Here is a 57,671-nt window from a genome sequence, read left to right on the forward strand (position 1 = left end):
CGCGGTCAGCACCGAAAATGGTGAAATCCCGGCAACGGTCAAAATTGCCGAGCATCTCGGTGCAGAAACCTACCTGCATGTCGAGGCCGACGGTTATGGCCCGATGACGGTGCGTGCCACCGGCGAAGTTCCGCTTGGCGAACATGACAAGATTTTCCTGACCCCGGAACAGGATCGCATCCATCGCTTTGATGCCCACGGGCTGGCGCTGGGCAAATCCTGATACGTGCATAAACCGGACCGCAATGTCCCACGAACATTGCGGTCCCGTCTTACCCACCAAGTTACTTGTGAGTCCAAAATGTACCTGAAAAAGTTCGATCTTACCGGCCGTCGGGCCTATGTCACCGGCGGCGGTCGCGCCATCGGCCTGTCCTGCTGCGAAGCCCTTGCCGAGGCAGGCGCCCATGTCATCATCGGCGACATCAGCGAAGGTGTTGCCGAAGAAGGCCGCGATTACCTGAAATCCAAAGGCTATTCGGCTGATATCGACATCATGGATGTCACCAACACCGATCAGGTCCGTGCAAGTGCCGAAAAGATGGCCAAGCAGGGTGGTGTTGACATCCTTGTCAACAATGCCGGTATCGCGCGCTCGGAAACCCCGGCGGAAACCGTGACCGATGAACATTGGCTCAATGTCATTGACGTCAACCTGAACGGTACGTTCTGGTGCTGCCGCGAATTCGGCAAGCAGATGCTCGAAAAGAAAAACGGCGTCATCGTCAATGTCGGTTCGATGTCTGGCTTTATCGTCAACAAGCCGCAGGAACAGGCCTATTACAACGCGTCCAAGGCCGGTGTTCACCACCTGACCAAATCGCTGGCAGCGGAATGGGGCGCACGCGGTGTGCGCGTCAATGCGGTCGCACCGACCTATATCGCGACCCCGCTCAATGAATTCGTGAAATCCAAGCCGGAAATGTATGACGCCTGGATCAATGGCACCCCGATGGCCCGCCTTGGCGAGACCGAGGAAATCGGATCGGTTGTGCTGTTCCTGGCCTCTGACGCTTCCAGCCTGATGACCGGGTCCATCGTTCTGGCAGATGGGGGTTACACCTGCTGGTAAGGCCAGGTGCAACAATTTGACCACATTGTCCTGAAGCTTTTGTGGTCAGCCAGTTCGACGGATAGACGGGGCGCGGATGTGGGACCTGCGCCCCGTTTACCTTATGCTGGATAGGTATTTTGAGAAGTCATTGGCGGGCATCACCTCGACCCCGTCCAGTCCCAAAAAGACCGAAAGACGCATAAGGTTCTCCATGAGCGGCCCGGCAACCTCGCCCGCCTTGGCATGATTTTCCAGATGCGCGCTTTGCACCCGAAGCATCCCTGCCTGCCGATCTGATTTCAAATCAACGCGCGCAACAAATTCGCCGTTTAACATGAATGGCAGAACGTAATAGCCGTATTCGCGTTTCTCGGCGGGGACATAAATCTCGATCCGGTAGGTAAAGCCGAATATCCGCTCTACCCGGTCACGTTCCCACATGACCGGATCAAATGGCACCATCAGGCAGGTCGGCTTGGCGCGTGATCGCGGATTGATATTGGGATCAAGATAGCCCGGCTGTTTCCAGGCTTCGACATCCGCGCGCAGCAACCGGCCCTCTTCGACAAGTCGCGCCAGACAGACCTTGGTTTCATCGGTTGGCAGGCGGAAATATTTGCGCAGATCAATCTCGGCGGCGACCCCCATGGCGGCAATGCCCTTGCAGATCAGATCGCACATGGCATCCTGTCGATCGCGGTCGGGTTCGTGTGCTGCGTCACCGATAATCCGATGCGGCAAATCATATTCGCGTTCAAAGCTGCTGCGCCGTTTGCGCGCCATCACCTGACCGCTCCAGAACAGGTACTCCATCGCGGTTTTGGTGTTTGACCATCCCCACCATTTTTCGCGGCGAGCGCCTTCGGTCTCAAGCTCGCTGGCGGCAACAGCACCTTCCTGATCGATGTGGCGCAAAAGGTTATCAATCAGATCGGGTTGTTCGCGTTGAACGCGCGCAATATTCCCCCAGGTACCCATGCCCTGCTCGGCATCGCGCATCCGCCAGCGATACAGATGATAATCCTCAACCGGGATCATCGATGCTTCATGGCCCCAATATTCAAACAGTTTGCGCTGACGCGCCGTCCCCCATACCAGCTCATCAAGCAATTTCGGGTCATAGACCCCCAACCTTGAGAAGACCGGCATGTAATGCGCACGCGTCAGGACATTGACGCTGTCGACCTGCAACATGTTGGTCGCCCGGATGGCCTTTAAGATCCGGCGCTTGGTCACATCCCGGTCCGGGTTGGCCGCGAACCCTTGCCCGACAAGGGCCAGGTTGCGCGCCTGTTTGGTCGAAATCGATACGGTCGGGGACGGGATGGCGGCACTGTCAATCGGCATCAAAACACACATAAATTCTGAATGGAAACAGGGTGATACTACCATATACTCCTGACAATTCCGTCAGGACGATTTCACCGATCAGTGACGTCACATGCTTGACCGGATTTGCCTGCACTCATAGGCTCACGACACCAACGACAAAAACAGGACAGCCCGAATGACCACCCCGCAGATCATGATTCTGGCCGTACTGCTTGGCACTGTTGTGCTGTTCCTGTGGGGACGCTGGCGTCATGACATGGTCGCCATGGCATCCCTTCTGGTCTGTGTGGTTTTGGGGCTGGTCCCGACCGGTGAAGCCTTTATCGGCTTTGGCCATCCCGCCGTGATCACGGTTGCCTGTATCCTGATCCTGTCATCCGCCCTGCAAAGGTCGGGGGCGGTCGATACGCTGTCGCGCACCGTTCTGCCGCAATCGGCGGGCCCGTTTGTCACCATGGCAGCGCTTAGCTTGCTCGCAGCCATCCTGTCTGCCTTTATGAACAATGTCGGGGCACTCGCCCTTTTGATGCCGATTGCCCTGCAAATCGCCAACAAACAAAGCTTGCCACCCGGCAAAATCCTGATGCCGTTGGCGTTTGGTTCGATCCTTGGCGGGATGACCACCCTTATCGGGACACCGCCCAACCTGATCGTCTCGGGTTTTCGCGCCGAGGCCACCGGTTCGGGCTTTTCGATGTTTGATTACAGCCCGGTCGGGATCGCCATTGCGCTTGCCGGATTGCTGTTTGTCATTCTCCTTGGCCGCTTTCTGGTGCCAACCCGCGAACGTGCCGGTGCCGAAGGGTTTGAAACCGGGTCGTATTTGACTGAGGCCCGCATTACCGAGGGCAGCAAGTCCATCGGCATGTTCCTGCGCGAAATCAATGACGAGCTTGAAAAATCAGACGCGCAGGTGATTGGCCTGATCCGCAACGAGCGCCGCATTCCCGCACCAAGCCCCTATCGCGAACTTCAACAGGACGACATTCTCCTGATTGAAGCCGAACCCGAAGGACTGGCAAGCGCGCTTTCCGGCCTTGAACTATCCCTTGAGGCCGAACTGCGCAGCGAAGAAGCCAGTGCCGAACAAAAGGAAGAGGCCAAGGAACAGGTCCGCGCCCAAAAGGCGCAAAGGGCGGCTGAAAAATCCGGCGACGCGCCAAAAGGCAGTGGCGATAAGGATGACACGTCAAAGTCGGACAAAAAGGAGCCTGATGCGGAAAAACGCGCGCTTCAGTCCGACGACATCTCGTTGATAGAGGTTGTGGTCCTGCCGAACGCATCCTTCATCGGGCGATCTGCCGCCGATATCCGCATTCGCAGTCGCTACGGCATTAACCTGCTCGCCCTGTCGCGGCAGGGACAACGTTCGATGTCACGCTTGCGAACCATGAAAATGCAGGCGGGCGATGTGCTCTTGATGCAGGGATCCCCCGCAGCCGTCAGCGAATTCGCCAATCGTCTAGGCTGCGCCCCCCTGGCAGAGCGCGAACTTCACCTTGGCGACAAGACCCAGGCGCTCAAGGCCAGCGCGATCATGGCAATCGCCATCGCGCTTGCCGCCTTTGGCATCGTTCCGGCTGCTGTGTCGTTTGCGATGGGCGTGTTGGCATCTCTGCTGGTGGGCGTGGTATCCACACGCACCCTTTATGATGCCATTGACTGGCCGGTGATCGTCTTGCTTGCGGCCCTGATCCCGGTTGCCAACGCGATGGAAAGTACCGGCAGTGCGGATCTGATTGCGCGTTTCCTGCTTGAATCCGTCGCACAGGGAAGCCCGCCAATCGCCCTTGCCCTGATCCTTGTTGTCACCATGACGCTATCGGATTTCATGAACAATGCCGCCACCGCGGCTGTGATGTGCCCAATTGCGATTGGCAGTGCCGCCCAACTGGGTGCCAGTTCCGACCCGTTCCTGATGGCGGTCGCGATTGGCGCATCCTGCGCCTTCCTGACCCCGATTGGCCATCAGAACAACACCCTCATCCTCGGCCCCGGCGGCTTCCGATTCAGCGACTATTGGCGGCTTGGCCTTCCGATTGAAATCATCGTGGTTGCAGTTGGCGTGCCTATGCTGCTTTGGGTCTGGCCATTATGAGGTAGAACTCATCGCAGCTATTCGGGCGCCACCCAAATTGATGCCAGTTATTGAAATTTCTTCGCTGCTTGAAGAACCGCTGACTGAATTCGCGGCATTGTGCTCGCCATGTAAACCGGCATCTTTTTCACAATTGAAACACCCTCAGGCGATCCATAAAAATCTGCAAGAGCGTTCAATTCATTAGTCGTAAAATGCTCAGTCATTGAAGTCACGATCAAGCTCTCAAGCTTCTGCATATCTAGTGCTTGTGACATAAATTGAATGAACTCCTGCCGCTTATCTTCAGGAACAGTCAATGCAATCTGCCCCACCGTTTCATTCATCATCTGTGGCAAATTAAAGATTTTTGCATACCGCTCAGCAGCTTCCAATTTCGCTTCTGATGTATCCTGCGCAAACGTAGGGTTAGATAAAGCGACCACAGTCAGAAAAGCCAAGAGCAGAGCGAGCCCCTTTAGACCAGAATAACAAATTCTTTCTCTTAAAATTTTCATACTTTCCTCCATAGATTTAATGTTGCTCAGCTCGGCACGAGATTACCGCCTTATAGTCGCGACTTAACCAGCTTACATCCCTTTATAGTGAAATCCCAATAGCCCAATTGAACAGCTCAGTCCTTATCGAACTTGGTGGCCTAGTCTACCGATTGAAATCATCGTCGTCGCCGTCGGGGTGCAGATGATTCTATGGGTTTGGCCACTTTAGTTTGTCACGGTCGCTTTCATCGACGACCCATGAAACGAACTTTGCGGCGTAGCTTTCTGAACCGCCATCACCCCCACGGGCTCTGATGGCGAAGTAGCCATATCCGTTGCGATAGCTGCGTCCGAATGGCTCGACAAGGATGCCAGCGCTCAGCGCCTCTGTTACCAATGGCCTTCCCACGAGTGCCATGCCCTGTCCGGCAATTGCCGCCTGAACGACAGCATTGTAATCGTTAAACCGCGCACCACCGCCAAGCGGTAAATCCGGTCCACCGACAAGGCGCAACCATCGTCGCCAACTGACCTGAATTTGCGCTGACTGCGTCCAGTCAAAATGCAGCAAGGGAAACTCGGCAAGCCGGGCAACATCAAGCGGACGGTTCTGATCGGGGATCAATGAAGGACTGCAAACGGCAATGGTTTCATCTTCGAAAAACCTGATCGCATTCAGATCGTCGCCAACGTCGTGTGTATAACGTAACGCGACATCCGTATGCCCATGCGCCACATCGGCAAAACGCGTTGTTGAATCAAGAAGAATATCGATCTCGGGATTGTCCGCCTGAAACCGGCCAAGCCGCCCCACAAGCCAGACCTGCGCAAAGGACGGATCAACCGAAATTCTCAGTTGGTGCCGTCCATCATATTCCCGAATTTTGCGCACCCCGGCGCTAAGATTTTGAAATGCGACATGAAGCTCGGCCAGACCTGCTTCGGCGGCTTGGGTGATGGCGACGTTTCGACCGTCGCGAATAACCAGATCCTGACCAATCACGTCTTCCAAACCACGTACCAACTGATGAACGGCCGCCGGACTGACACCGAGTTCCTCTGCCGCCAGTTGGAAGCTTCCGTGTCGGGCCACAGTTTCCAAGGCGCGGATGGATTTAAGGGATGGCAACCACCCTGTTGCCTCAGACTTTAGTTTTTCTGAATTCATATCGCATTTCAAATGACTGGCTTCTATTCAAATCCTGCAAGAACATTGGATCAGAATATCCACAGCTCGACAATCACAACTTAATAGAACTTAAACGTGAAACATAAACATCTGCTTCTGGCGACCCTGATGTCGGTGATTTTTGGCATGGGCTGGGTTCTGGCCAAGTCCACACTCGACTACTTCCCGCCCATCCTTTTGGCGGCATTTCGCTTTGGGGTCGCGGCCATTGTCTTGATCTGGTTTGTCAAACCGCCATACGGCCAGATGCGCAACATCATGATCATTTCGGTTCTGGCGATTACGGTGCCCTACGCCATGATCTATATGGGCCTAAAGGACCTTGATGCGTCGACAACCATTCTTCTGGTCCAACTCGAAGCGCCGGTTCTGATTATGCTCGGTGCGATTATGCTTGGAGAAATGCCGGGCTACCGAAAAGCCATCGGAACCATGATCGCCTTTTCTGGCATCGTTCTGATCGCTGGTGATCCGCAAATTCGAACCAACATTATCGCGGTTGCCTGGGTCTTGGGCAGCATCCTGACATGGGCTGTCGGGCAGATCAAAATCCGCAAACTGGGCGAAACAGGCGGATTGCGCAATCTGGCCTGGATATCTGCCTTTGCATCCCCGCAACTGCTTTTAATCTCTGCATTTTTCGAAAAGGATCAGATCGACTTGATCGTTAATGCTGCGCCAACGATCTGGGTAACAGTGATCTACCTTGGCACGGTCATGACTGCCGGTGGTATTGGCATCTGGTATCACCTGATCGGGAAATACCCGGTGGCATTTGTCAGTCCGTTTTTGTTGCTCGTACCTGTCACCACAATCCTTGGCGGGGTTTTATGGCTTGATGAGGATCTGACGCGGATGTCGCTGATTGGCGGTGCTGTCGTCATTGCAGGCGTCGCGCTTGTCATTGTTGAACGCCCGACAGCATTCACTCCATATAACGCGGGCATCACCGACAAATAGCATTACACGACAAGAAAAAGGGCAGCCAATGGCTGCCCTTTGCAATTTCGATATGGTCGCGCTGCTTAACTGTCAAAACCAAGGTTCGGCACCGCAACGCCATTTGCACGGCAGGCGGAAATCAGGGTGTTGTTCAGCAAACATGCAATGGTCATCGGGCCAACCCCGCCCGGAACCGGGGTAATCGCACCGGCAACCTTGGAGGCGGTTTCAAACTCGACATCGCCGACCAGCTTGGTCTTGCCGTTTTCACCGTCAATGCGGTTAATGCCGACATCAATCACGGTCGCCCCAGGCGCAATCCAGTCACCCTTGACCATGTTCGGGCGACCAACAGCGGCAACGACGATATCGGCACGGCGGACTTCTTCAGGAAGGTCGCGGGTGCGTGAATGCGCAATCGTCACCGTGCAGCTTTCCTTCAGCAAAAGCTGCGCCATCGGCTTGCCGACGATGTTCGAACGACCGACCACGACCGCACGTTTGCCCGACAGATCGCCGAGCGTGTCTTTCAGCAACATCAGGCAGCCATACGGCGTGCAGGGCGCGAAACCTTCGCCGCCCGTCGCCAGTGCACCGGCATTGACCACGTGGAAGCCATCAACATCCTTGGCCGGATCGATGGCAGCCAGAATGGCCTGTTCGTCAATGTGTTTGGGTACAGGAAGCTGACACAGGATGCCATGGACATTTTCATCAGCATTAAGCTTGGCGATCAGCGCGAGAAGATCTTCCTCGCTGGTGTCGACCGGAAGCTTGTGCTCATAGGAATTCATGCCGCATTCAAGGGTCTGTTTGCCCTTGTTGCGCACATAGACCTGACTGGCCGGGTCCTCGCCGACCAGAATGACGGCCAGACCCGGGGTTACGTCATGTTCGGATTTAAGCTTCGATACTTCGGCAGTGATGTCTTCGCGCAATTTGGCCGCGAAGGCCTTGCCGTCGATGATTTTTGCGTCACTCATATGTCTGTCCGCCCCGTGAGTTGGGATATTTTCGCCATCAGCTCTTCGGGATTTCCCTCGATCAGCAGCGTTTTGGTGCGATCGGTTTGCCCGGAAACAATCCTGACCGACGATTTAGGACATTTGGCCGCTTTTGCCAAAAGTTTTATCAGCGCCTGATTGGCCTTGCCGTTTTCCGGCACGGCCGTCACCGACACCTTTAGCTGCTCCTGCCCGTTGGCATCGACCATGACATCCCCGATCGCGTTGCGCGATGCCTTTGGCGTCAGCCTGACAAACAGTCGAACCCCTGATGGCTCGGACCGTAACACGGGCAATTGATCAGACATTGTCTAAATGAGACAATTTAATAGGTGAAATGAGACATTCGGGTCAGGACCTAAAAGCCGACCAGCGCCATCCGGACATCGGTCTGGATCAGCATATTGGCAAATTGCAGGACCAGGATCAGGATGATCGGCGAGATATCAATGCCACCAAGATCGGGCATGATCCGCCGGATCGGGCGCAATGCCGGTTCGGTGACACGATAGAGGAAATCACCGACCATATAGACGAACCGGTTGCTGGTATTGATGACGTTGAACGCCACAAGCCATGACAGGATTGCAGATGCAATCAGCATGAAAATGTAGATACCCACCACAGTGTCAATCAGCCAGAAAATCGCCAGCATCGCCGCTCCTTACAATCGCCGGGCGCACAGATGCTTTGGGCCCGGAAAGATGTTTGCACGCAGCAAAACCTAGTCGGCAATTGCGCCCAACGCAAGCTCAGAGCGTTGATTTTGGTGCAATTCGTGCCAAGTTTTCATCGCTTTGTGATCATGCTCACCAACCGGCTTGCCAAATGCCCTGCCAGAAACTGTCAGGAGATGTCAGTCCCACCCGGATTACAGCTTGCGAGGCGGGATGCTTCAACGCCAGAATGCCCGCGCCAGAAGGAGGAATTCGCATGCAAAATACCGATCATTCGCGCTGTGGCTGGGCACTGACCCACGCCGACAAACCGTTCTATGTCGAATACCATGACAGCGAATGGGGTGTTCCGGTGCATGATGACCGGCATTTCTTTGAAATGCTGATCCTTGAAGGCGCGCAGGCGGGTTTGAGCTGGCTGACCATTCTGGCACGGCGTGACACCTATCGGGCGGCTTATGACAATTTTGATGTCAACAAGGTCGCGGCCTACGATGATGCCAAGAAAGAAGCCCTTCTGGCCGATCCGGGGATTATTCGAAATAAATTAAAAGTCGCGGCGTCTATTCAAAATGCGCAAACATTCCTCAATATCCAGAAAGAGTTCGGAAGCTTCGATTCCTATATCTGGTCATTTGTAGGAGGAAAGCCGGTGATCAATCACTGGAAGGCCATGTCGGACGTGCCGGTTTCGACCGAACTCAGTGACAAGATTTCCAAGGATCTGAAAAAACGCGGCATGAAATTCGTCGGTACCACGATCATCTATTCCTTCCTGCAGGCCACCGGGATCGTCATGGACCACACCAGCGATTGTTACCGTTATGCCGAGCTTTCCTGAGAGGAGCCACGTAACAACAGGCTGGTTTCAAGGGTAACGGTTTTACCCGGTTTATCTGATAATGCCATTTCGGCGGCCAGCCGACCCTTTTCAACCGAATCCTGATGCATGGTGGTAAGCGGCGGGTCGGTGCGTTCGCCAGCGGGAATGCCATCAATACCAATGACCTTAAGATCAGCCGGCACCTTGCGCCCGATCGCGCGTGCGGCATCAATTGCACCGATGGCAATCACATCCGACATCGCCAGAATACCGTCAATTTCCGGGTGGTCTGAGAGAAGTTCGGTCGTCATTCTGGCACTGTGATCGGACTGATTGTCGCATTCGATATGCACGACATCACTTGCCTTAATGCCGGCGGCCTCAAGGGCCGCGTGATAGCCAGCCAAGCGTTCACGGACCACACGATGGCTGGCCGCCCCCAGACGGTTGGGGGTCATCGGGCCGAAATGGTCATGCTCGGTCGCCTGTAGTGACAGAATGGCGAACTTCGAGGCCCCGCAATCAAGCAAATGCTGCGCAGCATTTTTTGCTGCAGAAAAGTCATCAAGCACCACCGTGCCGGCCGCCCCGGCAATGTCGGTATCGATGCTGATCAGGGGCTGATTGCGGCGCTGAATGGCTTTGATGATGTCGTTATTATCGGAATAGCAATGTACCAGAAAGGCATCGACCGCAGCATTGTTGACGGCTGTGATCGCCTGTTCGGGGTTCTCGGCGGAAATGATCATGACATTGACAGCATGGCGCGCGCATTCACGCCCGATCCCGCGCAGCAATTCAATCGCCACCGGATCGGTAAAGGCATATTCAAGATTATCCGGAAAGACCACGCCCAGCGCCCCCGCCTTGCCGGTACGTAGCATCCGCGCCATGACATGCGGCCCACGATAGCCAAGTTCACGCGCGGCTTCAAAAATGCGTTCACGTACTTCCGGGCGGACCAGATCGGGCTTGCCAAAGGCATTGGAGGCTGTTCCTTGCGAAACCCCGGCCGCCTTGGCGACATCCAGAAGTTTTACGCGTTTTGCCATGCGTACCCTATCCTCAAAACCGTCATTATCCGCTTGATTTGGTGACACTATAGCCAGAAGCAGGGGCGCACGGCCAGAAGACATTGCCGCACGTTGACCAAGCGCCCTATCGGCTTTCCGGGCGGGTGTTGCGGAAGGTCAGGTTAATTCGCGGGCCAACCTGCCGGGCGGTCTTTGGCAATTGATGCAGCCAGCAATGCTGTGTTGCCCCTGACATGATCAGAGCCGAGTTATGCGGCAGATCTATACTGACGCGATCACCGGTTTTCTTGTGGCGAAAATGAAACCGGCGTTCCTGCCCGAAAGTCAGGCTGGCAATCACCGGATTTTCGCCCAGAACGTCCTCGTCATCGGCATGCCATGAAACGCTGTCGCGTCCGTCTCGATATTGGTTCAGCAGGACGGTGTTAAAGGATGCGCCCGCGAGTTCTTCGGCAAGTACCCTCAACGGTGCGACGATAGAGGGAAACGGGCTTGCCGGGTGATAAACCCCGCTATAGCGATAGGCGACCTCGCCATACCATGCGGTCAGGCGCGGGACCGGGATTTCCTTGCCATGAATTCTGGCGGTTTCCTGCTGCCAGACAATGTTGCTTTGAAGCCGGGCAAAGGTCTTGTCGGCTTCATCCTCGTCCATGATGTCACGCAGCAACAGCACTTCGCCATCAAAGGGCAAAAGGTTGCGTGGTGGTTCATTGGCAAACAGATCGCCGGTCATGGTTTTCCCCGGAATTCAGATTGCCAAAGACCTAGGATGAAAGATCAGGAAACTCAAGCCACAGTTCGCTGATATATGCGTTTTTGCGCAGGGTTCTAGCCGTTCACCAGCGCCACTCCGGTTTCATTGGCGTAGCGTTCGACATCCTCGACACTCAGTCCCGCCGCGCTATAGAGATTGATGGTTTCAAGTTCCAGATCGGTTTCGGAATCGGCAAGCGATTGCAGCGATGTGGTCAGGCTGCGCTGGGAATCCAGCACATCAAGGAAATCCGACAGCCCCTGAACATAGCGCACGCGCGACTGTTCAAAGGCGTCACGGTGATATTGCACCGATGCGATCAGGCTGTCGCGCTGGGCAACTGCACCTACATAGCCGTAAATCGCACTTTCGACTTCCTCAATCGCATTCAAAAGCGTCTGACGATAGGTCAGAAAGGCTTGTTCTGCCTCTTCTTCGGCAACGGTGATATTCGCACGCCGTTCACCACCATCATAAAGGGTCGCATCAATCAGCGCACCGATGGCCGCCATCGCAGTCCGCACAATCGGGCCGGTACCATAACCGGTCACACCAAGGGCGAGTGATCCATCAAGGGAGAGTTCCGGATAGAGCGTCGCAGTCTCCACCCCGATCTGCGAGGTCGCAGAAATCAGCGCCAGTTCGGCCGCCCGCACATCGGGCCGACGGCGCAGCAAATCGGCCGGGATGCCAATGGGCGGGCTGCTTTGAAATTCGGGCAGTGGCGATGGATCAAGCAGCAAGTCACGATGGGTGCCCGGTTGTGCGCCGACCAGAATGGAAATCGCATTGATTGATCGATCAATGGTGGTTTGCAGGGTCGGAACCGTCGCTTCAAGATCAGCGACCTCGGCGCGTGCACGCGACAGATCAAGCTCGGAACCAAGACCGGTTTGCAACCGCACCTCGACGATATTGCTGGTCTGGCGTTGCAGATCAAGCGAGTCCTGCAAAAGGGCCAGACGGCGCTGTGCGCCGCGCAGTTCGATATAATTTCGGATGATGTCGGCAATCATCGTGCGATAGACATCTTCGCGCAAATAAACCTGTTGCAGATAGTCGGCCTCGGCGACTTCTTCCTCGCGCGTCTGACCACCCCAGATATCGGCCGTCCAGGAAAGATCAATACCAGCCCCATAGCCAATATCGGTTACCTGATCGCCACTGGCACGGCTGGATGTCGACCGGCTGGCCGAGCCGTCAAGCGATGCCCCGACGGTCGGACCATTGGCGCCCGCAACACCGCGCGCAGTTGCGGCGGCCGCACGGATGCGGCTTATGGCGATCTGAAGGTCGATATTATTCTCGACTCCTTCATTCATCAGACGATTTAAAACCGAGTCGGTCGTGCTTTCCCACCAACGGCCTTGTTCGGTTTGATTGGCGGCAATCACCGGGATTTCCGGGGTATAGGCGCCAACCAAATCGAAGTTCGGTGCGGTGTAATCCGGCCCCACCGATTGGCAGCCAGCCAGTGCGAGCAGAAGTGCAAGTCCCGAAATCTTGGAAATGTGAGGATTGTTCATATTACTTCGCACTTCCTTGAAGACCGCCACTTTCAGGTTCATTCGCCACATGCGATGCCGCCTCGCCGTGATCGGGAATGGCTTCTGCGGCACGCAGCTGGGATTGCAGTTTCTTGCCGCCATCGGCACGGGCTGACACCAGCGGGGCCAGCAACAGATACAATACCGGAGTCAGAAACAGGGTATAAACCGTGGCGATACCAAGACCGCCAAACACCACCCAGCCAATGGCCGCGCGTGCCTCGGCCCCGGCACCGGTGCCAAGAACAAGCGGCAAGCCGCCAAGCACCGTCGAGATCATGGTCATCATGATCGGGCGCAAACGAACCATGGCCGCATCATGCACGGCTTCGCGCACGGACTTTCCGGCATCGCGAAGCTGATCGGCAAATTCAACAACCAGAATCCCGTTCTTGGCCATCAGACCTACCAACATCACAAGCCCGATCTGGCTATAGATATTGATCGAGGTGCCGCTAAGGGCCAGCGCATAGATGGCCGCAGCCAGACCAAAGGGCACAGTCAAAACCACCACCAGGGCGGAGGTAAAGCTTTCGAACTGGGCGGCCAGAACCAGCAACACAACGAGCACAGCAATCAGGAAAGTGATCTGCACATCATTGGCGGTTTCACCCAGTGCGGCGGCATTACCAAGGAACAGAATGCCGACACCGGGAGGCAATAACTGGTCGCCTACGGCGTTCACATCTGCCACCGCCTCAGCCAATGTATAGCCCGGCGTCAGATTGGCCGAAATGGTCACCGCGCGTTGCTGCCCTTCGCGTTCAAGTTCGGAGGCGACGGCTTCCTCGGTCAAGGTGATCACCGAAGACAGCGGCAGGATGCGGCCATTGGTGCCGGTGACAAACAGGTTTTCAAGATCAGACGGATCATTGATGCTGCCAAGCGTGCTGCGCAACTTGATCGGCACGTTCTGGTCATCGACGTTGATTTCTGTGACTTCATAGCCCTCGATCATGGCACGCAAGGTGGTATCGAGTTCCTCAATCGGGATGCCGAGATCAAAGGCACGTTTGCGATCAATATTGACCAGAAGCTGTGGCTGGGTGGTCTGATAGGAGACCCGAAGACCGGTGAGCCCGGGATAGTTTGCCTCGATCTCTTGCTGCATGGCGCGGGCATTTTCGGCCAGCGTGCGATAGCTTGTCCCGGTCAGGGCGAATTCAAGTCCTTCGCCGGTGCCACCGCGCAAACCAAGACTATTGGGTTTCCAGACATAGGCCTGCACACCGGGAATCGCATTCAGGTCACCCCGGATCGATGCGGTAATTTCCTGTTGGGTTCGCGTGCGTTCTTCCCACGGTTTCAGCGGCGCGATCACAAGGGCCCGGTTCGGATCCCACAGGCCAACGATGGTGTAGACGTTATAGGCGTCTCCCGCCTCGACCACCGGACGCAGGATGTTTTCAACTGTTTCGACCTGACGGTCCATATAGTCGATCCCGACACCATCCGGCCCACGCATGGAAACCAGAATACGTCCGCGATCCTCATCGGGCAGCAATTCCTGCGTGACGCTGGTGTAGACACCAAAGGCAAGCCCGCCCGAAACGATACAGATCATCAGGGTGATGACCGGGCTGCCAAGCGCTGCTTCAAGAATGCGGCGATACACACCTGCACAGAAGAAACCGAAACGCTCCAACATGTTGGGGGCATCATCGGTTTTGCCGTCATGCGGATCGATATGCTTAAGGCGCGAGGCCAGCATCGGACACAGTGACAGCGCAATAAAGGAAGAAACCGCCACCGCAAAGGCCAGCACAAAACCGAATTCGCGGAAAAGACGCCCGGCTGTACTGGGCAAAAACGAAATCGGCACGAAAACCGAAATCAGCGTGAGGGTTGTTGCCACCACCGCAAAGAAGACCTGTCGCGATCCCAACACGGCCGCGGCCATGGCCCCGAGCCCCTGATGACGGCGGCGCTGGATGTTTTCCAGAACGACAATCGCGTCATCGACAATCATGCCGGTCGCCAGAACAAGCGCCAGAAGGGTCAGGATGTTGATCGAAAAGCCCATCGCCCAGATAGCGGCGACCGTGCCGATCAGGGCAATCGGGATGGTGATGGTCGGGATCAGGGTTGCGGTAAAGGAGCGCAGGAACAGATAAAGCACCGCGATCACGATCGCCACGGCGAGAGTGAGGCTAAAGATCACCTCCCACAGCGCGCCTTCGATAAAGACCGCATCATCGGAGTTCACGAAGACATCAAGGTCGTCATATTGCTCATTCAAACGATCGACGACGTCGCGTACACCGTTGGAAATGGCGATGGTGTTTGATTGTGCCTGACGGGTGATGGAAAGCCCGATCACGGTGCGGCCATTCAGCCGCACATAGGACGATGCATCGTCAGGGCCGTAATAGATATCGGCAACATCACCCAAAAGCACGCTGTCGCGCACCAGCATCTGATTGAGCTTGTCGACTTCCCAGACCGACGCATCCGCCCGGACAAACAGTTTCTGATCCGATGATTCAAAGCTACCGGCCGGAATATCAAACTGTGCGGTGCGCAAAAGATCGGCCACATCCTGAACCGACAGGCCATAGCTTGCCATACGCAGCGGATCAACGCGGACATGCAGTACACGTTCGCGATCACCGTTTACACCGACCTCTGCCACGCCGGGCACAGACAGCAAGGACGGGCTGATCTGGTCTTCGACAATGTTTGCGAGTTCTTCTTCGGTCAGGCTATTGCTGACGACTGCAATGCGCATGATGGCGCTGGCGTCGGCGTCGGCCTTGACCACGCGAATGTTTTCGACCCCGTCAGGCAGGCTGCGTTCGGCCCGGCTGATCGCTTCGCGGATGTCGCTGGCAGCATCGTTGATTTCGACATCGGGGTAAAATTCGATGCGAATGCGGGCATTGGCTTCTTCGCTTTGCGAACTGATTTCCTTGATGCCACTGACGCGCGATGCCGCACTTTCGATAATGCCGGTCACTTCGGAATCGACCGTTTCGGGTGATGCCCCGTCATAGTCCGCCGTTACGGTAATGGTCGGGCGGTCCACATTGGGCAGTTCGCGAATTTCCACACCCAGCATCGCGGCCAACCCGGCGAGGATGATCAGCATGGCGACCACACTGATCAGAACAGGGCGCCGGATACTAAGGGATGCAAGATCCTTTTGGTCGTGATTATCGGAACCTGTCGTCATGATCAGGACCCCTCGCCAGCGCCTTCGCGGGTGGCGACACCACCAGTGCCGGATGGATTGGTATCACCGCGAATGGTTGCCGATACCGTCCGACCGGGACGCAGACGCAAGACACCTTCAACCACGACCAGATCGCCCTCGGAAATCCCGCCATCAAGCAGGATGCGGCCATTGGTGCGTTTCACAACCCGGACCGGAACACGCGAGACCTTGTCTTCGTCGTCAATACGCCAGACATAGGTGCCTTCATCGCCCCACAGGACCGAGATTTCAGCAACTGCGGGATATTGTTTGCCTTCGATATCGACATAAACCGCAAAGGACATCCCGGCCAGCAATCGACCATTGGGGTTGGGCACACGGGCACGCACGGCAAAGGTGCGGCTTTCAGGGTCAATGCGGCTACCGATGGATTCAACCACACCTGTGAATTCTTCGCCCGGCAGGCTCCAGGTTTCGACCCTGACTGACTGGCCGGGACGGACATTGTCAAACCGGGTTTCGGCGACTTCGAAGTCGACCAGAATGCTTTCGATATTATCCAGGGTGACGATGGCAGTGGAGCTGTCCACGCGGTCGCCTGATTCAACCTGCGGAATGCCAACAATGCCATCAAAGGGTGCCAGAATGGTGCGATCAGCCAGATTGACCTCGGCCTGATCAAGGGCAATGCGGGCCTCTGCCAAAGTGGTGCGAGCACTGTCGACTTCGCTTTCGGCAACAGCCCCTAGCGGTCGGGCCTTTTCATAGCGCGCAAGAAGCTGTTCGGCATCACGGGCCTGAACGGCGGCGAGATCTCGGGCAAGGCGTTCGCGCTCGGAATCCAGAATGACAAGAACCTGACCTTTGGTCACCTTGTCGCCAGCCCGAACCAGCACATCGGCAACTTCACCCGACACCGCCGGATAGATCGAAACGCCAAGGGCTGATTTGCCTGTGCCGACAGCTTCGACAACGGTTTTTTCATCCATCAGGCTGGCATATTCGGCGATCACAGGAAGACTGCGCTCCCCGCCGCCACGCTGTTGCGCGTTCGCAGGTTGCGCATCGGGCGCAATCAACGCCGCGATATCGTCTTTGGCAAAGATATAGGCAGAGGCCGCAACTGCAATCAGTGCAACACCTGCGATCAGAAGCGTTGATTTACGCGCCATCACATTGATACTTCCAAGTCGGGCTGACCAAACAACCTTGTTCCCGTTCCGGAAAAGTGCCGATAATTCAATTCAGTACAGATCGTCAGCCCAATTCTGTGAGCGAGATACCGTTACACCGAACGATATTGCAACCTGCCGGTCGGAACCACACAAAAAGTGTATCAGAAACGTCGCAGTTTGTATCTTAACTGCAGACAATCTCTGCGTTTTTCAGACCGGTTTGGCCAAAGACATCTGGCCTGCACACCCTCTATACGGTGTGCAGGCCCGTGTCGTTCAACTTTGAATTACAGCAATCAGATCGCCTGCCTCCCAAAGGACAATCAGGCGGCACCGCGCTGTCGCTCTTGCGGGAAGGCCACCAGATTGTCGTCATTCCAATTGATGGCATCTTCGATATTGGCTTCATCGGCATCGGCGTCTTCATTGCTTGCGGCAGATGCCACCGCGCGATCAAGGGATGCTGTGAGTTCGGTCACATTGCGATCGACCTCGTCGGCACGACGGTTAAGATCAAGACTGAGCTTGCGGGTGCCTTCGATGTCTTCGGATACGGCACCGATAGCGGTGGCAACATTGCGCACGGCATCACCGGCAAGCGCAATCGCGCCTGTAATTTCCTCGGTCTCGCGGCGTTGATGTTCAACATCGCCGGCGACCTCTTCGGAAATCGACATCATGGATTGTACGGTGACCCCGACATCTTCCATCGACGTTACACAGCGATCCGTCACCGACCCCATCGCATTGACATGTTCGGTGATTTGTTCAGTTGCGCGTTCGGTTTGGCTGGCAAGGTTTTTGACCTCGGCCGCGACCACAGCAAAGCCCTTGCCGGCATCCCCGGCACGGGCGGCCTCAATCGTGGCATTGAGTGCCAGCATATTGGTCTGCCCGGCAATGCCGCGGATCAGATCGACAATCTGTTCGATGCTGCTTGCTACTTCGCGCAGGTCATCAACAGCCTTGGCCGATTCTTGTGTCGAGCCGACGGCAGTCTGAGCAATTTCACGTTGATGTTCGACCCGGTTGGCAATCGAGCCGATGGCTTCGCGCAGACGGTTGGCGGCATCGCCAATGGCATTGGAATGTGACTGGCTATCCTGTGCAGCACTGGTTGCCATTTCAGTCTGTCCGGTGACGCGTTCGGCGGCCGCGGCGACTTCGACCACGGCTTCGCGCATGCGGGTCACCTGATGATTGACCGATTTGACAAGGCCGGTGGTCTCGCCTTCGATGGTTTCGGCCATGGCACCGAGCGAGGCACGGCGTTTTTCTTCCTCAAGGCGCTGAAGCGTGATGCGTTCTTCGGCCATTTTTTCGATCTTGAGCGCATTTTCGCGGAAGATCGCCACCGTCCGTGACATGGCGCCGAATTCGTCACGGCGTTTAATGTCGACAAGCGCAATATCAGTATCGTTCTCGCTTAGTCGGGTCATGTCACCATTCACCCGTTTAAGCGGGCGCAGGATGCTCATGGCAATTCCAAGTGCCAGCGCAACCGCAATCAGAACGCCAATGGCAGCAACCACAATGTTGGTCAGGGCCGAGTTTTCTGACTGGCTGTGGGCGGCCTCGACAAGGGCTGTCTGATTGGCCATGGCCTCAGCCCGGATATTCTGGGTGATGGTTTGCACTTCACGCACGGCGGATTTGAAATCATCCATCGATTGACGGAACCCACCGATGGAGCCTTCAAGCTGATTGGCCCCCTGTTTGAGCAGGTCGTTATCGCGCAGCGCATAGGAAAACAGCTTTTTGTCGCTGCGCTTTAAACCGTCAAATGATGATTTGATTTCTTCCTGCAGATCGGTCAGCGCCGAGGTTCCTGCCCGCGCGGCGTCAAGGGATTCCGAGGTGCGCAAGATCGGGTATTGCAGGGAGTTGACGATAGCAGCGAGATTGGCGCTACCGAGTTTGTCGGCATATTTTTCGGCAATGGCCGGATCACGCTTGTTGATGAACTCTTCGAGTTTGGCGGCCGACTTGCCGAGTTGGTTGGCACCAAGCAACATGGTTTCCGACGCCGCAGAAAGGTTTTCCGCGCGCAGCACCAATGGCTCAAGGGTTGCGATATAATCGGCACTCAGACTTTCAAGCGCATTGGCGCGATCCGTATTGCCGTTTTCACGCAGTTTGGCCACCAGGGTCGCACCGCTTTGTTCCGCCATTTCGCGGATGGTGGTGATCCCGTCGCGATCAAGCGGATCAACCGTCTGGGCAAACAGCAGCACCTGATTGGACAGCCGTTCAAGGTTCAGTGCGTATTCATTGGCAAGTCCGACCAGCCCGGTGCTTTTGGCAATGCGGTCCGCCTGGGCACCGAAACCAAGCAAGTAGGTTGATGAAAGTGCCGACAGACCGACCAGCAGAACAACCAGAACAAAGAAACCGGCAAAGATGCGCGATCCGATACGAATTCGATCAAGAAACATGGGACATCCAAACAGTAAAAAGACGTTTGGCGTGATCCATACATCTGCGCAGACCCGCATATTGTAACAGTTGGATGAAATCCGCATTCATCCATCAAACTGGGTGCGCAACATCCATTTGCGCAGCGCAAAACAACAAAACCGGCTGCGAAAAATGTTCACTTGAACATGGCCTTATACAATTGGACGAGGGTCATTATCCGTTTCGGAATGCGTCAAAGAGGCAGTTTTTCCAAAGGAAACCCGCGACTCGATAAATTACCGCGACGGATACCAAGCCTTGGCGACGCTGTTTTGAATGATGCAAATTAAAATGTCGCCATGACAATATTGTACAAGCTGTCGGGGAACGAGGGCGCTATACTGGGCCGTATGAATGCTTCGCGACATAGCACTGCGTCAGCGCGTCGCCCGGTGTCATCCCGACCGGCGTCCCGGCGCCCCCGCGAGATTGCCCGTCATTGGCGGGCAGCCGACGGCATTGATATGTTCGAAGCCGATTACAAGAATTTCTCTTTCCCCAAGCACAGCCACGACTACTACGCCTTTGGCACTGTCCTGAACGGGGCGGAGCAGTTCACGACCCGCGGAACCAATTATGTCGCCGCGCGCGGACAGCTTTTGATGATGAACCCGATGCAGGTTCATGATGGCAGCCCGGCCTCCGATGACGGGTATCAGTACCAGATCATGTTCATCGACCCGAAAGTGTTTGGTGATCTGGTGGCCGAGATGTCACCGAAAAATACCGGCCTGCCCTTTTTCGGCAGTTGTGTGGTCAATGACCCGGAACTGCATCTGCAACTGCAAAATCTGCATCGCCTGTTTCGTCCGAATGAAGATGGCAGCGCCTCACTGTTGGAGCGTGACAGCCAGCTTCTTTACAGTGCGGCGCGCTTTGCGCTGCGTCATGCCGATGCCCCGCCATATTTCTATCAGCCAGGGGCCGAGGACAAACGCGTCAAAACCGTGATTGATTATATGGCCGCCCATCTGGATGCGAATATATCGCTCGATGATCTGGCGGTTCTCACCGGGATCAGCCGGTTTCATTTGCTGCGCGTCTTTCGCGCCGCGACCGGTCTGCCACCGCATACCTATTTCAATCATATGCGGTTGCGCCGGGCAAAGCGCCTGCTGTTTGACGGCGAAAGCATTGCCGATGCTGCTGCAGCAACCGGCTTTGCCGATCAAAGTCATCTGAACCGGCATTTCAAGGCCATGTGGGGGGTTAGTCCCGGTGCCTTCATCGCCGGTCTTGATCGCAAGCCCTGAGGCAAGCTACCTGCCCGCGTTTTGATGCACACAGGCAGGCAATCTCCAGATCTGTTTAAGCGGCCGCTTCGCGATTTTTCATCGCCTCAACCACCAGGCAGAGTTCTTCGAACAGAACCTGTGCCGCGACATGGGCGGTATTGGTGGTGGCATCATATTGCGGGGCCACTTCAACCGTATCCGCCCCGACAAAATCAAGCCCCTTCAGCCCGCGCAGGATTGCCAATGCCTCGCGCGAGGTCAGGCCACCGACTTCCGGCGTGCCGGTGCCCGGTGCGAAGGAAGGATCAAGGCAATCAACATCAAAGGACAGATAAACCGGACCATCACCAACCACTTCGCGGGCCTTGGCGATCACGGCATCGACACCCATTTTCGGAACTTCTTCGGCATGGATGACGGTCATGCCGCTGTCGTAGGAGAACTCCCAGACATATTCCGACGGGCCACGAATGCCGATCTGAATGGTGCGTTCGGGATCAAGGACGCCATCCATCACCGCCTCGCGGAACGGACCGCCATGATGGAAGCGCGATCCGTCATAGGCACCACAGGTATCGCAATGGGCATCGAGATGGATCATGCCAACCGGGCGGTCCTTGCCGATGGCTTTGAGGATCGAATAACTGATCGAATGATCGCCGCCCACCGCAATCGGAATGACACCGGCGCCAACAATCTTTTTGAAATAGGCTTCGATATCCTCGTGGCAGCTTTCCAGCGAATAGCGGCTTCGGAACGGGACATCGCCAATATCGGCAATGCGTGCCATGGCACCCGGCACCATGCGCAGCACATGTTCATACGGACCGATGCGCTCAATATTGCGCACGGCCCGCGGGCCCAAACGCGCACCGGCGCGGTTGCTCACCCCAAGATCCATGGGCACCCCGACAAGGCCGATATCAAGACCTGCGAAATTATCGCGCTCGGCATCGGCGGCAAACGGCGCATCAAGGAATGTCGGGACCCCGGCAAACGGCCATTTGCGCCCGCCACTTTCCGAAAACTGCGATGCGGCCACTTCGCGGAAATGCGGATCAAAGATGTCTGCGCCTTTGGCATCGCCGTATTTTTCACGCAGTTTGGCAAGCTTGTCGTCTGTGAACATGGGACCTCCTGAAACATTCGCACCACGTGGGACGCGTGGCCGAATTCCTGTAATGTGCCGATCAGATCAAATTGCGTAGCCCGGAAAAATCACGTATTGCTGAACTTTACTTTGGTAATTATCGAAGTAAGGACCTTTTACGCACGGAACCCGCCTGATGATCACGGAACAGGCCGATCTGAAGCTTTTGCGCATATTCCTGACGATCGTCGAGGCCGGGGGTTTTGCCGCAGCCCAAAGCGATCTGAATCTGTCACTTTCAACAATCTCAAGCCATATCACCGCCCTTGAAACCCGGCTGGGTTTCACGCTTTGCAAGCGCGGGCGGGGCGGTTTTGCCCTGACAGCCGAGGGACAGGTGGTGTTTGAAGAAGCCCACCGTTTGTTCAAATCGGTCGGGCAGTATGAGACCAAAATGCGCGCCCTGCGTGACAAGCTGAGCGGCACTTTGACCATCGGCCTGACTGATAACACCATCACCGATCCCGGTGCCCGCCGGATCGAAAAGACCATCGCGCGTTTCATCGAACGTGCGCCCGAAGTAACCCTGAATGTCGTGACCCATCCGCCCAATGACCTTTTGCGCGAAGTGGTCACCGATAACATCCAGATCGGAATTTGCAGCTTTCCAAAAACCGTTTTGGGTCTGCGCTATATCCCGCTTTATAACGAAATCCACCGGTTTTATTGCGGATCGGATCATCCGCTTTTTGACCGTGATGATACGGAAATCGATATTGACGAAATCCGCCGTTATCGCCTGATCGGACGCAAACCGTGGCTAGGCCGGGATTTGAAAGAGTTCGCGATTTCCCGGCCACATGCGACCGTTTCGGACATGGAGGCCGAGGCACGCTTGATCCTGTCCGGAGCGTTTCTGGGCTATCTGCCCGAACATTACGCCAAGCAGTTTGTCGAGGCCGGGCGCATGCGCATGATCCTGCCCGAACGCTTGAAGGTAAACGCAACGTTTCAAGCAAGCCTTGATGACAGCAAGCAACCTGACCCGATCACCAAGCTGTTTCTTGATATGCTGATTGCCGATTTCGCACCCGATGCCGCCGGATAGCCACATCACAACGCGGCAATAGCAATATCGTCCAATACCGACTATCTGATATCGCCGATGATGGAGCCTGAAATGATGGCTCCTCGCGCACCATATTGAAAACAAAGAAACTGCCGGTCACCGCAACAGAATCGGCACCGAATAACCATAAGGAAACGTCGGAAATGTCACGCCCCGGACAGACCGAAAATCAAACCAAGACCCAACCCCACGCCGGGCATTTTGATTCTGATACCATCAGGCGCGGCGCCCTTGCCTGCATGCCGCTCTTGCCCAGCACCATCATTTTCGGTGCGGTGCTTGGCGTGCTGGCCGCCCAGCGTGGATTGTCCTTGGGTGAATTGCTGTTCATGAGCCTGGCCGTGTTTGCCGGATCGGCCCAGTTTGTGTCGGTTGATCTGTGGCGCGAAACCATTCCGAGTGCCACCATCATCATCGCAACGGCGGTGATCAATATGCGCTACGTCCTGATCGGCGCGTCCCTGCGGCCGGTGTTTCGCGGTCGTCCGCTGTGGGTCAAGGTGACCGGCATGCATATGGTGGCCGATGAAAACTGGGCGGTATCAATGACGCAAAAGGACCTTGCCAATCCGGGATTCTTGCTGGGTGGTGGCATGTTCCTGGGCGTCGTCTGGGCGACGGGCAATACGGTTGGCTACTTGCTGGGTGGCGGCATTCCCGACCCGGAAGTTTATGCGCTTGATTTCGCCTTCACCGCCGTTTTTGCTGCGCTGACCATCGGCATGTGGAAGGGCCGCGTTGATCTTTTGCCATGGATTGCTGCTGCCATCGGATCGATCATCGGCCATTACACATTGCCCGGTACCTGGTCGATTTTGGCAGGTGCCGGTGCTGGCGTGGCTGTGGCTGCGCTGACATGGCGCGAAGATATGGATGACGACAGTCTGGAGGCCGAGTTTGCCGTTGAAGGCCGGGATGCGTATATCGCACCGGAAGGTACTGCCGACATCACCCCCGCAACGGAGACCGGTAAATGACCCAGTTCCCCGATCTGACAAGTTTCAGCGGAGAGGCCGTTCTGACCATCCTTGGCATGGCGGCTGTGACCTATGGCATGCGTCTGGGCGGTCTTTTGATGGCAGACCGTTTGCCGCAACATGGTCGGTGGGCACATGTGCTTGAACGCCTGCCCGGTGCAGTCCTGATTTCCGTCTGGGTGCCAAGCGCCCTTTCGGCAGGCGCAATCGGCATCGCAGGTGCCGCTGCCACCGTGATCACCATGGCGCTTGCCCGCAATCTGTTTGCCGCCATGGCAGTTGGCATGGTTCTGGTGGGTGTGGGCAGGTGTTTTATCGGTAGCTAGGCCACCAAAATCCCGTGCAAAAACAAAGAAAAAGCCGCCCTCGGATGAAGGCGGCTTTTTACGTCGGATGGCGGGCCGTTATCAGGCCGCAACCAAGTTCTGTTCGCGCGTACTTTCGAACTTGAGGTTCGGCCAGTCGCTTTGGGTCGTGTCGAGATGCCAGGCATTGCGCGCAATAAAGACCAGCGTATCGTCGTGGTCTTCAAACAGCGCCGACTGATTGGCATCGCGGAATTTCTTGATTTCGGCGGGATCGCCGATGACCCAACGTGCGGCATAGGCCGGGGTCGGTTCGAAATGCACCTTGATGCCGTATTCGGCCGAGATACGTTCTTTCAGAACCTCGAACTGCAGCTGTCCGACCACTCCAACGATCCAGTCCGCCCCCATCATCGGTTTAAACACCTGGGAGGCGCCTTCTTCGGCAAGCTGTTCAAGCGCGCGCTGAAGGTGCTTGCCCTTGAGCGGATCATCAAGACGGACTTTTTGCAGCAATTCCGGGGCAAAGGCCGGCACACCGCGGAAGCGAAGGTCTTCGCCCTCGGTCAATGTATCACCAATGCGGAGCGTGCCGTGGTTCGGAATGCCGATGATGTCGCCAGGCCAGGCTTCTTCGGCAATGTCGCGTTCATTGGCAAAGAACAGCATCGGGTTATGCACCGCCATCTGTTTGCCCGCACGGACATGCTTGAGCTTCATGCCGCGTTTGAAATGACCCGAGCACAGACGAATGAACGCAATACGGTCACGGTGGTTCGGATCGATATTCGCCTGCACCTTGAAGACAAAGCCCGACACCTTGGGTTCGGAGGATTCAACGGTGCGGGTGGCGGCTTCTTGCGGGCGCGGGGTCGGGGCATTTTGCCCGATGCCACGCAGCAATTCACGCACACCAAAGTTATTGATGGCCGAACCAAAGAAGACCGGGGTCAGATGACCTTCGCGGTAGCTTTCAAGATCGAATTCCGGGCACATGGCGCGGACCATTTCGATGTCTTCGCGCAGCTGTGCAACCAGATAATCCGGCACAAGTTCATCAAGCTTGGGATCGTCAAGGCCATTGATCTCGATCGCGTCCTTAACGACGTTACCTCCCTTGTCCATGAACAGGATACGGTCATTGACCAGATCATAGCAGCCCCGGAAATCACGGCCCGAGCCAATCGGCCAGGTGACCGGTGACACATCAAGGGCCAGGTCCTGTTCGATCTGATCGATCAGTTCGAAGAAATCACGGGTTTCACGGTCAAGCTTGTTGACGAACGTCGTGATCGGCACATCGCGCAGACGACAGACTTCAAACAGCTTGCGCGTCTGGGCCTCGATCCCCTTGGCGGCGTCAATCACCATCACGGCAGAGTCAACCGCGGTCAGAACGCGATAGGTATCTTCGGAAAAGTCTTCGTGGCCCGGTGTATCAAGCAGGTTGAAGATATGATCTTCAAACTCGAACGTCATGACGGCAGAAGATACGGAAATACCGCGATCCTGTTCGATCTTCATGAAGTCCGAACGCGCGCCCTTTTGTTCCTTTTTCGCCTTCACCGCACCGGCCATCTGGATCGCACCCCCGAAAAGCAACAGCTTTTCGGTCAGGGTAGTTTTACCCGCATCCGGGTGCGAGATGATGGCAAAGGTACGGCGACGCGATACCTGCTGGTCAATCATCGACATGGTTATCAACTTTAATCCGATATGAATTTCTTGGCGCGCAATGTAGCGATTTTTAACGTTATTGCCACCGTGAAATCATCATAGCCGACATGAAGGGTCCAAACGCATTCAAATGATCGATCCGGCAAGTTACGACAAACGGAACAGCGTTTTTCAAACCGTTTTTGCCAAAGAGGCCTTTCGCACACCGACCAGTGTCAGCCCATAAATGCAGGCAATGACAACAACAAGTGCCAGTATTTGATACAGCGCCACGGTTTCGCCCAAGAATGGAATGGCCAGAACCATGGTCAATGCAGGCCAGGGTGTGGTGATCGAACTGGCAAGCGAGACATCGATGTGACGCACTGCGTAGAACCAGACGATCAGCTCAAGGAAATAGACCAACCCCATGACGGCTGACATTGGCTGCATGATCGCATCAATTCCCCGTTCAATCGCCGAAGAACCTGATATCGCAATCACAACGAACAGGAAGACGGTCGAAATCGTCACCCGAAAACACGTCACCTGAGCCGGGGTAACCGGTGTATTGCCAAGCTCTTCTTTGATCAGGACGTGAGCGATACTCCAGAGAAGCGGCACACCAAGGCAAAGCAATACCCACTCAGACAGTCCGGACATTCTTAATGTGCCGCCGGTTCCAAGAAAATAGAGCGTCCCGATCAGGATCGCGGTCAGGATGTATTCCAGCATCGACTTACGGCGTTTCAGGAACAGGCTTTCGATCAGAATTGCGAAAACCGGATAGGCCTGAATGGCGATTGCCGCGTTGGTTGCACCGGCCTTCTCAACGCCAAGCACATAGATATAGGTCGATAGTCCGAACAAACCGCCTGTGAACAACGCCATCAGGAACATGCGCCTGCGGGCGCGCCAGGACAGATTGGCACCAAAAATCCCGCGCGTCCCCAAACGCAACTCCAATCCCATCAACGGGGCAGCAAAAACAATCTGCCAGACAGAAAGCGCAAAGGCGAAGGACAGAGCATCCGTTGCCGAGGGCCGCATGTTGGAAATGATCGGCATAACCGCAAGCAGGACAAGACTGCCAAGTGAAAGAGCCACCCCTTTACGACCCGATGAAGTGAATTCCGCCATAGTTCGACCTTTGGTTTTGCGTTGATAGTTTCCTCAAATTGCCCCAATATTTGATCAATGCAATTAAAACATTGAACTGATAGCAATGTGGAAACCTGATCTTACGGGGCGCGAAGGCCCGAAATACCTGCAAATCGTCGAGGCGATGGCAGAGGATATTGCAGGCGGACGGCTGCCAGCCGGCACGCGGCTTTTGCCGCATCGTGAGCTGGCCTATCAACTTGATATGTCGCCGAACACAACAAGCAGGGCCTATGCCGAGGCCGTCAAAAGAGCGCTTATAAAAGGGGAAGTCGGGCGCGGAACCTTTGTCCGTTCCACAGACGGGAACTTGCCGAATGAAGAGCCTCAATCCATGGTGAGGCCCGAACGTGGACCAGTCGACCTTTCGCGCAATTTGCCGTTATCGGGATTTGCCGAACACGACATTCGCAGAATTTTGGGCGATATCGCCACCAGCACCGAACTGCCCGCATTGCTTGATTACCAAACGGACGCCCATCTGGAAAAACATCGCAACGCAGGCAAGATATGGCTGGCTGAAAATGGCATGGACTGCGAACCCGATTGCATCGTCCCGGTCATTGGCGGACAACATGGGATATTGAGTGCCCTTATGGCACTTTTGCAGCCGGGCGACCTGCTTTTGACCGAAGCCCTGACATATAGCCCTGTCTTGGGAATGGCAGCCCGGCTTGGTCTAAAAACGGCAAGCGTTGCGATGGATGCAAATGGCATCATTCCCGACTCTTTCGAAGAACTGTGCCGCACGGCCAACCCGAGAGCCTTTTATCTGACCCCGACATTGCAGGCGCCGACAACCGTCACGCTTTCGACATCGCGGCGTGCGGAAATTGGCGAAATCGCCCGTCGACATGATGTTATTGTGATTGAAGACGATGTGTTTGGGCTGCTCAAACGAGACAAGCCCAAACCGATTGCGCACACCGCACCGGATCAAACAATTTATGTCACCAGCCTGTCAAAAACCGTGGCCCCCGGTCTGCGCGTCGGCTTTCTGGCCGCACCAAAAAGATTTGTCCCAGCCCTGCATCAGGCAATCAATCTGAGTGTCTGGATGACACCGCCCGCAACTCTTGAAATCGCATGCCGCCTGATCATGGATGGCACAGCCTTAAAGCTTGCCCAGATGCAACGGCAAACAGCCCTTCGACGCCAGCAAATCGCCTGTGACATTGTCGGCAAAGCGTTCCTTGAAACGCCAGGCGACGGGTTTCACATCTGGCTGCGTTTGCCGGAAGGATGGCGCGCAGACGTATTCTGTGCTGAATGCGCACGCCTTGGTGTTCTGATCAATGAAGGACGAAGCTTCGCCGCAGAGGCACAAGCCGCGCCCGAATCAATTCGAATTTGCATCAGTCATGAACTCAGCGAAGATCGATTGCGACAGGGGCTCGAAATCATTGCCAACGTCCTGCAAATGTTGCCATGCCAATGCTCTGCGATGATTTAGGCTCAGGACCTAGCGCCGTCATCCAAGCCAGAGCTGCGACACCACGCCGATCACGAACGATCCAACCAGCGCATAGACCAGATAAAGCGCAAAGACCGGCTTTTTGACCAGCGCAAAGACCGCAATGGCGGCCGGGATAGATGACACACCACCCGCCACCAGAAACGCCATCGCCGCCCCCGACTGCATGCCTTGGGCAATCAGGCCTTCCATAATCGGAAGGGCTGCATAGCCGTTCAAATAGGCCGGAACACCGACAAGCGTTGCAATCGCAATCGGGCCGAGCCCGTCGCCACCCAACAAGCCACTGACACTTTCGGCCGGGACATAGGCCACCATCAGGCTTTCCAGCAGGAAGGCAAAGGCGATCCATTTGCCCAAGAAGATCATGTTCGAAACAGCGGACGAGCCGAATTTCCTGATCCGTTCATCATCCTGCCAGAACTTCCAGAAGACTTCCTTGTGCGAGCGCACCTTGGCCCCGCCGCAGCCGCCATTGCCAACACCTTCGCGTAACGGATCGGCAAGGAAGCCACGGGTATCCAGCCACATGGTGACAAAGCCGCCCATCAGACCAAGGGCAATCGCCGAGATCATTTTGATCACGGCAAAGTCGGTGCCAAGTGTACCCATGGTCAGAACAAACATCGCCGGATCAATCACCGGACTTGCCAGCCAGAACGCCATGACCGGTGCCAGCGGAACTCCCATGGCAAGCAAGGCTGCAATCAGCGGGATCACCCCGCAGGAGCAAAAGGGTGACAATGCGCCAAAGGCCGCAGCGGTAAACACCATGCGTATCGGCCGCCCGGCAAAGGCGCGTGAAATCAGGTTATCGGCCCCGGTTGCCGTCGCGTAGGCGGCAATACCAATCGACAGCACAAGGAAGGGCGCGGTTTCGACAAAGGACTGGGCTGTGAACAGCACGCTTGGGACAAATTGCGGCGCGTCAAAGACAAAGATCGCGGCAAGAATGATGCAGCCCGCCAACAAAACCCGGTCTACGTGTCGGGCAGAAGTGCCGATGCGGCGCAATTGAAATGTCAGGGCACTCATATCCAAATCCCTAGAAAATTAGTTATTTTGGTGCAAAAAAACGCCCAGACCTAACAGGCATTTTCTGGTTCACGCGCAACATCAAGATCCACACCGCTGCAACATTCATCGGTGATAAAGCCGACAAGATCGCGCATGACATCGAAATCCGCCCGATTGCGGGTTTCGCGACCGTGCTTTTCCTGTGTGACCAGACCCGCCTGAACCAGTGCTCCCAGATGATGGGAAAGGGTTGAGGCCGGAAGCCCCATTAATCGACCGATTTCACCAATATTTAGTCCCTCGTCCCCAGCCTTGACCAGCAGACGATAGATTTTCAAACGGGCTTCATGACCCAGGGCGGCAAAGGCCGGTGCGATTGTTTTCTCACTCATGCGATCATTATAACTATATTTCTAGTTATTTAAATATATTTTTCTCAGTGCCGTCATCTCATTGAGATCAAAACAATTTCTGATATTCCGCGCCTCAGTATTCACAACTGAAATACAAATGTCACTTGTCAGGGCGACTATATGTCGATATTTCCCGACATATGGAAACAAAAGAAGCAATCAGCGCCCTTGGCGCACTGGCACAGGAACATAGGCTTGCGGCTTTTCGGCTTCTGGTCCGGGCCGGGAAGGACGGCGTTGCCGCGGGCGAACTGGCACGCCAATTGTCCATTCCGCACAACACCATGTCTTCGCATCTGACGACCCTTAGTCAGGCGGGACTGATCACAAGTCAGCGCGAAGGCCGGTCGATCATTTACCGGATCGTGCCCGAAGCGATGCGCGATCTTTTGGGGTTCCTTGCCGATGATTGCTGTCAGGGACAACCCGAACTGTGCGGACTGCCGGCCCGCTCAGCCACCGCCGATAAAAAAGGATGCTGCTAGATGGGGATTTTCGAACGTTTTCTGACCATCTGGGTCGCTGTCAGCATCGTGGTCGGCATCGTCTTGGGCGAGATGTTCCCCAGCGTGTTTCAGTCAATTGGCAATCTGACCGCCTATGAGATCAATCTGCCTGTGACGGTTCTGATCTGGTTGATGATCGTACCGATGCTTATGAAGGTCGATTTTGGCGCCCTGCATGAAGTCGGTCGGCAATGGCGGGGAATCGGTGTCACGCTTGGCGTCAATTGGCTGATCAAACCGTTCACCATGGCAGCGCTTGGTTGGTTGTTTATCGGCTTTCTGTTCCGCCCGCTTCTGCCCGAAGCGCAGATTGAAAGCTATATCGCCGGTCTGATCCTTTTGGGGGCAGCCCCCTGCACGGCAATGGTTTTTGTCTGGTCGCACCTGACCAAGGGGGATGCCAACTTTACCCTGACCCAAGTGGCGTTGAACGACACGATCATGATCTTTGCCTTTGCCCCGATTGTGGCGTTGCTGCTGGGTATTTCGGCGATCACCGTCCCCTGGGAAACACTGACCATTTCGGTCGTGGCCTTTATCGTCATTCCGGTGATTGCAGGTCAGATCATCAGACGTCAGGTAATGAAAGGCGGGGTCGCGGCCTTTAATGATTTTGACGCCAAACTCAAACCGGTTTCGATGATCGCGCTTTTGAGCACACTGGTCTTGCTGTTTGCCTTTCAGGGACAGCAGATCATTGCCCAGCCGATGATCATCGCCCTTCTGGCCGTGCCGATCATTTTGCAGACCTATTTCATTGCCGCCATCGCCTATGTCGCCAACAAGCTTCTGGGCGTGGAACACAAAATCGCCGCCCCGTCTTCAATGATCGGGGCCTCAAACTTCTTTGAACTGGCTGTAGCAACGGCGATTGGTCTGTTCGGATTTTCATCGGGTGCTGCGCTTGCCACCGTTGTCGGTGTGCTGGTCGAAGTGCCGGTCATGCTATCACTTGTGGCGATTGCCAACCGCACCCGTGGCTGGTTCCCGTCATCAAATGTTTCACAGTAACGGAGCCCTGAGATGAGCCGCAAAATTCGCATTGGCATCAATGGTTTTGGCCGCATGGGGCGTCTGGTGCTGCGCGCCGGTTGGGGGCACCCGAACCTTGAATTTGTCCATATCAACGAAATCAAGGGCGGCGCCGTTACTGCCGCACACTTACTGGAATTTGATTCGGTACATGGTCGTTGGGGCAACAGCGTTGCCTGCATCGACGACCAGGTCGTAATCGATCAGACCCACAAAATCAGCGTAAGTGAAAATGCCACCCCGGGTGAAACCGACTGGGTTGGCATGGGCTGTGACATTGTTCTGGAATGCACCGGAAAGTTCAAAACGCCCGAAACGCTTCAGCCCTATTTCGATCAGGGTGTGAAAAAAGTCATCTTTGCCGCCCCGGTCAAGGAAGGCGCGCTTAATATCGTTTATGGGATCAATGATGATCTTTATGACCCGGCCCAGCATCACCTTTTAACTGCGGCAAGCTGCACGACCAACTGTCTGGCACCGGTGGTCAAGGTCATGCATGAAAAGCTTGGCATCGTTCATGGATCGATCACCACCATTCATGACGTCACCAACACCCAGACGATTGTCGATCTGCCGCACAAGGATTTGCGTCGCGCGCGATCCTGCCTGCAATCGCTGATCCCGACCAGCACCGGATCAGCCACTGCGATCACGATGATTTACCCGGAACTGAAGGGCAAGCTGAACGGCATTGCCGTGCGCGTGCCGTTGCTGAATGCGTCACTTACCGATTGCGTGTTTGAAGTTGCCGAAGACACCGATGCTGAGACCGTCAATCGCCTGATGCGCGAGGCATCCGAAACTTATCTGGCCGGAATCCTTGGTTATGAGGAGCGCCCGCTGGTCAGTGCTGATTATCTCAATGACAGTCGATCTTCGATTATCGATGCAGCATCGACCATGGTGATTGACAAGCGGCAGGTTAAAATTCTGGCCTGGTATGACAATGAATGGGGATATGTCTGCCGGATGGCAGATTTGACGGCCAAAGTCGCGCAGAACCTTTTGGGGTCATAGCAATATGTCGTCGGCAATCCGCAACTATGCACTGGTGACCGCAGCCTATTGGGGCTTTACCCTGACCGACGGGGCGCTTCGCATGCTGGTGCTGTTGCACTTTCATGCGCTGGGCTATTCGGCGTTTGAAATAGCACTTTTGTTCATCCTCTATGAAGTGGCCGGGATCGTCACCAATCTGGTGGGCGGCTGGCTGGCGCAAGCGCGCGGATTGAGCTTTACCCTGTTTGCCGGGCTATCGTTGCAAATCGCATCCCTGACCGCGCTATCATTTACCAACCCCGATTGGCTGCCAGCCATATCCGTCGCCTATGTCATGGGCCTTCAGGCGGCATCGGGTGTCGCCAAGGACCTGACCAAGATGTCGAGCAAATCGGCGATCAAGGTTCTGGTACCTGCCCATGCCGAAGGGGCACTTTTTCGCTGGGTGGCCCTTCTGACCGGGTCAAAGAATGCGCTGAAGGGCATTGGCTTTTTCATGGGTGGTGCGCTGCTTTCCTGGCTTGGCTTTTCCGGTGCGTTGCTTGCGATGGCAGCAGGCCTTGCACTTACACTGATGGCGGTTGCCTTATCGCTTGGGTCTACGATGGCAGGTCCGGCCGGCGCGATGAAACCGAAATTCCGCGACGTCTTTTCGCGCGATCGCAAGATCAATGTGCTGTCCGCGGCCCGACTGTTCTTGTTCGGATCACGCGATATCTGGTTTGTCGTCGGGTTGCCGGTGTTTTTGGCATCCGAGCTTGGCTGGAGCCATATCGAGGTCGGTAGTTACATGGCGCTTTGGGTCATCGGATATGGCTTCATTCAGGCAATTGCACCCAAGATGCTGCGTGCGAAAACCCGCGAGCCCGATGGCAGAACCGCGCAAATCTGGATTGCCGCACTTATTGCCGTATCCGCAATTATTGCCATGGCCATCACACGGGACTTCGCCCCCGAACTTGCCGTTCTGGGCGGGTTGCTGGTGTTCGGGATTGTCTTTGCCATTAACTCATCACTTCATTCGTATCTGATCCTTGCCTATGCCGAGGGGGACAAGGTCGCGATGAATGTCGGGTTCTATTACATGTCCAACGCCATCGGGCGTTTGACCGGCACCGTGCTTTCGGGCGTGGCGTATCTTTATGGCGGGCTGGTTGGATGCCTTGTGACATCGATTGCGTTTTTGACGCTGGCCTGGGTGATCAGTGCCGCCCTGCCAAGGCGGTCGGCAGCGTCAACGCAGAGTTGATCGAAAAAACTTCTTTCGCAGATGCGGGATAAATAACTGAAAAGACTCACAATCCTGTTTCACGAAAATTTAATCGCGCAAAAACCCGTGACAAGACACTGCATATAGGGGTACGATTCCAATTAACGGTCAATAACTGGACCGCAGGAGGGGTTCCCGAGTGCCGCGAAAAAGCGTCTTAAACCGAGAATTTTCGCCCCCCGGATCGCACATGCAACATGTTGTGACCGGCGGAAACTCCTACCGCCACTTCCATCGCAAGATGAAAACTGAATGCGCGCCTTTCCATAACGGAATGGCGCGTTTTGCTTTTTTGGCAACTTTGTTGAGGTGATTGTCATGGGTAAGCGCGCAGCACGTCGTCGTAACCGTCCGCAACAGTCTAATACCAATGTTCATGAGCTGTTTGATGAAAAGAATGCCGATTGGCATCCACTTGGCGAACCAGAACAGAAAGGACAACAACGCGATCAAAGCTACCGCCGCAACATCCGCCCGAAAAGTGAAAACCAGGCAGCCCTGATGGATGCCATTGATAATTTCAATCTGGTCATGGCCCTTGGCCCGGCCGGGACCGGCAAAACCTATATCGCGGTTTCCAAGGCGGTCGAGGCCCTTGATAACGGCGACATCGCCCGCATTGTTCTGGCCCGCCCGGCAGTTGAAGCCGGGGAGAATATCGGCTTCCTGCCAGGTGATGTCGAAGCCAAAATGGCACCTTATCTTCGCCCGCTTTATGATGCGCTGAATGACCGTCTGGGAGCCAAGCGCCTTAAGACTTATATCTCCGACGGGACGATCGAAATTGCCCCGATCGGCTATATGCGTGGCCGGACACTCAACAATGCCTTTGTGGTGATTGATGAGGCCCAGAACTGCACATACGGGCAGCTCAAGATGCTGGTCACCCGCCTTGGCTGGAATTCAACCATGATCCTGACCGGTGATCCGGATCAGACCGACCTTCTGCCGGAAATGTCCGGTTTGGCGGAAATGTCCGACCGCCTGCAAAATGTGGATGACATTGCCTGCGTCCAGCTGCGCGACAAGGACATTGTCCGTCACCCGCTGGTTGCGAGCATGCTGACGGTTCTTTAAGCCTCGAAATCAAGTCCCGACACAGCAAACCAAAGAAGAAAAAGGCGGGCCTTTCGGGGCCCGCCACTTTTTTTTCCAACAGATATGTTTGGCAGAAATTCTTGGCTTCGCGGCAAATCGCGCAACATGGGAAAATCTGTCAAGAAAACATATATATTGACGAAAAGTGCACACCGGACCCAATATCTGGACATCACGGTCCTTCGCGTCGGCCACAGAGTTGGCACGAAGGCTAAGAGGGAATTCGGTGCGTTTGAGCCTTTTTCAAACAAATCCGGAGCTGCCCCCGCAACTGTAAGCGGAGAGCGTCTTTCGCAAAATAACCACTGAAGTCCTTGGATACTTCGGGAAGGTTGAAAGACGCATTGACCCGCAAGCCAGGAGACCTGCCGTGAGCATGAGTTAACATTCACGGGCGGGGTGTCCCGGTGGAGTGCTTGCGATCTGGCAATTTGTTGCCATCCATCCCTGCATACCTCCGTTTGGCCTTTGCCCCCAAAAAATTGGGGCTAACGATGTCAGCAACTGTCGAAATGGAACGGCCAGCCGTTTCCAATCCATTACCACAATCGCAAACCGAATTTCAGGTCATTCGTCGCAATGGCTCGGTGACCAATTTTGACCCTGCCAAGATCAAGGCAGCACTGACCAAGGCATTCCTTGCCGCAGAGGGCGAAACCGCATCGGGTTCGCATCGTGTCCATGACATTGTCGATGCACTTGCCGAACAGGTAACCACCACCCTTTTACGCCGCGTTGCACCGGGCCATACCCTTCAGATCGAAGACATTCAGGATCAGGTCGAACTCGCTCTGATGCGAAGCGAGCACCACAAGGTCGCGCGCGCTTATGTTCTGTATCGCGAAGACCGCGCGCGTGAGCGCGCCAAACTTGATGCGCGCAAGAAAAAGAAACAGCCCGATGCCCCACAGATCAACGTAACCCAGCTGGACGGGAGCAAGGCACCGCTTGATTTCGCCCGCCTGACCACAGTGATTTCAGAAGCCTGCGGCGAGCTTGAAGGGGTTAGCAGCGACCCGATTTTTGAGGAAACGCGCCGCAACCTTTATGACGGCGTGACCACCGGCGAGCTGGCGCTGGCCCCGATCATGGCAGCCAGAACTCTTGTTGAGCGCGAACCGAACTATGCCTATGTCAGTGCGCGGCTTCTGCTTGATAAACTGCGTGCTGAAGCACTGAGCTTTGTATCGGGCCGTCCGGAACAGGCCACTCAGGCCGAAATGAGCGAACGTTATGCCACCTATTTTCCCGCCGCCCTTAAGGTCGGGATCGAGGCCGGGCTGATTGATGGCGAGCTTGCCAAATTTGATCTCAAAAAGATCTCGGCTGCGATCAAACCGGAACGCGATCTGAATTTCCAGTATCTGGGTCTTCAGACCCTGTATGATCGTTATTTTCTGCATGTCAGAGGATCGCGTTTTGAATTGCCGCAAGCCTTCTTCATGCGGGTTGCCATGGGGCTTGCCATCCGCGAGATCGACCGCGAAGCGAAAGCGATCGAATTCTATGATCAGCTTTCGACCTTTGTCTTCATGGCATCGACCCCAACGCTGTTTAATGCTGGCACCTGCCGTCCGCAGTTGTCATCCTGCTTCCTGACCACCGTGCCTGATGACCTTGATGGTATTTTCAAGTCAGTCAAGGATAACGCGTTGCTGGCGAAATATTCCGGCGGGCTTGGCAATGACTGGACCCCGGTGCGCGGTCTTGGCGCGCATATCAAGGGCACCAACGGCCAAAGCCAGGGCGTGGTTCCGTTCCTGAAAGTCGCCAACGACACCGCGATTGCAGTCAATCAGGGCGGCAAGCGCAAAGGGGCTGTGTGCGCCTATCTGGAAACCTGGCATATCGATATCGAGGAGTTCCTTGATCTTCGGAAGAACACCGGCGATGACCGCCGCCGCACCCACGATATGAACACCGCCAACTGGGTGCCGGACCTGTTCATGGAACGCGTGATGGCCGATGGTCCGTGGACCCTGTTTTCGCCAGATGACACCCCGGATTTGCACGATCTTTATGGCGCAAATTTCAAGGCTGCCTATGAAGAATACGAAGCCAGGGCCAACAGTGGCCAAATCAGCAATTTCAAAACCGTCCGTGCGGTTGATCTGTGGCGGCGCATGCTGACCATGGTGTTTGAAACCGGGCATCCGTGGATCACCTTCAAGGATCCCTGCAACATCCGATCCCCGCAGAACCATCGCGGTGTCGTGCATTCATCAAACCTGTGCACGGAAATTACGCTCAACACATCGGCCGATGAGGTTGCGGTTTGTAACCTTGGCTCGATCAACCTTATGGCGCATGTGACCGAAAACGGTCTAGACCATGACAAGCTTGCCAAAACGGTAAAAACCGCGATGCGCATGCTTGATAACGTGATCGATATCAACTTCTACACCATCCCCGAAGCACGCTATTCAAACCTGCGCCATCGCCCGGTTGGTCTCGGCCTGATGGGCTTCCAGGATGCTTTGCAGAAGATGGGCATTGCCTATGCATCGGATCAGGCAGTTGATTTCGCAGATGAGAGCATGGAAGCGATTTCCTATCACGCCATTTCCGCATCCGTAGACCTTGCCGAAGAGCGCGGCCGTTACGAGAGCTTCGACGGATCGCTTTGGTCTCGTGGCATTCTGCCGATTGATTCCATCGAACTTCTAGCCGAAACCCGCGATGAGCTGAATGTGGATCGTATCCAGCGTCTGGATTGGGAAACGCTTCGGGGTCGCGTTCAGTCCATTGGCATGCGCAACTCCAACACCATGGCAATTGCCCCGACGGCGACCATTTCCAACATCTGCGGTGTCAGCCAGTCGATTGAACCGGCCTACCGCAACCTGTTTGTGAAGTCGAACATGTCGGGGGATTTCACTGTGGTCAATGCCGCCCTTGTCCATGACCTCAAGGAACGGGGTATCTGGGACGAGGTGATGATTTCCGATCTGAAATACTATGACGGCAGTGTTGGTCAGATTGATCGAATCCCCGACGACCTCAAGGCGCTTTATGCCACGGCGTTCGAACTTGACTCATCCTGGCTGATCGAGGCCGCGGCACGACGTCAGAAATGGCTGGATCAGGCACAGTCACTGAACCTTTATATCGCCAACCCGTCAGGCAAGAAGCTTGATAACCTGTATCGTCTGGCTTGGTTGCGTGGGCTCAAGACCAGCTATTACCTGCGGTCGAGTGCCGCGACCCATGTTGAGAAATCAACCCTAAAAGGCACGGATGGCAAACTGAACGCGGTTGGCAACAGCCCGGTTGCAGCAGCCCCCAGCCCGACACCTGCAGCCGTCGTGACAGCATCGCCATCTCCAAGCCCAGCAGCGCCTACATCTGCGGTGGTGGATAGCAAACCAAAAGATGATGACATCACGGGCGGAGAAGTCTGGGGGAAGGCCTGCTCCCTTGACGATCCGGATTGCGAAGCCTGCCAGTAACACCATAAACGGGAACGAAAACCATGCTTGATTGGGTCGAAGAAGAAACCCCTTCCGTAAACAATACTGCAAATGCAGCTGCATCTCTGGCACCATCTGGTGACGGAGATGCGGGCACCGATGCCACCGGTCTTGGCGAGATTGACCGTACTGGCGGTCGCGTTTCGGTCAGCGAAAAGGCGATGATCAACTCACGAGCGGATGTGAATCAGCTTCTCCCGTTGAAATATGGCTGGGCCTGGGAAAAGTATCTGGCAGGTTGTAACAACCACTGGATGCCGACCGAGGTTTCCATGCAGGCCGATATCGCACTTTGGAAATCGCGTGATGGCCTGACCGAGGATGAACGCCGGATGCTTAAACGCAATCTGGGTTTCTTTGCGGCCTCGGAAAGCCTTGTCGCCAACAATATCGTGCTTGCGATCTACCGCCATGTCACCAACCCGGAATGCCGACAATATCTGCTGCGTCAGGCATTCGAGGAAGCGGTTCACACCCATACTTTCCAGTACATTGTTGAAAGCCTTGGCCTTGATGAGGGCGAGTTGTTCAACATGTATCGCGAGGTACCCTCGATCACTGACAAGGCTGCTTGGGCGCTTGATTACACCAAGCATCTTGATGATCCGAACTTTGCCACCGGCACGCCAGAACGTGATCAGGACTTTCTGCGCGATCTTGTCGCGTTCTATGTCGTGTTTGAAGGCATGTGGTTCTATACCGGCTTTGCCCAGATCCTGTCGTTGGGCCGTCGCAACAAGATGGTTGGTATTGCCGAGCAGTATCAGTACATCCTGCGTGACGAGAGCATCCATCTTAATTTCGGGATCGATGTCATCAACCAGATCAAGGCGGAAAACCCGCATTTGTGGACGGCTGAGTTTCAGGAAGAAGTACGTGGCATGCTGCGTGATGCGGCTGAACTTGAAGCGGCGTATGGTCGTGACACCATGCCGAACGGTTTCCTTGGTCTGAATGCCGCACTGTGTGAGCAATATATGCACTTCATCGCCAACCGCCGCTGTGGACAGCTTGGTCTGGCACCAGTGTTTGCAGAAGTGGATAACCCGTTCCCATGGATGTCAGAAGCCATGGACCTCAAAAAGGAAAAGAACTTCTTTGAAACTCGGGTAATTGAATATCAGAACGGTGGTGCGCTGAGCTGGGATTAATCGCAACGACAGCTCCGCCAAAAGCCAAAGAACGGCTGGCATTGAAAAATGTCAGCCGTTTTCCATTTTTTGCAAACCGAAAGAGCGTTTAACGCCCCATGGCCGCGACTTCACCGCCACTACTACTAACCGGGATGTCATGCTGACCGGCGCGTTTTGCCCGGCCCGTATGCCAGAATTCCGGATCTTCGGTGTAGCCGCTGAATTCATCAAGATGAATGTCTTCAGGCGGTTCGGGATGGATGGTGATATCGAGATCGGGATATTCCGCACGGATGCTGTCCATGACATGATGGCAAATGGTGTGCGATTCACGCATCAGCATGCCGCCATCCATGATCAGCTCGATCTCGGCAAAGCGGTGCACACCCGATGAACGCGTGCGCAAACGGTGAATACCAATCACATCGGGGTTTTTCATCGTCAATTCGATGATGCGCTGGCTGTCAGATTCCGGCAGCTCAGCATCCATCAGAACCTTGACGGACGAGCGACCAACCTTGACTGCGGAATAAAGCAGGAAGATTGCAACCAACCCGCCAATTGCCGGATCGGCCCAGGCAAAACCAGACATGCCGCCAAACAGGGCAATCATCACCGCCAGATTGGACAGAATATCACTGCTGTAATGAAGGGAGTCTGCCTCAACCGCCGCAGAGCCGGAAATCCGCACCGCCTTGCGTTGAAGCAAAACCAGACCGATTGTCATGACCAGCGAAACACCCATGATCCAAAGGCCTTCGACGGCAAAGGAAATTGTCTTGGGTTCGTTGATGCGCGATGCTGCCTCGGCCAAAACCAGAACAGCAGCGCCAATCATGAAAGCGGATTGGAACAGACCGGCCAATGGTTCAGCCTTGCCGTGGCCAAACCGGTGATCATAGTCGGCCGGGCGCCATGCAGACCGCACTGCCATGAAGTTGATCACAGATGTGCCAACGTCTAGCATGCTATCAATCATCGAAGACAAAAGGCTGACGGAATCGGTCAAAAACCAGCCAACAGCCTTGATCAGAATCAGTGTCGCAGCAATGACAATGGAGGCCGTCGTTGCACGACGCGCCCAAGTTTCTTTCTGCGCTATGTCAATGACGGGACATTGACTCATGGGTTGTCAACCTCTGGCCTACCAATACGCTGCCTGACCACCGTTTTATAGCCTGTTTGCGTACAATATGTAATGTCTATTGCCATATTTTCGCCCGCCTCAGGGCAGCAAATAGCGCATATTTGATATTCCGCAAGGTTTCCAAGCCTTTTTAAAGGGATTATATGTTGCATCCGGGCACATAACAGATACCGCAAAGCCTGCTAGGGACGAGAAACGATAATATGATTGTAGAGATCGGACATTACGCCCTGATACTGTCACTTGTGATGGCAGTGGCTCAATCCACCATTCCGTTTCTGGCGGCATCACGACGCGACCCGGCCCTTCTGGTTGTCGCACCACGTTTGGCGCTTGCGTGTTTTGCACTGGTGGCGACAAGCTTCCTTGCCCTGACTTATGCCTATGTCAGTTCCGATTTCTCGGTCCTGAACGTTCTGGCCAACAGCCATACCTCCAAACCGATGATTTATAAAATCACCGGGGTTTGGGCCAATCACGAAGGATCGATGCTGCTTTGGGTGCTGATCCTGACTTTGTTTGGTGGCGCGGTTGCGGCATTCGGCCGGAACCTGCCGCCGACCCTGCTTGCGCGTGTACTGGGTGTGATGGGCCTGATCGGGGCTGGCTTTATCCTGTTTATTGTTCTGACCTCCAACCCGTTTGAGCGCGTCTTGAACCCGCCGCTTGACGGGGAGGGCATGAACCCGCTTTTGCAGGACCCGGGCATCGCGATCCACCCGCCGTTCCTGTATCTCGGCTATGTCGGCTTTTCGGTGGCCTTTGCCTTTGCGGTTGCAGCCCTGATCGAAGGCCGGGTTGATCCGGCCTGGGCGCGCTGGGTGCGCCCATGGACCTTGGCAGCCTGGGTCTTCCTGACCGCGGGTATCGGTCTTGGTTCCTGGTGGGCTTATTACGAGCTTGGCTGGGGCGGCTGGTGGTTCTGGGACCCGGTCGAAAACGCATCCTTCATGCCCTGGCTTGCGGGCACTGCGCTTTTGCATTCGGCCATCGTGGTTGAAAAGCGTGACGCGCTTAAAAGCTGGACGATCTTTCTCGCGATCCTGGCGTTTTCCTTCTCGCTTCTGGGGACGTTCCTTGTGCGCTCTGGCGCGCTGACATCAGTACATGCCTTTGCGACTGATCCGACGCGCGGGGTGTTTATCCTGTTCCTGCTGTTTATCGCGGTGGGCGGGTCGCTGACGCTTTATGCGTGGCGCGCACCGACATTGAAGGGCGGCGGACTGTTCCAGCCGATTTCGCGCGAAGGGGCACTTATCTTCAACAATGTGCTGCTGTCGATTGCTGCTGCCATGGTTTTGCTGGGCACGCTCTATCCGTTGCTGCTGGAAACGTTAACCGGCGAGAAAATCTCGGTCGGGGCGCCGTTCTTCAATTCGACATTCGTTCCGATCATCACCCCGGTAATCATTGCGATGGCATTTGGTCCGATGATGCCGTGGAAACGAGCGGATCTTCTGGGCGTGTTCAACAAACTCAAGATCGCCCTGGCCGCCGCAGTTGTCGTGGTTCTGGTGACCCTTTGGCTGTCGGGTGGCCCGGCCTTTGCCCTGTTTGGCATGGGTCTGGCGACTTGGCTGTTTGTCGGATCCATCCTTGAATGGTCCGGGCGCATCAAACTATTCCGTGAACCGTTCGGTAACAGTCTGCGGCGCATGCGTAATCTGCCACGCTCGGCGCATGGCACGATGCTGGCCCATGCCGGGGTGGCGATTGTTGTGGCCGGTATCACCGGATCACAAGCCTGGACCCAGGAAGCTGTGCAGTCACTGGCCGTTGGCGAAAGCACCGAGCTTGCCGGACATACCTTTACGCTGTCTGATATGCGCGAATATCAGGGACCGAACTATGCCGCGCGTGAGGGTGAAATCACCATCACCACCCCGGGCGAACGCACCGTTATCCTCACACCGGAAAAACGCGTCTATACGGTGGAAGGCATGCCGACCACCGAAGCCGGCATTCAATCAAGCTTTACCGGCGATATCTATGCCGTGATCGGTGATCAGGATGAAGGCGGCAAATGGATCACGCGGTTCTATGTCAAACCGATGATCCCGTGGATGTGGGCTGGCGGACTTGTGATGGTGTTTGGCGGTTTGATGTCGTTGTCTGACCGTCGCTATCGCATTGGCGCACCGACCCGCTCGCAAAAAACTGCCGCCAAAGCGGTTCCAGCCGAATAAGACCAAGGACAGGAAACGACTATGACCATCTGGATTGTTCTTGGCGCTATTACCCTGCTGCTTGCGGGGTTCATTCTGTGGCCGATCTTCCAAAGCAAACGAACCGCGGCTGCCGATGACGATGCTGGCAGCTCGTCATCCACAGCCGACGCTGAGTATGCCAGCCCGGAAAGCGAAATTGCGCGTGACCTTGCGGTGTATCGCGACCAACTTTCCGAGATTGACCGCGACATTGAACGCGGGGTGCTGAGTTCTGAGCAGGCAAATGCGGCGCGGATCGAGGTTCAACGCCGTATTCTCGCCGCCGACCAGCGGATCAAAAAACAACAAACCGGTGACGGTGCAACAAGCAAAGCGCCCGCCCGTTCACCGGTGCGTGCAATTGCCGCAGGCTTCATCGTATTGTTCATCGCCGGCGGGATTGGCCTTTATCTTGATCTGGGCAGTCCAACCATGCCCGATCGCCCGATTGCCAGCCGCGCTGATGAAATCAATGCCATGCGCATGGCGCAAAATGCCGATCAGGACCGTGAGTCGGTGCTGAACCGTGCCGTCAGTGACCTGTCGCAGAAGCTTTTGGAAAACCCGGATGATCTGCGTGCGTGGGAATTGCTGGGTGCCAGTCTGATGGCGCTCGGGCGACCAGAAGAAGCCCAGACCGCGTTTCTTGAAACCGTCAAACGGTCCGGACGCGATGGCGATTATCTGGCGATGTATGCTGAAAGCCTAGTGCGTAGTAACAATGGGCAGATCAATACAACCGCACGCGGGGTTTTGCGCGAAGCAGAACAAAGCTCAAGCACCGATCCGCGCATCCAGTTCTACCTTGGTCTGGCCGATGCGCAGGAAGGTAATGTTGCTGCCGCTGTTGATCGCTGGATCGCCCTTGCCAATGGTGCACCGGCCAATGCGCCGTGGTTGCCGATGGTGGTCCGACAGATCAATGAAGCCGCCCTTGCCCAGGGGATTGATATCGAAGGGCGCCTGAACGTTGCCGAGAACACATCGCCCGGTCCAAGTCAGGCCGATATTGCTGCCGCCCAGGAAATGACACCCGAACAGCGCCAGGAAATGGTGATGTCGATGGTCAATGGTCTGGCAGAACGCCTTAAGTCGGAACCAAATGATCCGGATGGCTGGGCGCGTCTGATGCAGGCCTATATGGTGCTGGGTCAAGAAAGCGAAGCAAAAGCTGCTTATGAAAAGGCCGGAGAGGTCTTTTCCGACCAGCCGGATCTGGTGGCCCGATTCGATTCACTAGCACGCGAAATCGGCATCGTCGCGAACTGAGCGCGCATTTATCAGCAAAAATACTGATGAAATTTGTTTTCTCAGGACCCTTTTTCCTGCTCGTTTGAGCCATTATATATCATACTTACGGATAATATCTGCAACTTTACTGAAGTCTTATTGAATTGAAGTTCGTGCTGCGGTATGAAAATAAGACTTAAGGATAGATAAGAAATAAATCATGTATATGATTTCGAAGAATATTCTCTGATGGTGGGGGCCATCTTTTTCTTTGGGATCAATATATTGACAGGCTCACGAAACAAAAATTCAGGGATGACCTTGCGCAATATGTGGTCACCCCAAAGGATAGCGGATCAGCATGCCGGATCAAAACAATGGCGCGACAAACAACCTGTTGTTGATCGAAGACAATCCAGGTGATGCGCGCCTCGTGCGTGAAGCACTTCGGGAATTCAAGCAACCGGTTGAATTGCATCATGTAAAGGATGCGATCACTGCACTGCAATTCTTGCAGCAGGATGGTCCGTATCGCAATTCGCCGCGTCCGCGACTGATCCTTCTTGACCTGAACATGCCGCGCAAGGATGGTCGCGAAATGCTGCGCGATATCCGCAACGATCCGAACTGCGCATCCATCCCTGTCATCGTCCTGACCACATCCGGTGCCGAGCATGATGTCGATTTGTGCTATGCCGCCGGGGCAAACTGCTATTTGCGCAAACCGGTCGATGTGACAGAATTCATCGACTTGATGAAAATGATTGAGTCATTCTGGCTGGGGCTGGCGTTAACCCCCACGCCGTAACCCTCTGCAGCGAGACTGCCGTGTCCCGCCCGACATCTGTGCTTTTCCGATCCCTGCCGATGCCAACAAGCCTGCGGATTGCCTTGCGCGAATTGCGCAAACCCGGTATCGGCATTGCCATCCTTTTTGCAACGCTTGTCTTTGCGGCCACAGTTCTGTTGCTTACCGTCAGCCTGACCCAATCGGTCCGCGACGGCTTGCGCCAATCCGCCCAACAGACAATCGGCGGTGACATCTCGCTACGCCTGTTTCATCGCCCCCCGGCAGCCAATGAAATTGCCTTTCTTGAAACACTCGGCACGCTTGGGATCAGTATCGAACAACGGGTGATGGCCCAGGCAGCAAACGATCAACCATCGGTTCTGTCGGAACTAAAGGCGGTTGATGCAAACTATCCCCTGTTTGGCAATCTTGCACTGTCACCCGACATCGCACTTCATGACGCGCTTGCCGCCAAGGATGGTGTTCCGGGTATCGTCGTCGATCCGTTATTGCTGGAACAAGCCGGGCTTGGTGTTGGCGACAGTCTTGATCTCGGAGGTCGCCGCCATCAGGTGCGTGCAAGTATTGTGGCAGAGCCAGAACGCAAATTCAGATTATTCTCACTCGGTCCTCGCCTGATTGTCGGACTTGAGAGTTATCGCGACAGTCCCCTTCTGGCACCGGGTAAACAGGTCTATTGGTATTTACACCTCAAACTGCCACCGGAAGCCAGCCAAACGCCCGAGCAAGTCATTGCCGCCATCGAAGACCGGTTCCCCGAGAGTGGCTGGCGCATCGTCAATGCCGCGGACGGGGTTCCGGGGCTTGAACGGATCGGGGAATTCGCATCATCCTTTGTCAGTCTGATGGGCATCGCGATCTTTGCGATTGCGACAAGTGCCATTCACAATGCGCTGCGTGCCGACCTTGCGGCAAGACGTTCGCGGTTTGCTACGCTGCGCAGTCTTGGTGCCCGTCCGCATGACATCGCAGGCAGCATCATCTGGCAGCTTGGCCTCATCACTGGTGTTGCCATACTGATCGCGGCACTCCTGACAGCAATCCTTGGCGCGGCTGTTGGCCCAATGCTTGGTCATACACTTGGTTTTGCGTTTCAACCGGATTTCACCGATGGCCCGATGATTGCAGCCTTTGTATTCGGGTTCGTTGCCCTTGTTGCGATGAAACCGGTGCGCAACGCCTGCCTGACTTCTCCGGCCTGTCTGTTTCGCCATCAAACCGCAAATCAGGCCATACCCCGATCAAACAAACTCAACCTGCTGAAGACTGTGTTGGCAATTGCTCTGCTCGGCATTGCAGGCGCCTTGATCGATCTCGGTTGGTTTGGCTTTATGTTGCTGGGACTTTTGATCGCCTGTCAGGGGCTTTTCGTCCTTCTTGGTCGCGTGATCCGTGCGCTGGCCGGGAAACTGGCAACAAAGCACATGCTTGTCCCCAGCCTGCGTCTGGCGCTGCGCAATATCGCACGGCCATCTGCGCCGACCGTGACCATTACGGCATCATTTGGTCTGGCGATGACCTGCCTGTGTGCGGTCTTGTTATTTGGTTCGCTGGCAGGCCAACACCTGAAATCGGTACTGCCGTCACAAACACCCGATGTGGTGTTCTTCGACATTCCACCAGCCGAACAAAGCGCCTTTCTCAGCAATGTCACAAGCAATGATGCCGTCGTGGCTGTGACACAGATGCCCTTCTTGCATGGTCGGGTGACGCATTTGAACGGAATGCCGCTGACCCGTGGAGATGTGCCAAGGCGCTATCACTGGTTCCTGCGCGGGGACCGGGGAATGTCATGGGCTGACCGGCCGACAGCAGACATGCGCCAAAACCCGGTGACAGCCGGTGAATGGTGGCGTGCTGACAGCCTTAATCAAAGGCTTCTCTCGTTGGATGCTGGCGTTGCGCAAGCCATCGGGATAGTGGTTGGTGATCGACTGACCCTGAACATCATGGGACAGCCCTTTGAGGGCAAGGTTGCCAACCTGCGTCAGATCGACTGGACACGCCTTGGTCTCGATTTTCCGATTGTGCTTTCGCCGATGGAACCGGTTTTTGATCATGGCGTAATCAGTGCGCTTAACCTGCAAGACGGGACCCACGCTAAAACCGCCATCGATGCGACACTTAACGCTTATCCGAATGTGCCGGTAGTTTTTGTCAAAGAGGTGCTGGCAAAGTTGAACCGGTTGTTTGACGGCGTGACTGCCGCGCTGATTGGATTGACCATGCTTGCGACCCTTGGGTCGGTGCTGGTGATTGTTTGTGGATTGATTGCACTGCGTCAGCAACAGACCGAAGCGCTTGCCATGCTGCGCGCCCTTGGCCTTCGCCCCAATCAGATCAACAAGACCGGCGCTCTTGAAACTGGTTTGATGGTTGCAACCGGTGGGTTGGTGGGCGTGATTGCAGGGAGCACAATTGCTGTTGGTGCGGCAAATGCCATCGGCTCCATCAATCCGAGTCAAATCGCCGATGTCGCTGGGCCGATGACGGCGATCATATTTGGATTGGTTTTAGTCTGCGGGTTCGCGGGCGGCTGGATGTTGCAGGCATCAAGCCTGCGCGCCCAGGCTGGCTGGCGCGGCTAGCCTTAATTGGGATGCAAACAACAAAAAAGGCCGTCCCATCAGGACGGCCTTTTTTAAATGATATTCTGAAACCGACGATTAGTTGGTCAGGGCCTGGATCTGTGCACGGGCAACATCGAGCGCACGCTCGGCGTTGGCTTTATCGTGTGCAGTCTCGGCAGACTTGAGATCGGCTTCTGCCGCTTCAAGACGGGCCTGCGCCTCGTCAGCTTTCAAATCGGAAACCGGAACAGCTTCTTCTGCCAGAATGGTGCAACGCTCGGGATTAACCTCTGCAACACCACCGGCAACGAAGATACGTTCGGAAACCTTACCACCTGCATAGATGTCGATGACACCCGGACGAATGGTCGAGATCATCGGCGAATGCTTGGGCAGTACACCAAAATTCCCGTCCGTGCCCGGAACAACGACCATCTCGACCGGCTCGGATTTGAGCAGGGCAGACGGTGAAACAAGTTCCAGTACAGTCGTATCAGTCATGACAATCCTCGCTCCTTAGCCGGAGGGGGACCAAAGCTGCCTTAGGCAGCTTCGGCCATCTTCTTGGCTTTTTCGATGGCTTCTTCGATAGTGCCGACCATGTAGAATGCCTGTTCCGGCATGTGGTCATATTCACCAGCGCAGATCGCCTTGAACGCCTTGATGGTGTCTTCGAGCTGAACGAACACGCCCGGAGTACCGGTGAAGACCTCTGCAACGTGGAACGGCTGCGAAAGGAAACGCTGGATCTTACGGGCACGTGCCACGACCAGTTTGTCTTCTTCCGAAAGCTCGTCCATGCCGAGGATGGCGATGATGTCCTGCAGACCTTTGTAGGTCTGAAGAACACGCTGAACTTCACGTGCGGTCTCGTAGTGTTCCTGGCCGATAACGCCCGGATCCAGAGCACGCGAGGTGGAGTCGAGCGGGTCAACTGCCGGGTAGATGCCGAGCTCGGCAATCTGACGGTTCAGCGTGGTCGTTGCATCAAGGTGAGCAAACGAGGTTGCCGGTGCCGGGTCAGTCAAGTCATCGGCCGGGACGTAAATTGCCTGGACCGAGGTAATGGAACCTTTTTTGGTCGAGGTAATACGTTCCTGCAGTGCACCCATGTCGGTTGCCAGCGTCGGCTGATAACCCACAGCAGACGGGATACGACCGAGAAGCGCCGACACTTCCGAACCAGCCTGGGTAAAGCGGAAGATGTTATCGACGAAGAACAGAACGTCCTGGCCTTCTTCATCACGGAAGTATTCCGCAAGGGTCAGACCGGTCAGAGCAACACGTGCACGTGCTCCCGGGGGTTCGTTCATCTGGCCATAGACCAGTGCCGCTTTGGATTCGCCTTCCGGATTGATAACGCCCGATTCCATCATCTCGTGATAGAGGTCGTTACCTTCACGGGTACGTTCACCAACACCGGCGAAGACCGAGTAACCACCGTGGCCTTTTGCCACGTTGTTGATCAGTTCCATGATAAGGACGGTTTTACCAACGCCCGCACCGCCGAACAGACCAATTTTACCACCTTTGGTGTACGGCGCGATAAGGTCGATAACCTTAATGCCGGTCACCAGAATTTCGGTGTCGGTCGACTGGTCGATGAAGTCAGGTGCTTCACGGTGGATCGGAGAAGTTTTCTTCGAGTTCACCGGACCACGTTCGTCAACCGGCTCACCGATCACGTTCAGAATACGACCAAGTGTTTCCGGACCAACCGGAACCGAGATCGCGTCACCGGTGTCGGTGACTTCCTGACCGCGACGCAGACCTTCGGTGGTGTCCATTGCGATCGTACGGACCGCACTTTCACCAAGGTGCTGTGCAACTTCAAGAACCAGACGCTGACCGTTGTTGTCAACATGCAGCGCATTCAGAATGGGAGGCAGTTCGCCGTCGAATTTAACGTCGACGACGGCGCCCATTACCTGGGAAATTTTCCCCGCCTTCTTGTTCGCCATAGGTATTGTCTCCTGCTCGGACAAAGCTATCCGTTAACTTCCTGCGACCCGCTTACAAAGCCTCGGCGCCGGAAATGATTTCAATCAGTTCGTTGGTGATCTGAGCCTGACGTGAGCGGTTGTATTGGATGCTCAGTCGGTCGATCATGTCGCCGGCATTGCGGGTTGCGTTATCCATCGCGGACATACGCGCGCCGTGTTCAGATGCACTGCTTTCAAGCATTGCACCGAAAATCTGGACGCCAACATTACGCGGCAGCAAATCAGCCAGAATGGCTTCTTCGGACGGTTCGTATTCGTAAACCGCAGAAGAACCGGCTGCTTCTTCCTGCTCGTCAACTTCTTCACCCGCGAACGGGATCAGCTGCTGAGCGGTTGGTACCTGCGAAATCGCGGACACGAACTTGTTGTAGAAGATCGTGCAGACGTCGAATTCGCCTTCGTCATATAGCGCCAGAACCTTGTCTGCCACCTCGGTCGCAGAGGAGAAATCAATCCCCTTCTTGCCCTCGATGCCAGTATACCGGGCGACAATATTGTCACCAAATTCACGCTTGAGCGCATCTGAGCCCTTGCGGCCAACGCAGATGATCTTAACGGTTTTGCCTTCGCCCTTGAGAGCAAGAGCCTTGAGACGAGCCGCTTTCACGATCGATGCGTTAAAACCACCGCAAAGGCCACGGTCTGCGGTGAAGACGACGAGCAGATGCACATCGTCCTTACCGGTACCGGCCAGAAGCTTCGGCGCCCCTTCATTGCTGCCGACGGCAGTTGCAAGACGGCCCAGCATCGTTCCCATGCGTTCTGCATAGGGACGGGCTGCTTCCGCTGCATCCTGTGCACGACGGAGCTTGGAGGCTGCCACCATCTTCATCGCCGAGGTAATCTTCCTCGTCGATTTGACGCTGGCAATGCGCGAGCGCAGATCCTTCAAACTAGCCATTGCGTTTCCTCCTTCGCCTAAGTTTCAGTCTTACGCGAAGGTTTTCGCGAACTTGTCGAGGAACGCTTTAAGCTTGGCTTCGCTGTCATCAGACAGAACCTTCTCGGTGCGGATCGCATCGAGGATATCAGCGCCAGCCGAACGAATTTCGGACAGGTACTGTTCTTCGAAGGCGCGAACCTTGTTCACCGGAATGTTGTCGAGATAGCCCTTAACACCAGCGTAGATCACAACAACCTGCTCTTCGACCTTGAGCGGCGAGTACTGCGGCTGCTTGAGCAGCTCGGTCAGACGTGCGCCACGGGCCAGAAGTTTTTGGGTTGCCGGATCAAGATCCGATGCGAACTGTGCGAATGCTTCCATCTCACGATACTGAGCGAGTTCCAGCTTGATCGAGCCAGCAACCTGCTTCATCGCTTTGATCTGTGCGGACGAACCAACACGCGAAACCGACAGACCAACGTTCACAGCCGGGCGTACGCCTTTGTAGAACAGGTCGGTTTCAAGGAAGATCTGACCGTCGGTGATCGAGATCACGTTGGTCGGAATAAACGCCGAAACGTCGTTACCCTGGGTTTCAATAACCGGAAGTGCGGTCAGCGAACCAGCGCCGTTTTCGTCATTCATCTTCGCAGCACGTTCCAGCAGACGGGAGTGCAGATAGAAGACGTCACCCGGGAATGCTTCACGTCCCGGCGGGCGGCGAAGCAGCAGCGACATCTGACGATAAGCAACAGCCTGCTTGGACAGATCATCATAGAAGATGGTTGCGTGCATACCGTTGTCACGGAAGTACTCACCCATTGCGCAAGCAACGAACGGTGCGATGAACTGCATCGGCGCCGGGTCGGATGCGGTCGCGGCAACAATGATGGTGTTTTCCATCGCGCCGCGCTCTTCGAGGACCTTCACAACCTGTGCAACGGTCGAACGTTTCTGACCAACCGCAACATAGATGGAGAACATCTTGTCGCTGTCGGATTTCGCTGCATCGTTCACCGGCTTCTGGTTCAGAATGGTGTCAACGATGATCGCGGTTTTACCGGTCTGACGGTCACCAATGATCAGCTCACGCTGGCCACGGCCAATCGGGATCAGGGAGTCAATCGACTTGATACCGGTCTGGACCGGCTCGTGAACCGATTTACGCGGGATAATGCCCGGTGCCTTGACGTCAGCAAGGCGACGTTCTTTTGCACCCAGATCACCTTTGCCGTCGATCGGGTTACCCAGACCGTCAACAACGCGACCAAGAAGTTCCTTACCAACCGGAACGTCAACGATGGCGCCAGTACGTTTAACCTGGTCACCTTCCTTGATCGAACGGTCAGAACCGAAGATCACGACACCGACGTTGTCTTCTTCGAGGTTAAGGGCCATGCCCTTAATACCACCCGGGAAGTCAACAAGTTCACCAGCCTGAACATTGTCCAGACCGTAAACACGGGCAATACCGTCACCGACAGACAGAACCTGACCGACTTCGGCAACTTCGGCTTCAGAACCAAAATTGGCAATCTGATCCTTGAGAATAGCGGAGATTTCCGCGGCGCGGATTTCCATCACGCAACCCCTTTCATAGCGAGCTCGAGCTTCTGCAGTTTAGTACGAAGCGAGGCATCAAAAACCCGGGAACCGACCTTGACGACAAGACCGCCAAGAACAGCCGGATCAACTTTAAGGTCCACTTTGACAGTGGCGCCGACAACTTCTTTGAGAGCGCCGGTAACAGCTTCGATTTGCTCTTTTTTCAGCTCGGAAGCCGAAGTTACGTGTGCAGTAACCTCGCCCTTGTGAGCCGAGAGCATGGAAAGGTAGGAATCGATAACAGCCGGCAGGGCAAACAGACGACGCTTCTGAGACAGAAGCCCAACGGTCTTCTTGGTCAACTCGGAAACACCGAGTTTATCCAGAAGAGCCGCCATCGCCTTGGCCTGCACGTCCCGGGAAATCACGGGACTGCGGAGTACATTCCGGAGGTCATCGCTGGTTGCGATGGCCTGGTCGAGCAATTCAAGATCGCTTTTGACAACATCAAGCTGGTTGGCCGAATTGGCCAAGTCAAACAGTGCTGTGGCGTAGCGCCCTTGGAGCCCGGTCGCGGCAGTATTTTGGGACACCGGTGAAAGCCCTCAATTCTGGTTATGAGAACGACTCGGATACGTATAAAAAAATGATCCCCCGAAAGGGTTTCCTTCCGGGAAGCGAGCGTTTGGTATCACATGTCCTTGGCATGGGCAACCCCCGCGCAAGCGCATTTGCGCGCTCTTTTCCATTCTTTGGCAAAGATGGGCCAAAACACCCCGAAATCGCCCAATTTTAAGGCAGGCTTACAACTATTTTATAAGACGGCCTTCACGACCAAACGCGGCGTCAAAGTTATCGAAACCTGATTTGACCGACGAATCCCCTGAAACGCGTGGGCTTGAGCGCCCATTCGCGAAAAAAGAGATCAAAACGCCACAAAAAATGTGATCAAGTTCACGTAGGCCAGCCCGAAAGCCCTTCACGATCACACAGATCGATATAGGACGGGCGACGGGTCACCTGCGTGGCATATTGATGCAAGGTTGGCCGGTCGATCGCGGAACAGGGCATTTTGCGCGACCAGCGCATCAGCATAACGGCCAGCATGTCGACCATCCCGAAACGCTCGCCCAGTAAATGGTCACCCTTTGCCTCAAGACGGGTCTCGAAATTGTCCCATACGGAACTGATCCGTCGTTCCGCCAGGGCCTTCACTGCGTCGGCCCCCGCAGGGTCCCCGTCCTTGGCAGCGTAAAGCCAATCACGCATCGCCGGCATCAAGGTATTGGCAATATATATTGTAAGCTGCAACCATTCCGCACGGTCGGGACTATTCGTATCGGGCATTAGCCCCGCTGCAGCGTGACGTTCTGCCAGCAACATCATCAGCGCAACAGTTTCCCCGTAAGGCACATCATCGACGATGAGAGTCGGCACGCGCCCCGACGGATTAAGCCGCAGATATTCCGGATCGCGTTGTTGGCCCTGACTGATATCGACCGGGATCGCCTCAAACGGCACCGCGAGTTCAATCAGCATCCAGTGGACGGCCATACTGGCTGTACCCGGCGCGTAAAAAAGTTTGTAGTTCATGAACCGTAATTCCAAAGCAATCTGGTGGGAGACAGGGGCGATCAGACATGACGTCCCTGATCAAAGGCGTTTAGCGCAATGGGACACGACTTCGATCCGGGCAGCGAGACAGCGCAACCACCGCAAACAGGGCCGCAACACTCATATAGACAGAGGCGGCTGTCGATTGTCCTGTTGCTGCGATCAGGCTGGTTGCGATCATTGGTGTCAGACCGCCAAAAATGCCCATCCCGATATTAAAGGCGATCGAGTATCCCGAGAGGCGGTCGCGTTCGGGGAACATTTCGGCAAACAGCGCCGGACCAGATCCCAAGGGCACCGCAAGCAGCAAAAAGCAAATTGCATGTGTGACCACGACCGAGATGATCGAACCGCCCGAACTCAGCATCCACCAATGTAGCGGCAACGAAAACAGGCCCAGCAACAGAATCGCGAGCGCAATAAGCGTTTTGCGCGGTATCAGCCGATCCCCGATCATCGCCGTCAATGGCATGGCCGGGATAACCAGCACCATCATGGCCGTATTGATGGTCAATGCCACGTGGCGATCCATCAACCCCTGCCCGGCAAGCCATTCCGGCAAATAGACGAATGCAATATAATAACAAATGCCATAGCAGGCCGCGAAGACAAGCGCGATGAAGGTTTCCCTGCGATCAACTGTAAAGGCCTCCAACAAAGGTGATGTTTCGTCCCTTGCATCATCATGGGCGGCAAACCGTTCTGACATATGCAGATTACGGCGCATCAGGATCGCCGTTCCGCCCAGCACCGCACCAGCAAGGAATGGCAACCGCCAGGCCCAGTCGCCCAGTTGCTCCGCATTAAAGACATTCGTCACCAGTGCCGCGGCGGCGACACCCAGCAAAGACCCCGTCATGGAACCGATATTGGCCCAGCTTCCGATCAGGCCACGTTTGCCCGTCGGGGCTGTTTCAACCAGATATGTCGCTGACGAGGAAAACTCCCCGCCGACCGAAAGGCCCTGAAGAATCCGCACCAACACAAGAAGGGCCGGGGCCAGAATACCGACCGACGCATAAGTCGGCAGAACCCCCAGAAGCAGTGTCGGCAATGCCATCATCGCAACCGAGATCTGCATGGTGCGAGCCCGGCCATAACGATCACCGAACCAGCCAAACGCAGCTGCCCCCATAGGGCGCATCAGAAAGCCGGCAGCAAAAATGCCATAGGTCGCGATCAGCCCGGCGGTCGGATCATTAGCTGGGAAAAATACCGGGGCGATGATGCCTGCAAGATAACCGTAAAGCGCGAAATCATACCATTCGACAACATTACCGATAAATCCGGCCATGACCCGATGGCGCAACTCCGGCGCTTCGATCATATCCTTATCATCAGCTGCAACCTGCGTTTCGGGCATTTACAAACAGTGTCCTGTGTCCACAACGATGATCATGCGTTCGACCAACCTAGTCTGCCCAAGGCAACACCTGCATTGTGCCAGAACAGGATCGATATTGGCGCCGTAACAAAATATCATTGAAATTATTCGGTTCTCGCAACGAGATAGCGTATCATTTGGTGCCGACCAATCAAGTGAAGACGGATGAGACACATCATACATCCACGCGTTGAGATCAGGCCTGCCCGATCTTTGATCGGCCTTGTCGCCACACTGATGCTGTTCTTTGTCATGAGCACGCATGGAGCCGCGCGCACCCTTGTGATCGAGGGGCTTGAAGAAGAACCGCTTAAATGGATGGGGCACGAAGAACCCAAAGGCATCGATATCGACATCATGACCGAAGTCCTCAACACCATGGGGATTACCGACTATGTGTTTCGGTTTGTCGATACCGGCAGCCGTTTGCTGCACAATGCGCGCAATGGAACATCAGATATCGTGCTGACGCTGTCGATGAACAACAAGCGCGCCAAATACATGATGTATCCGGAAGAAGCCCACCTGTTGCTTGACTGGCGTTTTGCCGTACGGGCCGGGGACGAAGACAAAATCCGGTTTGAGGAATTCGCGGACCTGTCACGTTTACGGATCGGCGCGGCAGCGGACTATTCCTATACCAGCGCCTTCTGGAATTCCGGGCTGGATATTCAGACTGTTGCGCGCAGTGACCTTCTGGTTCCCATGCTTCTGCAAAACCGATTTGATGCGGTGCCGGTCAATTACCTCAACACCATTTACGACAGCCTGCAGAATCGCTACCGCGACAAGATTGCCTTTCTCTATCCGCCGCTACGCCGGGCCCCCTATTATAATGTGTTCTCGCGGGCGTCTGATTATCCGGACAAGGAACGGTTTCTGGCCGAATATGACAAGATCATTCACGACATGCGCGAAGATGGCCGGTTACTGAGCATTTTTGAACGCTACCTTGGTGCAGATGGCTATGACTGGTGGCAGTCGCAATATTCCCAGTAAGCCAGCCCGGAAATCCACAATTACATAAAGCTGTAAGGATCGATATCGATCTGCACGCGGACACTGCCGGGTGTCTTGACCTTTGACAGCCAGTCGTGGATCAGGGCCTGCATCTTGACCGACTTGTCCGCCCGAATCATGAAACGCCGGCGATAACGGCCACGCAGCAAAGACAAAGGCGCCGGTGCCGGACCAAGGACCATCAGGCCGTCTCCACGCGGCGCAACACGGCCAATGCGCCAGGCGGCCTCATCAACCTCGTTTTCCTTTTTGCCACTTATGATAAGGGCAGCCAGTCGCCCATGCGGCGGCATGCCATGGGTCATGCGTTGCGAGAGTTCCACCTCGTTAAAGGCATCGCGATCGCCAGCGGCAATTGCCTTGATCACGCGGTTTGCCGGATCGGCGGTTTGCAAGATCACCGTACCCGGTCGATCCCCGCGGCCCGCACGCCCGGCAACCTGGGTCAGCAATTGATAGCTGCGCTCGGCTGCGCGCAAGTCACCGCCGGCCAACCCCAGATCAGCATCAACCACACCCACCAAAGTCAGCATCGGGAAGTGATAGCCCTTGGCAAGAATCTGCGTGCCAATCAGAAGATCGACTTCGTGATTATGCACGCGCTCGATCAGCTGTGCTGCGGCCTTGGGCCCCATGATGTTATCGGATGTCGCGACCTCGACCCGGATATCGGGGAAGGTTTCGACCGCCTCCTCGTAAAGGCGCTCCACCCCCGGGCCACACGGGGCCAGCTTGCCCTCGGCACCGCAGGACGGGCAGGCATCGGGGGCCTTGGCCTGATAGCCGCAATGATGGCATTGCAATTTGCCCCATGCCCGATGTTCGACCAGCCAAGCCGTGCAGTTCGGGCATTGGAACCGATGACCGCAGGCCCGGCATAGCGTAAGCGGCGCATACCCCCGCCGGTTCAGAAACAGCATCGCCTGTTCGCCGTTGGCGAAGGTTTCTGCCAGACGTTTTTTCAGCGTCGGTGTGATCCAGCGATTGCGTTCGGGTTTGTCCTGTCGGATGTCGATGATTTCGACACTGGGCAATACGGCCACCCCGTGACGGCTGCCAAGCTGAACATGCTGATAACGCCCGGCTTCAACATTGGCCAGTGTTTCAAGCGACGGGGTGGCAGACGCCAAAACGATGGGAATATTGCCAAGATGGGCGCGCGTTACCGCCATGTCACGGGCATGATACATCACCCCGTCTTCCTGCTTGAAGGCGTGTTCGTGTTCCTCGTCGACCACGATTAGGCCAAGATCATGATATGGCAGGAAAAGCGCCGACCTGGCCCCGACAACAAGCTTGGCCGATCCATCGGCCACCGCCCGCCAGGTATCGCGTCGCCTTGCCTGGCCGACTTCGGAATGCCACAGGGCCGGCTCAACACCAAACCGGTCTCGGAAACGCTGCAACCACTGGGCGGACAGGGCGATTTCCGGCAATAGAACAACCACCTGCCTGCCCTGTGCGAGGGCAGCACGCACAGGTTCAAAATAAACCTCTGTCTTGCCGGACCCTGTCACACCATCAAGCAATGTGCAGGAAAACCCGCCCTGATCGACCCGCGCACAAAGGG

The 57,671-nt window shown here is 55.4% G+C and carries 48 protein-coding genes and 1 riboswitch (2 of these 49 only partly in view); of the genes, 22 read left to right on the forward strand and 26 right to left on the reverse strand.

Annotated features, from left to right (window positions below; translation table 11 throughout):
- Both HED22_RS13295 and HED22_RS13300 read left to right on the forward strand, forming a co-directional pair.
- Window positions 1–223, forward strand: the end of a protein-coding gene (locus HED22_RS13295) for an ABC transporter ATP-binding protein (RefSeq protein ID WP_167722968.1). 785 nt of this gene lie to the left of the window's left edge; the window shows 223 of its 1,008 coding nt (coding positions 786–1,008); its start codon lies off the left edge, out of view; it ends in the stop codon at window positions 221–223.
- Between the two features lie 78 nt (window positions 224–301).
- Entirely contained in the window at window positions 302–1,072 is a 771-nt protein-coding gene (locus tag HED22_RS13300; protein ID WP_167722969.1) for an SDR family NAD(P)-dependent oxidoreductase, read from the forward strand.
- Window positions 1,073–1,168: 96 nt separating this feature from the next.
- Here the strand turns inward: HED22_RS13300 and HED22_RS13305 are convergent, their stop codons facing one another.
- Window positions 1,169–2,401: a winged helix-turn-helix domain-containing protein gene (locus HED22_RS13305; RefSeq protein ID WP_167722971.1), complete on the reverse strand. Its 1,233-nt coding sequence runs from the start codon at window positions 2,399–2,401 to the stop codon at window positions 1,169–1,171.
- Window positions 2,402–2,561: 160 nt separating this feature from the next.
- On the opposite strand from HED22_RS13305, the gene HED22_RS13310 reads away from it, so the two are divergent.
- Window positions 2,562–4,484 carry an SLC13 family permease gene (locus tag HED22_RS13310; protein ID WP_167722973.1) on the forward strand — a complete coding sequence of 641 codons (1,923 nt, stop codon included), beginning with the start codon at window positions 2,562–2,564 and terminating at the stop codon, window positions 4,482–4,484.
- Between the two features lie 47 nt (window positions 4,485–4,531).
- On the opposite strand, the gene HED22_RS13315 is transcribed toward HED22_RS13310, so the two are convergent.
- Window positions 4,532–4,981, reverse strand: a complete 450-nt coding sequence (locus tag HED22_RS13315) for a DUF2059 domain-containing protein (protein WP_167722975.1) — start codon at window positions 4,979–4,981, stop codon at window positions 4,532–4,534.
- A 190-nt stretch (window positions 4,982–5,171) separates the two neighbouring features.
- Window positions 5,172–6,131, reverse strand: coding sequence for a LysR substrate-binding domain-containing protein (locus HED22_RS13320; RefSeq protein ID WP_167722978.1), 960 nt, complete (start codon window positions 6,129–6,131; stop codon window positions 5,172–5,174).
- 96 nt (window positions 6,132–6,227) lie between these two features.
- Between HED22_RS13320 and HED22_RS13325 the strand changes: the two genes are divergently transcribed.
- Entirely contained in the window at window positions 6,228–7,112 is an 885-nt protein-coding gene (locus tag HED22_RS13325; RefSeq protein ID WP_167722980.1) for an EamA family transporter, read from the forward strand.
- Between the two features lie 65 nt (window positions 7,113–7,177).
- Here the strand turns inward: HED22_RS13325 and folD are convergent, their stop codons facing one another.
- The 3 genes from folD to HED22_RS13340 form a co-directional block, all read right to left on the reverse strand.
- Window positions 7,178–8,077: a bifunctional methylenetetrahydrofolate dehydrogenase/methenyltetrahydrofolate cyclohydrolase FolD gene (gene folD, locus HED22_RS13330; RefSeq protein WP_167722982.1), complete on the reverse strand. Its 900-nt coding sequence runs from the start codon at window positions 8,075–8,077 to the stop codon at window positions 7,178–7,180.
- Window positions 8,074–8,307 carry a DUF167 family protein gene (locus HED22_RS13335; protein ID WP_368484503.1) on the reverse strand — a complete coding sequence of 78 codons (234 nt, stop codon included), beginning with the start codon at window positions 8,305–8,307 and terminating at the stop codon, window positions 8,074–8,076. Before HED22_RS13335 ends, folD begins: the two co-directional genes overlap by 4 nt.
- A gap of 149 nt (window positions 8,308–8,456) precedes the next feature.
- Complete coding sequence (locus HED22_RS13340) at window positions 8,457–8,753, reverse strand: YggT family protein (RefSeq protein WP_167722986.1); 297 nt, start codon at window positions 8,751–8,753, stop codon at window positions 8,457–8,459.
- Window positions 8,754–9,031: 278 nt separating this feature from the next.
- Between HED22_RS13340 and HED22_RS13345 the strand changes: the two genes are divergently transcribed.
- Window positions 9,032–9,616 carry a DNA-3-methyladenine glycosylase I gene (locus tag HED22_RS13345; protein ID WP_175581236.1) on the forward strand — a complete coding sequence of 195 codons (585 nt, stop codon included), beginning with the start codon at window positions 9,032–9,034 and terminating at the stop codon, window positions 9,614–9,616.
- Here the strand turns inward: HED22_RS13345 and HED22_RS13350 are convergent.
- From HED22_RS13350 to HED22_RS13375, 6 genes are all read right to left on the reverse strand, one after another.
- A complete protein-coding gene (locus HED22_RS13350; RefSeq protein WP_167722988.1) occupies window positions 9,598–10,650 on the reverse strand; it encodes a LacI family DNA-binding transcriptional regulator in 1,053 nt (350 codons plus the stop codon). The two genes, HED22_RS13345 and HED22_RS13350, sit on opposite strands and share 19 nt — an antisense overlap.
- A 106-nt stretch (window positions 10,651–10,756) precedes the next feature.
- Window positions 10,757–11,368, reverse strand: coding sequence for an alpha-ketoglutarate-dependent dioxygenase AlkB (locus HED22_RS13355; RefSeq protein ID WP_167722990.1), 612 nt, complete (start codon window positions 11,366–11,368; stop codon window positions 10,757–10,759).
- A 95-nt stretch (window positions 11,369–11,463) separates the two neighbouring features.
- Window positions 11,464–12,915: an efflux transporter outer membrane subunit gene (locus HED22_RS13360; RefSeq protein WP_167722992.1), complete on the reverse strand. Its 1,452-nt coding sequence runs from the start codon at window positions 12,913–12,915 to the stop codon at window positions 11,464–11,466.
- Window position 12,916: 1 nt separating this feature from the next.
- A complete protein-coding gene (locus HED22_RS13365) occupies window positions 12,917–16,108 on the reverse strand; it encodes an efflux RND transporter permease subunit (protein ID WP_167722994.1) in 3,192 nt (1,063 codons plus the stop codon).
- Window positions 16,109–16,110: 2 nt separating this feature from the next.
- Window positions 16,111–17,262: an efflux RND transporter periplasmic adaptor subunit gene (locus HED22_RS13370; RefSeq protein WP_167722996.1), complete on the reverse strand. Its 1,152-nt coding sequence runs from the start codon at window positions 17,260–17,262 to the stop codon at window positions 16,111–16,113.
- A 326-nt stretch (window positions 17,263–17,588) separates the two neighbouring features.
- Window positions 17,589–19,700: a methyl-accepting chemotaxis protein gene (locus HED22_RS13375; protein ID WP_167722998.1), complete on the reverse strand. Its 2,112-nt coding sequence runs from the start codon at window positions 19,698–19,700 to the stop codon at window positions 17,589–17,591.
- Between the two features lie 486 nt (window positions 19,701–20,186).
- Here HED22_RS13375 and HED22_RS13380 point away from each other — a divergent pair, with 486 nt between their 5' ends.
- Window positions 20,187–20,975 (forward strand): AraC family transcriptional regulator, encoded by a 789-nt coding sequence (locus tag HED22_RS13380; protein ID WP_254870034.1) that lies wholly within the window; start codon window positions 20,187–20,189, stop codon window positions 20,973–20,975.
- Between the two features lie 55 nt (window positions 20,976–21,030).
- On the opposite strand, the gene speB is transcribed toward HED22_RS13380, so the two are convergent.
- Window positions 21,031–22,086 carry an agmatinase gene (gene speB, locus HED22_RS13385; RefSeq protein WP_167723000.1) on the reverse strand — a complete coding sequence of 352 codons (1,056 nt, stop codon included), beginning with the start codon at window positions 22,084–22,086 and terminating at the stop codon, window positions 21,031–21,033.
- Between the two features lie 157 nt (window positions 22,087–22,243).
- On the opposite strand from speB, the gene HED22_RS13390 reads away from it, so the two are divergent.
- From HED22_RS13390 to HED22_RS13400, 3 genes are all read left to right on the forward strand, one after another.
- Entirely contained in the window at window positions 22,244–23,155 is a 912-nt protein-coding gene (locus HED22_RS13390; protein ID WP_167723002.1) for a LysR family transcriptional regulator, read from the forward strand.
- 164 nt (window positions 23,156–23,319) lie between these two features.
- Window positions 23,320–24,153: an AzlC family ABC transporter permease gene (locus tag HED22_RS13395; RefSeq protein WP_167723004.1), complete on the forward strand. Its 834-nt coding sequence runs from the start codon at window positions 23,320–23,322 to the stop codon at window positions 24,151–24,153.
- Entirely contained in the window at window positions 24,150–24,479 is a 330-nt protein-coding gene (locus HED22_RS13400) for an AzlD family protein (protein WP_167723006.1), read from the forward strand. The genes HED22_RS13395 and HED22_RS13400 overlap by 4 nt, the downstream gene beginning before the upstream one ends.
- Window positions 24,480–24,560: 81 nt before the next feature.
- On the opposite strand, the gene HED22_RS13405 is transcribed toward HED22_RS13400, so the two are convergent.
- Both HED22_RS13405 and HED22_RS13410 read right to left on the reverse strand, forming a co-directional pair.
- Complete coding sequence (locus HED22_RS13405) at window positions 24,561–26,153, reverse strand: peptide chain release factor 3 (RefSeq protein WP_167723008.1); 1,593 nt, start codon at window positions 26,151–26,153, stop codon at window positions 24,561–24,563.
- Window positions 26,154–26,306: 153 nt separating this feature from the next.
- Complete coding sequence (locus HED22_RS13410) at window positions 26,307–27,254, reverse strand: DMT family transporter (protein WP_167723010.1); 948 nt, start codon at window positions 27,252–27,254, stop codon at window positions 26,307–26,309.
- Window positions 27,255–27,339: 85 nt separating this feature from the next.
- Here HED22_RS13410 and HED22_RS13415 point away from each other — a divergent pair, with 85 nt between their 5' ends.
- The gene (locus HED22_RS13415; RefSeq protein WP_175581237.1) at window positions 27,340–28,728 is read left to right on the forward strand and encodes a PLP-dependent aminotransferase family protein; all 1,389 of its coding nucleotides are present in this window, start codon (window positions 27,340–27,342) and stop codon (window positions 28,726–28,728) included.
- 18 nt (window positions 28,729–28,746) lie between these two features.
- On the opposite strand, the gene HED22_RS13420 is transcribed toward HED22_RS13415, so the two are convergent.
- Together HED22_RS13420 and HED22_RS13425 are read right to left on the reverse strand one after the other, a co-directional pair.
- On the reverse strand, window positions 28,747–29,784 hold the full coding sequence (locus HED22_RS13420) for a permease (protein WP_167723012.1): 1,038 nt from the start codon (window positions 29,782–29,784) through the stop codon (window positions 28,747–28,749).
- Window positions 29,785–29,834: 50 nt separating this feature from the next.
- Window positions 29,835–30,158: a helix-turn-helix transcriptional regulator gene (locus tag HED22_RS13425; protein WP_167723014.1), complete on the reverse strand. Its 324-nt coding sequence runs from the start codon at window positions 30,156–30,158 to the stop codon at window positions 29,835–29,837.
- A 161-nt stretch (window positions 30,159–30,319) separates the two neighbouring features.
- Here HED22_RS13425 and HED22_RS13430 point away from each other — a divergent pair, with 161 nt between their 5' ends.
- The 7 genes from HED22_RS13430 to HED22_RS13460 all read left to right on the forward strand — a co-directional run bounded on the left by HED22_RS13430 (window position 30,320) and on the right by HED22_RS13460 (window position 39,705).
- Window positions 30,320–30,664 (forward strand): helix-turn-helix transcriptional regulator, encoded by a 345-nt coding sequence (locus HED22_RS13430; protein ID WP_167723016.1) that lies wholly within the window; start codon window positions 30,320–30,322, stop codon window positions 30,662–30,664.
- Window positions 30,665–31,696: an ACR3 family arsenite efflux transporter gene (gene arsB, locus HED22_RS13435; RefSeq protein ID WP_167723018.1), complete on the forward strand. Its 1,032-nt coding sequence runs from the start codon at window positions 30,665–30,667 to the stop codon at window positions 31,694–31,696.
- A 12-nt stretch (window positions 31,697–31,708) separates the two neighbouring features.
- Window positions 31,709–32,734, forward strand: coding sequence for an ArsJ-associated glyceraldehyde-3-phosphate dehydrogenase (locus tag HED22_RS13440; RefSeq protein WP_167723020.1), 1,026 nt, complete (start codon window positions 31,709–31,711; stop codon window positions 32,732–32,734).
- Window positions 32,735–32,738: 4 nt separating this feature from the next.
- Window positions 32,739–33,965, forward strand: coding sequence for an organoarsenical effux MFS transporter ArsJ (arsJ, locus tag HED22_RS13445; RefSeq protein WP_167723022.1), 1,227 nt, complete (start codon window positions 32,739–32,741; stop codon window positions 33,963–33,965).
- A gap of 339 nt (window positions 33,966–34,304) precedes the next feature.
- Complete coding sequence (locus HED22_RS13450; protein WP_167723024.1) at window positions 34,305–35,063, forward strand: PhoH family protein; 759 nt, start codon at window positions 34,305–34,307, stop codon at window positions 35,061–35,063.
- 179 nt (window positions 35,064–35,242) lie between these two features.
- A riboswitch (cobalamin riboswitch) is annotated at window positions 35,243–35,472 on the forward strand.
- Between the two features lie 106 nt (window positions 35,473–35,578).
- On the forward strand, window positions 35,579–38,533 hold the full coding sequence (locus tag HED22_RS13455; RefSeq protein ID WP_167723026.1) for a ribonucleoside-diphosphate reductase subunit alpha: 2,955 nt from the start codon (window positions 35,579–35,581) through the stop codon (window positions 38,531–38,533).
- A gap of 23 nt (window positions 38,534–38,556) precedes the next feature.
- Window positions 38,557–39,705: a ribonucleotide-diphosphate reductase subunit beta gene (locus HED22_RS13460; protein WP_167723028.1), complete on the forward strand. Its 1,149-nt coding sequence runs from the start codon at window positions 38,557–38,559 to the stop codon at window positions 39,703–39,705.
- An 88-nt stretch (window positions 39,706–39,793) separates the two neighbouring features.
- On the opposite strand, the gene HED22_RS13465 is transcribed toward HED22_RS13460, so the two are convergent.
- Complete coding sequence (locus tag HED22_RS13465) at window positions 39,794–40,813, reverse strand: cation diffusion facilitator family transporter (protein ID WP_167723030.1); 1,020 nt, start codon at window positions 40,811–40,813, stop codon at window positions 39,794–39,796.
- A gap of 224 nt (window positions 40,814–41,037) precedes the next feature.
- Between HED22_RS13465 and HED22_RS13470 the strand changes: the two genes are divergently transcribed.
- The 4 genes from HED22_RS13470 to HED22_RS13485 all read left to right on the forward strand — a co-directional run bounded on the left by HED22_RS13470 (window position 41,038) and on the right by HED22_RS13485 (window position 47,670).
- Window positions 41,038–43,020 carry a heme lyase CcmF/NrfE family subunit gene (locus HED22_RS13470; RefSeq protein WP_167723032.1) on the forward strand — a complete coding sequence of 661 codons (1,983 nt, stop codon included), beginning with the start codon at window positions 41,038–41,040 and terminating at the stop codon, window positions 43,018–43,020.
- Window positions 43,021–43,041: 21 nt separating this feature from the next.
- On the forward strand, window positions 43,042–44,310 hold the full coding sequence (ccmI, locus tag HED22_RS13475) for a c-type cytochrome biogenesis protein CcmI (RefSeq protein WP_167723034.1): 1,269 nt from the start codon (window positions 43,042–43,044) through the stop codon (window positions 44,308–44,310).
- 322 nt (window positions 44,311–44,632) lie between these two features.
- Complete coding sequence (locus HED22_RS13480) at window positions 44,633–45,079, forward strand: response regulator (RefSeq protein WP_167723035.1); 447 nt, start codon at window positions 44,633–44,635, stop codon at window positions 45,077–45,079.
- 20 nt (window positions 45,080–45,099) lie between these two features.
- Window positions 45,100–47,670 (forward strand): FtsX-like permease family protein, encoded by a 2,571-nt coding sequence (locus HED22_RS13485; RefSeq protein WP_167723037.1) that lies wholly within the window; start codon window positions 45,100–45,102, stop codon window positions 47,668–47,670.
- 78 nt (window positions 47,671–47,748) lie between these two features.
- Here HED22_RS13485 and atpC read toward each other — a convergent pair whose 3' ends face one another.
- From atpC to HED22_RS13520, 7 genes are all read right to left on the reverse strand, one after another.
- Window positions 47,749–48,153 carry an ATP synthase F1 subunit epsilon gene (gene atpC / locus HED22_RS13490; RefSeq protein ID WP_167723039.1) on the reverse strand — a complete coding sequence of 135 codons (405 nt, stop codon included), beginning with the start codon at window positions 48,151–48,153 and terminating at the stop codon, window positions 47,749–47,751.
- A 41-nt stretch (window positions 48,154–48,194) separates the two neighbouring features.
- Window positions 48,195–49,613, reverse strand: a complete 1,419-nt coding sequence (gene atpD / locus HED22_RS13495) for a F0F1 ATP synthase subunit beta (protein ID WP_167723041.1) — start codon at window positions 49,611–49,613, stop codon at window positions 48,195–48,197.
- A gap of 52 nt (window positions 49,614–49,665) precedes the next feature.
- Window positions 49,666–50,556 carry a F0F1 ATP synthase subunit gamma gene (locus HED22_RS13500; protein WP_167723043.1) on the reverse strand — a complete coding sequence of 297 codons (891 nt, stop codon included), beginning with the start codon at window positions 50,554–50,556 and terminating at the stop codon, window positions 49,666–49,668.
- A 30-nt stretch (window positions 50,557–50,586) separates the two neighbouring features.
- On the reverse strand, window positions 50,587–52,119 hold the full coding sequence (gene atpA / locus HED22_RS13505) for a F0F1 ATP synthase subunit alpha (protein ID WP_167723045.1): 1,533 nt from the start codon (window positions 52,117–52,119) through the stop codon (window positions 50,587–50,589).
- Complete coding sequence (locus HED22_RS13510) at window positions 52,119–52,676, reverse strand: F0F1 ATP synthase subunit delta (RefSeq protein ID WP_167723047.1); 558 nt, start codon at window positions 52,674–52,676, stop codon at window positions 52,119–52,121. Before HED22_RS13510 ends, atpA begins: the two co-directional genes overlap by 1 nt.
- 361 nt (window positions 52,677–53,037) lie before the next feature.
- Window positions 53,038–53,676, reverse strand: coding sequence for a glutathione S-transferase family protein (locus HED22_RS13515; RefSeq protein WP_167723049.1), 639 nt, complete (start codon window positions 53,674–53,676; stop codon window positions 53,038–53,040).
- Between the two features lie 70 nt (window positions 53,677–53,746).
- Window positions 53,747–55,060: an MFS transporter gene (locus HED22_RS13520; RefSeq protein WP_217701891.1), complete on the reverse strand. Its 1,314-nt coding sequence runs from the start codon at window positions 55,058–55,060 to the stop codon at window positions 53,747–53,749.
- 273 nt (window positions 55,061–55,333) lie between these two features.
- Here HED22_RS13520 and HED22_RS13525 point away from each other — a divergent pair, with 273 nt between their 5' ends.
- Window positions 55,334–56,080: an ABC transporter substrate-binding protein gene (locus HED22_RS13525; protein WP_254870040.1), complete on the forward strand. Its 747-nt coding sequence runs from the start codon at window positions 55,334–55,336 to the stop codon at window positions 56,078–56,080.
- Between the two features lie 20 nt (window positions 56,081–56,100).
- Here HED22_RS13525 and HED22_RS13530 read toward each other — a convergent pair whose 3' ends face one another.
- Window positions 56,101–57,671: the 3' portion of a primosomal protein N' gene (locus HED22_RS13530; protein WP_167723053.1), read on the reverse strand. 661 nt of this gene lie beyond the right edge of the window; the window shows 1,571 of its 2,232 coding nt (coding positions 662–2,232); its start codon lies off the right edge, out of view — the gene reads right to left on this strand; it ends in the stop codon at window positions 56,101–56,103.

The organism is Thalassospira sp. HF15, from assembly GCF_011806525.1.
In the GTDB taxonomy this organism is placed as follows: domain Bacteria; phylum Pseudomonadota; class Alphaproteobacteria; order Rhodospirillales; family Thalassospiraceae; genus Thalassospira.

Coding starts and splice junctions, on each gene's coding strand:
- HED22_RS13300 (WP_167722969.1), top strand. CDS start 302: ATGTACCTGAAAAAGTTCGATCTTACCGGCCGTCGGGCCTATGTCACC.
- HED22_RS13305 (WP_167722971.1), bottom strand. CDS start 2,401: ATGCCGATTGACAGTGCCGCCATCCCGTCCCCGACCGTATCGATTTCG.
- HED22_RS13310 (WP_167722973.1), top strand. CDS start 2,562: ATGACCACCCCGCAGATCATGATTCTGGCCGTACTGCTTGGCACTGTT.
- HED22_RS13315 (WP_167722975.1), bottom strand. CDS start 4,981: ATGAAAATTTTAAGAGAAAGAATTTGTTATTCTGGTCTAAAGGGGCTC.
- HED22_RS13320 (WP_167722978.1), bottom strand. CDS start 6,131: ATGAATTCAGAAAAACTAAAGTCTGAGGCAACAGGGTGGTTGCCATCC.
- folD (WP_167722982.1), bottom strand. CDS start 8,077: ATGAGTGACGCAAAAATCATCGACGGCAAGGCCTTCGCGGCCAAATTG.
- HED22_RS13335 (WP_368484503.1), bottom strand. CDS start 8,307: ATGGTCGATGCCAACGGGCAGGAGCAGCTAAAGGTGTCGGTGACGGCC.
- HED22_RS13340 (WP_167722986.1), bottom strand. CDS start 8,753: ATGCTGGCGATTTTCTGGCTGATTGACACTGTGGTGGGTATCTACATT.
- HED22_RS13345 (WP_175581236.1), top strand. CDS start 9,032: ATGCAAAATACCGATCATTCGCGCTGTGGCTGGGCACTGACCCACGCC.
- HED22_RS13350 (WP_167722988.1), bottom strand. CDS start 10,650: ATGGCAAAACGCGTAAAACTTCTGGATGTCGCCAAGGCGGCCGGGGTT.
- HED22_RS13355 (WP_167722990.1), bottom strand. CDS start 11,368: ATGACCGGCGATCTGTTTGCCAATGAACCACCACGCAACCTTTTGCCC.
- HED22_RS13360 (WP_167722992.1), bottom strand. CDS start 12,915: ATGAACAATCCTCACATTTCCAAGATTTCGGGACTTGCACTTCTGCTC.
- HED22_RS13365 (WP_167722994.1), bottom strand. CDS start 16,108: ATGACGACAGGTTCCGATAATCACGACCAAAAGGATCTTGCATCCCTT.
- HED22_RS13370 (WP_167722996.1), bottom strand. CDS start 17,262: ATGGCGCGTAAATCAACGCTTCTGATCGCAGGTGTTGCACTGATTGCA.
- HED22_RS13375 (WP_167722998.1), bottom strand. CDS start 19,700: ATGTTTCTTGATCGAATTCGTATCGGATCGCGCATCTTTGCCGGTTTC.
- HED22_RS13380 (WP_254870034.1), top strand. CDS start 20,187: ATGTTCGAAGCCGATTACAAGAATTTCTCTTTCCCCAAGCACAGCCAC.
- speB (WP_167723000.1), bottom strand. CDS start 22,086: ATGTTCACAGACGACAAGCTTGCCAAACTGCGTGAAAAATACGGCGAT.
- HED22_RS13390 (WP_167723002.1), top strand. CDS start 22,244: ATGATCACGGAACAGGCCGATCTGAAGCTTTTGCGCATATTCCTGACG.
- HED22_RS13395 (WP_167723004.1), top strand. CDS start 23,320: ATGTCACGCCCCGGACAGACCGAAAATCAAACCAAGACCCAACCCCAC.
- HED22_RS13400 (WP_167723006.1), top strand. CDS start 24,150: ATGACCCAGTTCCCCGATCTGACAAGTTTCAGCGGAGAGGCCGTTCTG.
- HED22_RS13405 (WP_167723008.1), bottom strand. CDS start 26,153: ATGTCGATGATTGACCAGCAGGTATCGCGTCGCCGTACCTTTGCCATC.
- HED22_RS13410 (WP_167723010.1), bottom strand. CDS start 27,254: ATGGCGGAATTCACTTCATCGGGTCGTAAAGGGGTGGCTCTTTCACTT.
- HED22_RS13415 (WP_175581237.1), top strand. CDS start 27,340: ATGTGGAAACCTGATCTTACGGGGCGCGAAGGCCCGAAATACCTGCAA.
- HED22_RS13420 (WP_167723012.1), bottom strand. CDS start 29,784: ATGAGTGCCCTGACATTTCAATTGCGCCGCATCGGCACTTCTGCCCGA.
- HED22_RS13425 (WP_167723014.1), bottom strand. CDS start 30,158: ATGAGTGAGAAAACAATCGCACCGGCCTTTGCCGCCCTGGGTCATGAA.
- HED22_RS13430 (WP_167723016.1), top strand. CDS start 30,320: ATGGAAACAAAAGAAGCAATCAGCGCCCTTGGCGCACTGGCACAGGAA.
- arsB (WP_167723018.1), top strand. CDS start 30,665: ATGGGGATTTTCGAACGTTTTCTGACCATCTGGGTCGCTGTCAGCATC.
- HED22_RS13440 (WP_167723020.1), top strand. CDS start 31,709: ATGAGCCGCAAAATTCGCATTGGCATCAATGGTTTTGGCCGCATGGGG.
- arsJ (WP_167723022.1), top strand. CDS start 32,739: ATGTCGTCGGCAATCCGCAACTATGCACTGGTGACCGCAGCCTATTGG.
- HED22_RS13450 (WP_167723024.1), top strand. CDS start 34,305: ATGGGTAAGCGCGCAGCACGTCGTCGTAACCGTCCGCAACAGTCTAAT.
- HED22_RS13455 (WP_167723026.1), top strand. CDS start 35,579: ATGTCAGCAACTGTCGAAATGGAACGGCCAGCCGTTTCCAATCCATTA.
- HED22_RS13460 (WP_167723028.1), top strand. CDS start 38,557: ATGCTTGATTGGGTCGAAGAAGAAACCCCTTCCGTAAACAATACTGCA.
- HED22_RS13465 (WP_167723030.1), bottom strand. CDS start 40,813: ATGAGTCAATGTCCCGTCATTGACATAGCGCAGAAAGAAACTTGGGCG.
- HED22_RS13470 (WP_167723032.1), top strand. CDS start 41,038: ATGATTGTAGAGATCGGACATTACGCCCTGATACTGTCACTTGTGATG.
- ccmI (WP_167723034.1), top strand. CDS start 43,042: ATGACCATCTGGATTGTTCTTGGCGCTATTACCCTGCTGCTTGCGGGG.
- HED22_RS13480 (WP_167723035.1), top strand. CDS start 44,633: ATGCCGGATCAAAACAATGGCGCGACAAACAACCTGTTGTTGATCGAA.
- atpC (WP_167723039.1), bottom strand. CDS start 48,153: ATGACTGATACGACTGTACTGGAACTTGTTTCACCGTCTGCCCTGCTC.
- atpD (WP_167723041.1), bottom strand. CDS start 49,613: ATGGCGAACAAGAAGGCGGGGAAAATTTCCCAGGTAATGGGCGCCGTC.
- HED22_RS13500 (WP_167723043.1), bottom strand. CDS start 50,556: ATGGCTAGTTTGAAGGATCTGCGCTCGCGCATTGCCAGCGTCAAATCG.
- atpA (WP_167723045.1), bottom strand. CDS start 52,119: ATGGAAATCCGCGCCGCGGAAATCTCCGCTATTCTCAAGGATCAGATT.
- HED22_RS13515 (WP_167723049.1), bottom strand. CDS start 53,676: ATGAACTACAAACTTTTTTACGCGCCGGGTACAGCCAGTATGGCCGTC.
- HED22_RS13520 (WP_217701891.1), bottom strand. CDS start 55,060: ATGCCCGAAACGCAGGTTGCAGCTGATGATAAGGATATGATCGAAGCG.
- HED22_RS13525 (WP_254870040.1), top strand. CDS start 55,334: ATGAGCACGCATGGAGCCGCGCGCACCCTTGTGATCGAGGGGCTTGAA.